The organism is Salinicola sp. DM10, from assembly GCF_017306975.2.
Lineage (GTDB): Bacteria > Pseudomonadota > Gammaproteobacteria > Pseudomonadales > Halomonadaceae > Salinicola.
This window is the reverse complement of the sequence record NZ_JAFLEN020000006.1, coordinates 1-57,671: the sequence shown is the minus strand read 5'-3', so window position 1 is coordinate 57,671 and position 57,671 is coordinate 1. Positions and strand designations below refer to the sequence as shown.

49 protein-coding genes (1 of these 49 running past the window's edge) are annotated in these 57,671 nt (G+C 65.0%); 27 read left to right on the top strand and 22 right to left on the bottom strand.

All coding sequences use genetic code 11. From position 1 onward, the window contains the following. From J0A90_RS16815 to J0A90_RS16805, 3 genes are all read right to left on the bottom strand, one after another. Window positions 1-1,852, bottom strand: partial view of a M14 family zinc carboxypeptidase gene (locus J0A90_RS16815; RefSeq protein WP_233076883.1) — the 5' portion only. The gene continues 11 nt to the left of window position 1, outside the view; only the first 1,852 of its 1,863 coding nucleotides appear in the window; the start codon lies at window positions 1,850-1,852; the stop codon falls past the left edge of the window. A 252-nt stretch (window positions 1,853-2,104) separates the two neighbouring features. Continuing rightward, complete coding sequence (locus tag J0A90_RS16810) at window positions 2,105-3,406, bottom strand: SLC13 family permease (protein WP_207033817.1); 1,302 nt, start codon at window positions 3,404-3,406, stop codon at window positions 2,105-2,107. 82 nt (window positions 3,407-3,488) lie between these two features. Next, window positions 3,489-4,325 (bottom strand): amidohydrolase, encoded by an 837-nt coding sequence (locus J0A90_RS16805; protein WP_233076882.1) that lies wholly within the window; start codon window positions 4,323-4,325, stop codon window positions 3,489-3,491. 183 nt (window positions 4,326-4,508) lie between these two features. Between J0A90_RS16805 and J0A90_RS16800 the strand changes: the two genes are divergently transcribed. The 6 genes from J0A90_RS16800 (at window position 4,509) to J0A90_RS16775 (ending at window position 11,304) form a co-directional block, all read left to right on the top strand. After that, window positions 4,509-5,246: a GntR family transcriptional regulator gene (locus J0A90_RS16800; RefSeq protein ID WP_207033812.1), complete on the top strand. Its 738-nt coding sequence runs from the start codon at window positions 4,509-4,511 to the stop codon at window positions 5,244-5,246. A 190-nt stretch (window positions 5,247-5,436) separates the two neighbouring features. Further along, window positions 5,437-6,663, top strand: coding sequence for a peptide antibiotic transporter SbmA (gene sbmA, locus J0A90_RS16795; protein WP_207033810.1), 1,227 nt, complete (start codon window positions 5,437-5,439; stop codon window positions 6,661-6,663). A gap of 160 nt (window positions 6,664-6,823) precedes the next feature. Next, window positions 6,824-8,146, top strand: coding sequence for a sn-glycerol-3-phosphate ABC transporter substrate-binding protein UgpB (gene ugpB / locus J0A90_RS16790; RefSeq protein ID WP_370635807.1), 1,323 nt, complete (start codon window positions 6,824-6,826; stop codon window positions 8,144-8,146). A 251-nt stretch (window positions 8,147-8,397) separates the two neighbouring features. Then, entirely contained in the window at window positions 8,398-9,273 is an 876-nt protein-coding gene (gene ugpA, locus J0A90_RS16785) for a sn-glycerol-3-phosphate ABC transporter permease UgpA (RefSeq protein ID WP_207033808.1), read from the top strand. Then, on the top strand, window positions 9,273-10,118 hold the full coding sequence (ugpE, locus tag J0A90_RS16780) for a sn-glycerol-3-phosphate ABC transporter permease UgpE (RefSeq protein ID WP_035472690.1): 846 nt from the start codon (window positions 9,273-9,275) through the stop codon (window positions 10,116-10,118). The genes ugpA and ugpE overlap by 1 nt, the downstream gene beginning before the upstream one ends. 25 nt (window positions 10,119-10,143) lie before the next feature. Beyond that, window positions 10,144-11,304, top strand: a complete 1,161-nt coding sequence (locus tag J0A90_RS16775; protein ID WP_207033805.1) for an ABC transporter ATP-binding protein — start codon at window positions 10,144-10,146, stop codon at window positions 11,302-11,304. A 21-nt stretch (window positions 11,305-11,325) separates the two neighbouring features. Here J0A90_RS16775 and J0A90_RS16770 read toward each other — a convergent pair whose 3' ends face one another. The 5 genes from J0A90_RS16770 to J0A90_RS16750 all read right to left on the bottom strand — a co-directional run bounded on the left by J0A90_RS16770 (window position 11,326) and on the right by J0A90_RS16750 (window position 17,006). Then, complete coding sequence (locus tag J0A90_RS16770) at window positions 11,326-12,324, bottom strand: dipeptide ABC transporter ATP-binding protein (protein WP_207033803.1); 999 nt, start codon at window positions 12,322-12,324, stop codon at window positions 11,326-11,328. Next, on the bottom strand, window positions 12,321-13,364 hold the full coding sequence (locus J0A90_RS16765; protein WP_207033801.1) for an oligopeptide/dipeptide ABC transporter ATP-binding protein: 1,044 nt from the start codon (window positions 13,362-13,364) through the stop codon (window positions 12,321-12,323). Before J0A90_RS16765 ends, J0A90_RS16770 begins: the two co-directional genes overlap by 4 nt. A gap of 63 nt (window positions 13,365-13,427) precedes the next feature. After that, window positions 13,428-14,327: an ABC transporter permease subunit gene (locus J0A90_RS16760; protein WP_051895862.1), complete on the bottom strand. Its 900-nt coding sequence runs from the start codon at window positions 14,325-14,327 to the stop codon at window positions 13,428-13,430. A 10-nt stretch (window positions 14,328-14,337) separates the two neighbouring features. After that, window positions 14,338-15,342 (bottom strand): ABC transporter permease subunit, encoded by a 1,005-nt coding sequence (locus J0A90_RS16755; RefSeq protein ID WP_207034009.1) that lies wholly within the window; start codon window positions 15,340-15,342, stop codon window positions 14,338-14,340. Between the two features lie 74 nt (window positions 15,343-15,416). Then, window positions 15,417-17,006 carry an ABC transporter substrate-binding protein gene (locus J0A90_RS16750; RefSeq protein ID WP_207033799.1) on the bottom strand — a complete coding sequence of 530 codons (1,590 nt, stop codon included), beginning with the start codon at window positions 17,004-17,006 and terminating at the stop codon, window positions 15,417-15,419. Window positions 17,007-17,414: 408 nt separating this feature from the next. On the opposite strand from J0A90_RS16750, the gene J0A90_RS16745 reads away from it, so the two are divergent. The 6 genes from J0A90_RS16745 to J0A90_RS16720 all read left to right on the top strand — a co-directional run bounded on the left by J0A90_RS16745 (window position 17,415) and on the right by J0A90_RS16720 (window position 25,916). After that, window positions 17,415-18,479 (top strand): iron ABC transporter permease, encoded by a 1,065-nt coding sequence (locus J0A90_RS16745; RefSeq protein ID WP_207033797.1) that lies wholly within the window; start codon window positions 17,415-17,417, stop codon window positions 18,477-18,479. Further along, window positions 18,476-19,270, top strand: coding sequence for an ABC transporter ATP-binding protein (locus J0A90_RS16740; protein WP_207033795.1), 795 nt, complete (start codon window positions 18,476-18,478; stop codon window positions 19,268-19,270). Before J0A90_RS16745 ends, J0A90_RS16740 begins: the two co-directional genes overlap by 4 nt. Before the next feature lie 279 nt (window positions 19,271-19,549). Beyond that, a complete protein-coding gene (gene glpD, locus J0A90_RS16735; protein WP_207033793.1) occupies window positions 19,550-21,070 on the top strand; it encodes a glycerol-3-phosphate dehydrogenase in 1,521 nt (506 codons plus the stop codon). Window positions 21,071-21,178: 108 nt separating this feature from the next. Then, window positions 21,179-21,907, top strand: a complete 729-nt coding sequence (locus J0A90_RS16730; RefSeq protein ID WP_207033791.1) for an MIP/aquaporin family protein — start codon at window positions 21,179-21,181, stop codon at window positions 21,905-21,907. Between the two features lie 49 nt (window positions 21,908-21,956). Beyond that, complete coding sequence (gene glpK / locus J0A90_RS16725; RefSeq protein ID WP_207033789.1) at window positions 21,957-23,465, top strand: glycerol kinase GlpK; 1,509 nt, start codon at window positions 21,957-21,959, stop codon at window positions 23,463-23,465. A gap of 255 nt (window positions 23,466-23,720) precedes the next feature. Next, on the top strand, window positions 23,721-25,916 hold the full coding sequence (locus J0A90_RS16720) for an OsmC domain/YcaO domain-containing protein (protein WP_233076881.1): 2,196 nt from the start codon (window positions 23,721-23,723) through the stop codon (window positions 25,914-25,916). A gap of 78 nt (window positions 25,917-25,994) precedes the next feature. On the opposite strand, the gene J0A90_RS16715 is transcribed toward J0A90_RS16720, so the two are convergent. Next, on the bottom strand, window positions 25,995-26,966 hold the full coding sequence (locus tag J0A90_RS16715; protein WP_207033787.1) for a LysR family transcriptional regulator: 972 nt from the start codon (window positions 26,964-26,966) through the stop codon (window positions 25,995-25,997). A 118-nt stretch (window positions 26,967-27,084) separates the two neighbouring features. Here J0A90_RS16715 and J0A90_RS16710 point away from each other — a divergent pair, with 118 nt between their 5' ends. Further along, window positions 27,085-28,266: an alkene reductase gene (locus J0A90_RS16710; RefSeq protein ID WP_207033785.1), complete on the top strand. Its 1,182-nt coding sequence runs from the start codon at window positions 27,085-27,087 to the stop codon at window positions 28,264-28,266. Between the two features lie 88 nt (window positions 28,267-28,354). Here J0A90_RS16710 and J0A90_RS16705 read toward each other — a convergent pair whose 3' ends face one another. Both J0A90_RS16705 and J0A90_RS16700 read right to left on the bottom strand, forming a co-directional pair. Continuing rightward, the gene (locus J0A90_RS16705) at window positions 28,355-29,278 is read right to left on the bottom strand and encodes an ornithine cyclodeaminase family protein (protein ID WP_207033784.1); all 924 of its coding nucleotides are present in this window, start codon (window positions 29,276-29,278) and stop codon (window positions 28,355-28,357) included. A gap of 84 nt (window positions 29,279-29,362) precedes the next feature. Beyond that, window positions 29,363-29,806, bottom strand: a complete 444-nt coding sequence (locus J0A90_RS16700; protein ID WP_207033782.1) for an HPP family protein — start codon at window positions 29,804-29,806, stop codon at window positions 29,363-29,365. Window positions 29,807-30,231: 425 nt separating this feature from the next. Here J0A90_RS16700 and J0A90_RS16695 point away from each other — a divergent pair, with 425 nt between their 5' ends. Beyond that, the gene (locus J0A90_RS16695) at window positions 30,232-31,800 is read left to right on the top strand and encodes an alkaline phosphatase D family protein (protein WP_233076880.1); all 1,569 of its coding nucleotides are present in this window, start codon (window positions 30,232-30,234) and stop codon (window positions 31,798-31,800) included. A gap of 106 nt (window positions 31,801-31,906) precedes the next feature. On the opposite strand, the gene J0A90_RS16690 is transcribed toward J0A90_RS16695, so the two are convergent. Beyond that, window positions 31,907-32,728: a helix-turn-helix transcriptional regulator gene (locus J0A90_RS16690; RefSeq protein ID WP_207033780.1), complete on the bottom strand. Its 822-nt coding sequence runs from the start codon at window positions 32,726-32,728 to the stop codon at window positions 31,907-31,909. 304 nt (window positions 32,729-33,032) lie between these two features. On the opposite strand from J0A90_RS16690, the gene J0A90_RS16685 reads away from it, so the two are divergent. After that, window positions 33,033-34,505, top strand: coding sequence for a sodium:alanine symporter family protein (locus J0A90_RS16685; protein ID WP_207033778.1), 1,473 nt, complete (start codon window positions 33,033-33,035; stop codon window positions 34,503-34,505). A gap of 99 nt (window positions 34,506-34,604) precedes the next feature. After that, the gene (locus J0A90_RS16680; RefSeq protein ID WP_207033775.1) at window positions 34,605-35,903 is read left to right on the top strand and encodes an MFS transporter; all 1,299 of its coding nucleotides are present in this window, start codon (window positions 34,605-34,607) and stop codon (window positions 35,901-35,903) included. On the opposite strand, the gene J0A90_RS16675 is transcribed toward J0A90_RS16680, so the two are convergent. Then, window positions 35,900-36,529: an NAD(P)H-dependent oxidoreductase gene (locus J0A90_RS16675; protein WP_207033774.1), complete on the bottom strand. Its 630-nt coding sequence runs from the start codon at window positions 36,527-36,529 to the stop codon at window positions 35,900-35,902. The genes J0A90_RS16680 and J0A90_RS16675 overlap by 4 nt on opposite strands. 189 nt (window positions 36,530-36,718) lie before the next feature. Between J0A90_RS16675 and J0A90_RS16670 the strand changes: the two genes are divergently transcribed. From J0A90_RS16670 to J0A90_RS16620, 11 genes are all read left to right on the top strand, one after another. Then, window positions 36,719-37,621 (top strand): LysR substrate-binding domain-containing protein, encoded by a 903-nt coding sequence (locus J0A90_RS16670; RefSeq protein WP_207033772.1) that lies wholly within the window; start codon window positions 36,719-36,721, stop codon window positions 37,619-37,621. A gap of 194 nt (window positions 37,622-37,815) precedes the next feature. Further along, on the top strand, window positions 37,816-38,820 hold the full coding sequence (locus tag J0A90_RS16665; RefSeq protein WP_207033770.1) for a LacI family DNA-binding transcriptional regulator: 1,005 nt from the start codon (window positions 37,816-37,818) through the stop codon (window positions 38,818-38,820). A gap of 98 nt (window positions 38,821-38,918) precedes the next feature. Next, a complete protein-coding gene (locus J0A90_RS16660; RefSeq protein ID WP_207033768.1) occupies window positions 38,919-39,941 on the top strand; it encodes an ABC transporter substrate-binding protein in 1,023 nt (340 codons plus the stop codon). Continuing rightward, window positions 39,941-40,822, top strand: a complete 882-nt coding sequence (locus J0A90_RS16655) for an ABC transporter permease (protein ID WP_207033766.1) — start codon at window positions 39,941-39,943, stop codon at window positions 40,820-40,822. The genes J0A90_RS16660 and J0A90_RS16655 overlap by 1 nt, the downstream gene beginning before the upstream one ends. A 21-nt stretch (window positions 40,823-40,843) precedes the next feature. Then, window positions 40,844-41,659, top strand: a complete 816-nt coding sequence (locus tag J0A90_RS16650; RefSeq protein WP_207033763.1) for an ABC transporter permease — start codon at window positions 40,844-40,846, stop codon at window positions 41,657-41,659. Next, on the top strand, window positions 41,656-42,738 hold the full coding sequence (locus J0A90_RS16645; RefSeq protein WP_207033761.1) for an ABC transporter ATP-binding protein: 1,083 nt from the start codon (window positions 41,656-41,658) through the stop codon (window positions 42,736-42,738). Before J0A90_RS16650 ends, J0A90_RS16645 begins: the two co-directional genes overlap by 4 nt. Further along, window positions 42,732-43,553 carry a phosphodiesterase gene (locus tag J0A90_RS16640; RefSeq protein ID WP_207033758.1) on the top strand — a complete coding sequence of 274 codons (822 nt, stop codon included), beginning with the start codon at window positions 42,732-42,734 and terminating at the stop codon, window positions 43,551-43,553. Before J0A90_RS16645 ends, J0A90_RS16640 begins: the two co-directional genes overlap by 7 nt. A gap of 132 nt (window positions 43,554-43,685) precedes the next feature. Next, window positions 43,686-44,393, top strand: a complete 708-nt coding sequence (locus J0A90_RS16635) for a GntR family transcriptional regulator (RefSeq protein ID WP_207033756.1) — start codon at window positions 43,686-43,688, stop codon at window positions 44,391-44,393. Then, window positions 44,390-45,421 (top strand): ADP-ribosylglycohydrolase family protein, encoded by a 1,032-nt coding sequence (locus tag J0A90_RS16630; protein ID WP_207033754.1) that lies wholly within the window; start codon window positions 44,390-44,392, stop codon window positions 45,419-45,421. Before J0A90_RS16635 ends, J0A90_RS16630 begins: the two co-directional genes overlap by 4 nt. A gap of 43 nt (window positions 45,422-45,464) precedes the next feature. Then, the gene (locus tag J0A90_RS16625; protein WP_207033753.1) at window positions 45,465-46,919 is read left to right on the top strand and encodes a cytosine permease; all 1,455 of its coding nucleotides are present in this window, start codon (window positions 45,465-45,467) and stop codon (window positions 46,917-46,919) included. After that, window positions 46,916-47,845 (top strand): PfkB family carbohydrate kinase, encoded by a 930-nt coding sequence (locus J0A90_RS16620; protein ID WP_207033751.1) that lies wholly within the window; start codon window positions 46,916-46,918, stop codon window positions 47,843-47,845. Before J0A90_RS16625 ends, J0A90_RS16620 begins: the two co-directional genes overlap by 4 nt. Window positions 47,846-47,895: 50 nt before the next feature. On the opposite strand, the gene J0A90_RS16615 is transcribed toward J0A90_RS16620, so the two are convergent. The 9 genes from J0A90_RS16615 to J0A90_RS16575 all read right to left on the bottom strand — a co-directional run. Beyond that, window positions 47,896-48,393: a hypothetical protein gene (locus tag J0A90_RS16615; RefSeq protein ID WP_207033748.1), complete on the bottom strand. Its 498-nt coding sequence runs from the start codon at window positions 48,391-48,393 to the stop codon at window positions 47,896-47,898. Between the two features lie 159 nt (window positions 48,394-48,552). After that, the gene (locus tag J0A90_RS16610; protein WP_207033746.1) at window positions 48,553-50,529 is read right to left on the bottom strand and encodes a DUF2207 domain-containing protein; all 1,977 of its coding nucleotides are present in this window, start codon (window positions 50,527-50,529) and stop codon (window positions 48,553-48,555) included. Window positions 50,530-50,618: 89 nt separating this feature from the next. After that, window positions 50,619-51,062: a hypothetical protein gene (locus tag J0A90_RS16605; protein ID WP_207033743.1), complete on the bottom strand. Its 444-nt coding sequence runs from the start codon at window positions 51,060-51,062 to the stop codon at window positions 50,619-50,621. Between the two features lie 28 nt (window positions 51,063-51,090). After that, a complete protein-coding gene (locus J0A90_RS16600; protein ID WP_207033741.1) occupies window positions 51,091-51,411 on the bottom strand; it encodes a hypothetical protein in 321 nt (106 codons plus the stop codon). A gap of 399 nt (window positions 51,412-51,810) precedes the next feature. Next, window positions 51,811-52,758: a hypothetical protein gene (locus J0A90_RS16595; protein ID WP_233076879.1), complete on the bottom strand. Its 948-nt coding sequence runs from the start codon at window positions 52,756-52,758 to the stop codon at window positions 51,811-51,813. Between the two features lie 161 nt (window positions 52,759-52,919). Further along, entirely contained in the window at window positions 52,920-53,867 is a 948-nt protein-coding gene (locus tag J0A90_RS16590) for a hypothetical protein (protein WP_233076878.1), read from the bottom strand. A 2-nt stretch (window positions 53,868-53,869) separates the two neighbouring features. Continuing rightward, complete coding sequence (locus J0A90_RS16585; RefSeq protein ID WP_207033738.1) at window positions 53,870-56,608, bottom strand: T6SS effector BTH_I2691 family protein; 2,739 nt, start codon at window positions 56,606-56,608, stop codon at window positions 53,870-53,872. 1 nt (window position 56,609) lies between these two features. After that, the gene (locus J0A90_RS16580; protein WP_207033736.1) at window positions 56,610-57,428 is read right to left on the bottom strand and encodes a DUF4123 domain-containing protein; all 819 of its coding nucleotides are present in this window, start codon (window positions 57,426-57,428) and stop codon (window positions 56,610-56,612) included. 9 nt (window positions 57,429-57,437) lie between these two features. Further along, window positions 57,438-57,671 (bottom strand): DUF2345 domain-containing protein (locus tag J0A90_RS16575; RefSeq protein ID WP_233076877.1); only part of this gene is annotated, 234 nt, incomplete at its 5' end.

Here is a 57,671-nt window from a genome sequence, read left to right as displayed (position 1 = left end):
CCGGTGCGAGGAGCCCCGCCGGCAGACGCTGAAACGCCTCGTAGGCCGCCAGCACCGTGGCCCGCTGGGCCGCAGCGGCGGCCTGGAAGGCGTCGGCGTAGACGGTCTCGTCGGGGTACTCGGTGATCAGTGTCAGCGGCACCCGGTGGCGCTCATCGACCGAGAGCCAGCACGGAAAGCCGTTGATCCGCTCGAAGCCATCGTCGCCGGCGTGGGCGTTGAACTGCGCCAGCTGGCGCCGATTGAGCGCTTTCAGCGCCACCTCCTCCGCCAGCGCCCGGGTGACCGCCTCCAGCAGCCAGCGCGCGGCCGCCTCCCAGCCCGGGCGATAGCGCAGGATCAGGAAGAAGCCCTTGGGGATCGTCCACATCTCGAAGCCCCGCGGTACATAGCCGGAGAGCGGCCGGGTCCACTCGTGCGCCGGGTAGCCGTGCAGATTGAGGTGCAACTGGGCACCGCTGAGCTGCTCGGCCTGGGTGCGGATGGTGCTCTCGAAGCGTGCCGATGCGCGGTACTCCAGATCGTCGCCCAGCGCGGTGTAGCGGGCGGCGTGGTGCATGTGCCGGGGATTGTCGGCGATCAACTGCTGGTGCAGCGCATAGCCGTCCGGGTTCTCCAACGGGCACAGCGTGAAGTGCGCCCCGGGCCGACGCGCCAGCGTGAACGCCGCCTGCAGCGAGCCGGCCGGCGACGAGGTCTCGTTGGCGTGCTGGCCGGCGGAGATCATCACCGCACGGTCACGACCGGCGATATGGCACCCGCTCAGCGTGCGCCCGGCGACCGAGCGCGCCTGGAAACGGCTGCCGGGCAGCGCCGCCAGCGCGGCCGCGATCACCGCCGGCGCCAGCGGCCCCGGCGGGCTCTCGAGCAGGGCCCGCCAATGGCCCGCAGGCAGACCATCCTGAGGAGATGGCTGCGCCGATGCCGCGTGCGTCACGACCCTTACCTGCACGCTCAGCGTTGCACCACGACGCACCTGGGGCACGATCTGGCCCGGGCGCAGGTGGCGGTCCCCCGGCGGGCGGCCGCTGCGGCGCTGGAAGACCTCCAGCAGCGAGAAGTAGAGCTCCTCGTGGAGCGCCTCGCGCAGCGACAGCACCTCGTCGTCGTAGGCCAGCGGCTCGTCGTCCACCGGCAGCGTCACCGCGATCTCGAGACGGGAGAAATAGGGCTCCTCGCACCAGTCGGCGTCGCGGATCGCGCTCACGCTATCGTGATAGAGCGCCTCGAAGGCGGTCCACAGCGCCCGGCCCTCGCTCAGCCGCTCGGCTGTCGTTGCCTCTATCGCCTTCCCCACTGCCCCGCCCTCGCGGTACCAGCCGCAGGGCGAGAGCGCCAGTTCGCCGGTGAAGTCGGCATGCACGCGGTTGGGGGCCAGCACCTCGCACTCGCGCTCACGCCCATCGGCATAGCGCAGATGCAGCCGGTAGACCGGTAGCGCCGCCAGGCACGCACCAGCGACGAAACGAAACGCCACCTGCGGATAGCAGGCGGCCAGGGGATAGCTCTCCAGGCGAAAGCGCTGCTCGCTGGCCTGGGGATGGCGCGGATAGATGACCTCGCAAGCGACCAGGTCGCGGGTCTCGATCTCTTCGCGAAAGGCGCACAGCAGCGGCTTGTAGGCCGAGCGGCAGCGCGCCGCGATACCGCGCTCGGCCAGCGCCGCCTCGGCCTGGCGCCGTGTCGCCCGATCGTCGAAGGTCCAGGTCTCCAGGCGCTCACCGGCGAACTCGGCGGCGAGTGTCGCCAGCGTAGCGGCATAGGTCCGGGAAAACAGGTCAGTGGCAGAGGCGCCAGTAAAAGACGCGTCGGTAATGAAGGTGTCTGTGGCAGAAACAGCTGACGGGCTCAAGGCGGGCTCCTGATGGCTGATGGCATACTGAGGGCCGGCCATGCACGCCCGCCGGCCAGCGCGATGCGATAGCGCAGTGTAGCGCGCATCGGGCGCTGCTCGGCGTCTATCCTGGCACCCGACATCGATGCGCTCGCCGCGAGCATGGATACGGCGCTCCGGAAACACAGAGACAAAGAGACAAAGAGACAAAGAAACGACAAGGGCGGCATCGAGGATGCCGCCCTTGGTGTAGCGCGCTCGTCGATCCCCCTAGAATACGAAGGTCAACAACAGGTTAAACACCATCGCCGCGACGAAGCCCAGCGGCGCGGCGCGGAACAGCAGCTTGGGCAGCAGCCCGGCGCGCGCGCGGTCATCGGGGCAGGAGCCGAGTATCAGGCTGCCGCCGGAGGAGAACGGCGAGATCGAGGTGGCCTGGGCGCCGACCACGATAGCGATGAAGATGATCATCGGGTCGATGGCCAGGGTGTTGGCGATCGGCAGCACCAGCGGGAACAGTGCCGGGGTGACCACGCCCAGGGTGCTGGCGAACAGCGACATCAGCGCCGCCGCCACGCCGAAGGCGACCGGAATCAGTACCGGCGGGATATTGGTGCCGATCCACGACCCCAGCAGATCGATGGTGCCGGCCTTGATCGCCACCGAGATCAGCATGCCGACCCCGCAGATCATGATGATGGTGCCCCACGGCAGCGAGGCGATCGCCTGACGCTCGTCGCCCAGCTTGAGCAGCAGCGCGATGACCGAGAACACGCTGGCGATCAGGCCGATGTCGACCTTGGCGTTGACGAAGGCGATCGCGGCATTGCCGGGCAGCAGCAGGCTGGCGATCGGCGGCAGCAGCACCGTGGCCATCATGATCAGGGTCAGCGTCAGGGTGGTCTTCTGCTCGCGGTCGAGCGGCGCGGGGCGCTCGATGTGCTCCAGCGAGGCCACCGCGCTGCCGCGCCGGCGCCCGACCACGATCAGCCCGGCGAGCATCACCACCGGCACGATCAGGGTGCTGGCGAAGATCCCCAGGGCATTGATGAAGGCCTGGTTGTCGGAGACACCGGAGCTGGTCATCAGGGTGCGGAAGATGATCCCGCTCTGGCTGGAGACGAAGTTGGCCCCGGCCAGCGCGCCGTAATTCACCGCCATGCCGCCGACGATCAGGCTGAGCCCCGTGCGGTTGCACAGCAGCAGGGTGATCGGCGCCATGAACGCCAGCACGGTGTAGTAGCCGGCGCCGAGCCCGGAGATCACCGTGGCAGCGAGGAAGATCGCGAACGGCATCAGGCTGGGCACGTTGCGGCAGCGGTACATCAGATGCTCGGCGAGCTTCTCCAGGGTGCCGTTGACGATGGCGAAGCTGTAGAACAGGCAGACCGAAAAGATGATGAAGAAGATCTTCAGCGGCCAGGTGGCGATCACCTCCTTGGGGCTCATGCCCATACCGAAGCAGCCGATCAGGTAGGCGAAGGCGATCGCGAACAGCCCGATATTGAGCTTGAAGCGATAGCCGAGAACGATGGAGACGACGATCGCCCCCACCACCAGCAGACTCATCATGTCAGTTCCCCTCGTGCGTGATCCCGGTATCGGCGTATCCGGTACTCGGTTTGGTGTCGTTGTCGTTCATGCGCCGGCGCGCTCAGGCGTCGCCCCCCAGCGCGATCCGAAACAGCCGCGCCGGGTTGTCGACCAGCACCTGGCGGCGCTCTTGCGGGTCGGGCAGCAGCTTTTCCAGCAGCGCGAACTGGGCGTCGTAGTCGGTGTCCGCCTCGAAGCGGGTGTGCGGCCAGTCGCTGCCCCACAGCAGGTTCTCGCTGTGGCCGTAGGCGTCGCGCAGCCGCTCGATCGAGCGGCTCGCCTGATCTAGGCTCGACCGGCTACGGTAGGTGGCCGAGAGCTTGACCCACAGCGGCTGGTGCGCCAGCCGTGACAGCAGTGCGCGATGCGCCGGATTCACCGGATCGATCTCGCCGCCCGGCAGGCCGAAGTGGTCGATCACCACGTCGCAGCCAGCGCCCAGGATCGGCGCCACCACGTCATCGAGATCTTCCATTCCACGCTGGATCTCCACCGACCAGCGGCGTCGCGCCAGCTCGGTGAAGAAGCGCTGCCACGGCGCCGCGGCGTAGTCGTCCAGCGCTTTGCCGATCAGGTTGAGACGCACGCTGACCACCCCGGCGGCGTCGAGCGCATCCAGTGCCGCCGCAGAGATCGTCGGTTCGACCACGGCGGTGCCGCGCAGCCGCTCGGGATAGCGGCGCAGCGCCGCCACCAGATAGTCGTTGTCGGTACCGAGGAAGCTCGGCTGCACCAGCACCCCGTGGGAGAGGCCACAGCGGTCCAGATGTGCCAGATACGTTTCCACCTTGGCGTCGTAGTCCGGGCTGTAGCGCCGGCCCTCCACCAGCGGCAGATCGCGCTGGAAGATGTGAGCGTGGGTATCCACGCCCGTTACGACTTTAGCAGTAGAATGCATCATAGAATCCTTGAATCACATGATATAAGCCTGTGCAATCGGCCATAGCCTGACCGCTTCGACTCATCTATTCATCTATATGAATAGAGCAATCGGCAGCATACACGCTTTTAGTCGCAGTTTTCTTTACCTACGACTAAAGGTGATACATTGAAATCAATAACAGGCAGGGAACCTATCGTGATGAGAACGTCGAGCCTGCAGACCGACGAACGTCTGCCGCTCTATCAACGCCTGCGCGACGATATGCTCTCGCGCATCGCCTCCGGGGAGTGGGCCCCCGGCATCGCCATCCCCACCGAAGCGGAGCTGACCAAGCAGTACGGCGTCGCAGTGGGCACCTTGCGCAAGGCCGTGGACACCCTGGTCCAGGACGGCCTGATGGAGCGCAGTCAGGGGCGCGGCACCTTCATCCGGCGCCCCAACTTCCAGGGCTCCCTGTTTCGCTTCTTCCGTCAGGTGGATGCGCTCGGTGAGCGTCAGGTGCCCACCAGCCGGATTCTGAGCCGAACGCGTACCCAGGCCTCGGAAAGCGTGGCCCTCGCCCTGGAGCTCCCCCCGGGCAGCGAGGTGATCAAGCTCGAACGGTTGCGCCAGATCGGCGGCAGCAACGTCTCGCGGGAGGAGATCTGGCTGCCGGCGGCGCGCTTCGCCGGGCTGATGTCGGTGGACCCGGAAGCATTCGAGAACCTGCTCTACCCCTTCTATGAGAGCCAGTGCGGTCAGTTGGTGGCCTCGGCGCGTGAGACGCTCACCGTGGAGACGGCCGATGCCCCTACCGCCAAGGCGCTGGAGATCGCCCAGGGCGCACCGGTGGTGAACATCGAACGCCTGGCGCTGGGTTACGACGGCACCCCGCTGGAGTTTCGCCGCACGCTGGGCAATGCCGAGACTTTCCGCTACCAGGTCGACATCACCTGAGACGCGTTTTCGCTGGCGCGTGTCGCCGCAAACGCCGAGGCGCTGTACGCAAACGACCGCCGTGTGCCGACGTTTCGTACGGTGCCTCGCACCAGAAGCATACCGGTGTAAGGGAACGTAACGCGTAGAGCAGGGTCGATGGAAAGGGGCCGCGATCCCGGGCCCGATCTTCGCCGCTCAGGATGTCACCGTGTTTCGATCCTTCTTTCCTCGACCCGCGCTGCTCTCGCTCAGCGCACTCGTCTGGTCCCTGCTGTGCCTGGTTCTTTGGGACACCACCGCCAACGCCTGGGGTGCCGTCATCGGCCTGCCCCCGCTCGCCCCCGGCGCCGAGCTGCCGATCGACGTCTCGCGCTTCTGGGCGCCGTCTTTTCTCTGGTTCTACCTCTACTACGCCCTGTGCACGGCGCTCTTCGCCGCCGCCTGGTTCCGCTTAAGCCCGCACCGCTGGCAGCGCTGGTCGATTCTCGGCAGCGCGCTGATCGTCTTTCTGACCTACTTCTCGGTCCAGACCAGCGTCGCGGTCAATGCCTGGTACGGGCCGTTCTGGGACATGGTGCAGCGGGCGCTGGGCGGTGACGGCGCGGTGAGCGCGGCGGATCTCTACCGTGAAATGCTCGCCTTCGCCGGTATCGCCTTCGTCGCGGTCACGGTGGGGGTGTTCAACCTGTTCTTCGTCAGCCACTACATCTTCCGCTGGCGCTGGGCGATGAACGACTACTACATGCACCACTGGCCGCGCCTGCGCCATGTGGAGGGGGCCGCCCAGCGCGTGCAGGAGGACACCATGCGTTTCTCCACCACGCTGGAGGGGCTGGGGGTGAGTCTGCTCAAGTCGGTGCTGACGCTGATCGCCTTCCTGCCGCTGCTGGTGACGATGTCCCAGCACATCACCGAGTTGCCGCTGGTGGGGCACGTCTCCAACGCGCTGGTGTGGTCGGCGGTCGCCTGGTCGCTGTTCGGCACCCTGTTCCTGGCACTGGCAGGGGTCAAGCTGCCGGGGCTGGAGTTTCGCAACCAGCGCGTGGAGGCGGCCTACCGCAAGGAGCTGGTCTACGGCGAAGACGCCGCCGAGCGCGCCCGCCCGGCCACGGTGGCGGAGCTTTTTCAGGCGGTGCGGCGCAACTACTTCCGGCTCTACTGGCACTACGCCTACTTCAATATCGCGCGCATCTTCTACCTGCAGGCGGACGTGGTCTTCGCCTTCATCGTGCTGGCGCCCTCGATCGTCGCCGGCAAGCTGACCCTGGGCCTGCTGCAGCAGATCCTCAACGTCTTCGGCCAGGTGCGCGACTCCTTCCAGTATCTGGTCAACGCCTGGTCGACCATCATCGAGCTGCTGTCGATCGTCAAACGCCTGCGCACCTTCGAGCGGGTGATCGAACGCACGCCGGAGGCTATCGAGTCCCCAACCTAAGTAATGACGCCAGGGCGTGCGCAGCGCCCTGCCGTCATCGCCACGTCATCGCTTGGTCAAAGCGCTGTCATTCAAGTGACATCCGAATGCCACGCTCCTGACATCGTGTCGTCCTAGGGTACGCACCACACCCTGTAACGCCCTGTCAGGAGATGTCATCGTGCGCCTCACCTCTCTACTGCCATTCGTCGCTGTCACCGCGCTCTCTCTCTCCACCTCGGCCCAGGCGGCCACCACCATCACCTGGTGGCACGCCATGGAGGGCGTACTCGGCGAAAAGGTCAACGCCATCGCCGAGGAGTTCAACGCCTCCCAGAGCGACTATGTGGTCAAGCCCGTCTACAAGGGCAGCTACAGCGATAACCTGACCGCAACCATCGCCGCCTTCCGCGCCGGTCAGGCACCGGCGATCACCCAAGTGTTCGAGGTCGGCACGGCGACGATGATGAACGCCAAGGGCGCGATCTACCCGGTCTACCAGCTGATGCAGGACACCGGCACGGCGTTCGATCCCGACGCCTTCCTGCCGGCGGTGAAGAGCTACTACACCTCGCGCGACGGCCACATGCTGTCGATGCCGTTCAACTCCTCCACCCCGGTGCTCTATTACAACAAGGACGCCTTCGCCAAGGCCGGCATCGAGACGCCGCCCAAGACCTGGGCCGAGGTCGGCAAGGACGCCCACAAGCTGGTCGAGAGCGGCGCCGCCGAGTGCGGCCTGACCACCGCCTGGCCGAGCTGGACCCAGCTGGAGAACTTCAGCGCGATCAACGATGTGCCCTTCGCCACCCAGGCCAACGGTTTCAATGGCACCGACGCCCGCCTGGTGTTCGACAAGCAGCCGGCCACGGTGGGGCATATCCAGGATCTGGCCGAGTGGCAGAAGAGCCACGCCTTCGAGTATGGCGGCCGTGCCGACAACGGCACCAAGCGCTTCCAGTCGGGCCGCTGCGCCATGCTGACTACCTCCTCCGCCTCGCGTGCGGGTATCCAGGAAGCCGCCAAGGGCAAGTTCACCTTCGGCATCGCCCCGCTGCCCTATGACGCCGAAGCGGTGAGCCAGCCCCGCAACTCGATCATCGGCGGCGCCTCGCTGTGGGTCATGCAGGGCCAGTCGGACAAGGTCTACAAAGGCGTGGCCGAGTTCCTCAACTTCCTCTCCTCGCCGGCGGTACAGGCCGACTGGGCCAGCTTCACCGGCTATGTGCCGATCACCACTGCCGCCTATCAGCAGTTGAAAGATGAGGGCTTCTACACCAAGACGCCGGGCGCCAGCGTGGCGATCGACCAGCTGACCCGGGGCACGCCGGATGACAACGGCCGCGGCCTGCGTCTGGGCAACATGCCGCAGATCCGTAACATCATCGCCGAACAGCTGGAGAAAGCGTTCAACGGCAGCGAGCCCGCCGCCCAGGCGCTGACCGAGGCGGCCAAGCGTGGCAATGCGGAGCTCGAGCAATTCGAGCGCAGCGTCTCGAACTAGGGAACCACTGCATAAATGTCTGCGCGGACTCGGCGTCCCCAACGAATCGCTGCGTTGCGTGGTACTGGGGCGCCAGCCCGGTCGAACACTCGCCTAACCCCATGTTATGTCTCGTGTTCTGTGTTCCATGCGCCTTGCGCTTCATCTCGCTCGCCGATTTCTGCAGCGCTTCCCTAAGCGCCTGATATGCCTCTCTCTCCTGTCGAGTCCCTGAAAGCGGGCGGCGCAAGCCGCCCGCTGTGCCGATCAAGATGACCACTTTCGAACGTCACTCCGTCACTCCCTGGCTGCTGCTGGCGCCCCAGCTCGCGGTGGTTGCCATCTTCTTCTTCTGGCCCGCCGCCGAGTCGGTGCGTCAGGCGTTCTACGTACAGGATGCCTTCGGCCTCGGTGAGCGCTTCGTCGGGCTCGCCAACTTTCAGCATGTGCTCGCCTCTCCGGGCTACTGGCACGCCTTCGGCGTCACCGCGCTGTTCAGCCTGCTGGTGGCGGCGGGCGCCATGGGCCTGGCCCTGCTGCTGGCGGTCCTCGCCGACCGCGTGCTCCACGGCGCCAAGCTCTACCGCGTGCTGCTCACCTGGCCCTATGCGGTGGCGCCGGCGGTGGCAGGGCTTTTGTGGCTGTTCATGTTCGACCCGGTGCTCGGCGTGCTGACCCACGCCCTGGCCGTCTTCGGCGTGCACTGGGATGCCCAGCTCGACCCCGGCCAGGCGCTGGCGCTGGTGGTGATCGCCTCGATCTGGCAGCAGATGAGCTACAACTTCGTGTTCTTTCTTGCCGGGCTGCAGATGATCCCCGCCTCGCTGCTCGAGGCCGCCGCCATCGACGGCGCCGGGCCGTTTCGGCGCTTCTTCGGCATCACCCTGCCGCTGCTGTCGCCGACCGCCTTCTTCCTGCTGGTGATGAACAGCGTCTACGTGCTGTTCGAGACCTTCGCCACCATCGACAACACCACCCTTGGCGGCCCCGGCGGCGCCACCCGCACCCTGGTCTACAAGCTCTACGAGGATGGCTTCGTGGGCCGCGATCTGGGCGGTTCCAGCGCCCAGTCGGTGCTGCTGATGGTGCTGGTCGGAGTGCTCACCTTCATCCAGTTCCGCTATCTCGAACGCAAGGTCGCCTACTGATGCGCTATCGTCGCCCCGGCCTCGACGGCCTCACCCATCTGCTGCTGATCATTGGCGTGGTGATCTTCGGGCTACCGCTGTGGCTGGCGCTCACCGCCTCCACCCACAGTGCCGCCGACCTGCAGAACGGCATCGCCCCGCTGTGGTTCGGCGACCAGGGGCTGGCCAACTACTGGCAGCTACTGTCGCAGCCGATGCCCGGGCTCGGCGTCAGCGCCCTGCGCCTGCTCGGCAACTCGCTGGTGATGGCGCTGGGTATCGCCCTGGGCAAGATCGCGATCTCGCTGCTGGCCGCCTACGCCATCGTGTTCTTCCGCTTTCCCTGCCGCACGCTCTGCTTCTGGCTGATCTTCGTCACCCTGATGCTGCCGGTGGAGGTGCGCATCGTGCCGACCTACGGCGTGGTGGCGCGCTTCGGGCTGATCGATACCTACGCCGGGATGATCCTGCCGCTGATCGCCTCGGCCACCGCCACCTTCCTGCTGCGCCAGTGCTTTCTGAGCCTGCCCTCGGAGCTGTTCGAGGCGGCGCGGCTGGATGGCGCCGGGCCGCTGCGCTTTCTCAAGGATTTCGTGCTGCCGCTGTCGCGGACCAACCTCGCGGCGCTGTTCGTGATCATGTTCATCTACGGCTGGAACCAGTACCTGTGGCCGCTGCTGGCGGCCAACTCGCCGGATCACGCCACCGCCGTGATCAGCCTGAAGAACCTGGTGCAGTCCACCGACACCCTGCCACCGTGGCAACTGGCCACCGCGATGACGCTGCTCACGGTGCTGCCGCCGGTGGTGGTGATCGTCGCAATGCAGCGCTTTTTCGTGCGTGGGCTGACCGATGCCGAAAAGTGACCTTCAACGCCAAGAGACTCATCCCATGGCCACGCTGACCTGCCGCCAGCTCGGCAAGACCTACAAGGGCGGCCAACGCGCCGTCGACGGTATCGATCTGACCCTGGAAAGCGGGGAGCTGATGGTCGTCGTGGGCCCCTCGGGCTGCGGAAAGTCGACCTTCCTGCGCATGGTGGCGGGGCTCGAGACGATCAGCGATGGCGAGCTCGAGATCGGCGGGCGGCTCGCCAACCGCCTGGAGCCGGCCCAGCGCGGGGTGGCGATGGTATTCCAGAACTACGCCCTCTACCCGCACATGAGCGTGTTCGACAACATGGCCTATGCGCTCAAGCTGCAGAAGCGCCCGCGCGAGGAGATCACCCGCCGGGTGCGCGAGGCCGCGGCCCTGCTGGGCATCGAGACGCTGCTCGAACGCCGCCCGCGCCAGCTCTCCGGCGGCCAGCGCCAGCGCGTGGCGATGGGCCGGGCGATCGTGCGCGAACCGCGCGTGTTCCTGTTCGACGAGCCGCTCTCCAACCTCGACGCCGCGCTGCGCGTGCAGATGCGTCTGGAGATTCGGCGCCTGCAGCAGCGCCTGGGCGCGAGCATGCTCTATGTCACCCACGACCAGGTCGAGGCGATGACCCTGGCCGACCGTCTGGTCGTCATGCGCGACGGCCGCATCGAGCAGATCGGCACCCCGATGAGCCTGTTCGAGACGCCCGCCAGCTGCTTCGTGGCGCGCTTCATCGGCTCGCCGGCGATGAACCTGCTGCCGGTGAGCCACAGCGACGGCCGCGCACGGCTGCCCGGCGGCCTGATCCTCGAAACAGATGCCCTTGGAACAGAGCCCGCGGAAGACCCCTCAGCGAACGCGGAGGCCAAGGCGCCCGCACGTGCCGCTACCCTGGGCGTACGCCCGGAGCATCTGCGCCTCGACCCGCAGGGCGAGTTCGCGGTCACCCTGGAGATGATCGAACGCCTGGGGGTGGATGCGCTGGCCTACTGCCGCCTGCCGGGGCTCGACGCACCCCTCACCGCACGGCTGCCGCTGGCTACGCTGGAGGCCGCGGCGCTGCGTGAAGGCAGCGAGATCCGCCTCGGCGTCGACGGCCCGCTGCACCTGTTCGACGCCGAAGAACGGCGTCTGGCACGGCGGGCGCGTCTTGTCGCCGAGACATTGACGGCGACATCGAGCATCGCGTGAGACCGCATCGCTCCACCGAGATCAGGACGCCGCCTGCGCACCCCGGGTCTCGACGTGGATACAGGCCACGCTGACCGTATCGTCCACCGGCTCCAGCGGCGGGTCGGTGCGGGTGCAGGCCTCGGTGGCGCGATGGCAGCGCGGGGCGAACGGACAGCCCGGCGGCGGCGCCAGCGGTGACGGCGGCTCGCCCTTGAGCCGCACCCGCTCGCGGCGCCGGTTGGGGTCGGCCACCGGCGTGGCCGAGAACAGCGCCTGGGTATAGGGGTGGCGAGGCTGGCTGAACACCGTCTCCGCCGGCCCCGTCTCCACCGGCTGGCCGAAGTACATCACGATGACGTCGTCGGCGATGCGCCGCACCACCGAGAGATCGTGGGAGATGAACACGTAGGCCAGCCCGAACTCCTCCTGTAGATCCGCGAGCAGATTGAGCACCTGGGCCTGGATCGACAGATCCAGCGCCGAGACCGGCTCGTCGAGCACCAGGATCTTGGGGTTGAGCATCAACGCCCGGGCGATCGCGATACGCTGACGCTGGCCGCCGGAGAACATGTGCGGGTAGCGGTCGGCGTGCTCGGGGCGCAGGCCCACCTTCTCGATCATCTCCAGCGCGGCGGCGCGGCGCTGGCTGGCGCTCATCTCGCGACGGTTGAGCTTGAGCGGCTCCTCCAGCATGGTCGCCACGGTCTTGCGCGGGTTGAGCGAGCCATAAGGGTTCTGGAAGATGATCTGCACCTCGCGGCGCAGCGCCGCCGGCGGGCGCTGGCCCGGCTTGAGCGCCACCGCCTGGCCGTTGATGGTCAGCTCGCCGCTGGTGGGCGGCTCGATCATCGTCAACACCCGGGCGAGCGTCGACTTGCCGCAGCCCGACTCGCCGACCACCGCCAGCGTCTGCCCGGCGAACAGCTCGAACGAGGCCTCGTTGAGCGCCTTGACCGTGGCCGGCCTGGAAAAGGGCCCGCCCTTGATCTCGTAGTAGCGCGTCAGGTGACGCGCGCGCAGTACCGCTTCACGGCTCATGGACGCACCTCCGGTCGCGACGGGGAAGACGTCTCGGGCGAGACGCCGGGGGAAGGTTCGGCTGATGGCTCGGCATCCGGCCGCCCGAGCGGGTAGTGGCACAGCGTGCGCGCCGGGTCGTCGGGTGCGGCCACCGGCTCCACCTCGCGGCAGTGCTCGGTGGCGTAACGACAGCGCGGATTGAACAGACAGCCCGTAGGGCGGTCGTGCTGGCCCGGCACCACCCCGGGGATGGTCGGCAGCCGCGACTGCCCCGCGGCGCGCTCGGGCAGCGCCGAGAGCAGCGCCTCGGTATACGGGTGGCGCGGGTGGGCGAACAGCGACTTCACCTCCTGCTGCTCCACCTGGCGCCCGGCATACTGCACGATCACCTGCTTGGCGGTCTCGGCGACCACGCCCATATCGTGGGTGATCAGGATCAGCGCCATGCCCTTCTCCTCCTGCAGCTTGAGCAGCAGTTCGAGGATCTGGGCCTGGATGGTGACATCCAGCGCCGTGGTCGGCTCGTCGGCGATCAGCAGCCGCGGGTCGCAGGAGATCGCCATGGCGATCATCACGCGCTGGCTCATGCCGCCGGAGAGCTGATGCGGATACGCCTTGATCCGCCGCGCCGGGTCGGGAATCCCCACCTGAGCGAGCAGCTCCAGCGCCCGCTCGTGGCGCTCGCGACGCGAGCCGCCCTTGTGCTGCTTGATCATCTCGTCGATCTGGGTGCCCACGGTGAAGCACGGATTCAGGCTGCTCATCGGCTCCTGAAAGATCATCGACATCTCGCCGCCGACGATACGCCGGCGCTGACGCGAACTCAGACGCTGCAGATCCTGGCCGTCGAAGGCCATGCGCTCGGCGCTGACCTGGGCGGTCCACGGCAGCAGCCCCATGGTCGCCAGCATCGAGACCGACTTGCCCGAGCCGGACTCGCCGACGATCGACAGCACGTCGCCGTGATCGACCTGGATATCGACGTTCTCGACCGCCGTGAACAGGCCGCTGTTGGTCTGGAATCGCACGCTCAGGCCTGCGATATCAAGTAATGCCATGTGAACTCCTCATCGCGTCGCCACGCCCACCCCGGCTTCCAGCGCCGGGGGCGAACCTCGCGCTCACGATCGTTTCATCTTCGGGTCCAGCGCATCGCGCAGCCCGTCGCCCATCAGGTTGATCATCAGCACGGTCAGCAGAATGACCAGCCCCGGGAAGGTGACCGCCCAGTAGGCGCTCCCCATGAACTCGCGCGCATTGGCCAGCATCGCGCCCCACTCGGGGGTCGGCGGTTGCACGCCCATGCCCAGAAAGCCCAGCGCGGCGATATCCAGGATCGCGGTGGAGAACGACAGCGTCGCCTGCACGATCAGCGGCGCCATGCAGTTGGGCAGCAGGGTGTTGAACATCAGACGCATATGGCCGGCCCCGGCCAGGCGGCTGGCGGTGACGTACTCGCGGCTCTTCTCGCCGATCACCGCCGCGCGCGTCAGGCGCACGAAGTAGGGCAGCTGTACCAGGGCGATGGCGATCATCGCGCTGGTCAGCCCCGGGCTCAGAATCGCCACCAGGCCCAGCGCCAGCAGCAGGCTGGGGAAGGCCAGCACCACGTCCATCACGCGGGTGATCACGGTCTCGACCCAGCCGCGGAAGTAGCCCGCCAGCAGCCCCAGGAAGATGCCGCCGCACATCGAGATCAGCACCACCATGGCGCTGATCGAGAGCGAGTAGCGGGCGCCATAGATCAGCCGCGAGAGAATGTCGCGGCCTACCGCATCGGTGCCCAGGATGTAGCGCCAGCTGCCTTCGGCGTGCCACACCGGCGGCACCAGCAGTGCCGAGCGGTCCTGCAGTGCCGGGTCGTGGGGCGCCACCCAGGGCGCCAGCAGCGCCACCAGAAAGATCAGCGCGATGAAGATCAGCCCGACCAGGGCGCCACGGCTGGCGCTGAAATCCTTCCAGAAGCCGCCCAACTGATGGCGAAACGTCCCGGGCGCGGCAGGGGTAGAAATTGCAGCCATTTTTGGGCCCTCAATGACGGATGCGCGGATTGATGACCCCATAGGCCACATCCACCAGCAGATTGACGATCATCACGATGAACGCGATCAGCACCAGACCACCCTGCACCGAGGGGTAGTCGCGCCGCGAGATCGCATCGATCATCCACTTGCCGATGCCCGGCCACGAGAAGATCGTCTCGGTCAGGATCGCCCCGGCCAGCAGCAGCCCCACTTGGAGCCCGATCACCGTGACCACCGAGATCAGCGCATTGCGCAGGGTGTGCACCATGATCACGCGATAGCTGGAGAGCCCCTTGGCGCGCGCCGTGCGCACGTAGTCCTCGCCCAGCACCTCGAGCATCGAGGAGCGGGTCTGGCGCGCGATCACCGCCAGCGGAATGGTGCCGAGCACGATGGCGGGCAGGATCAGATGGTGCAGCGCCGAGAGAAAGGCGCCCCAGTCGCCGGCGAGCAGGGTGTCGATGGTCATGAAACCGGTGACCGGCTCGATGAAGTACATGAAGGAGATACGCCCGGAGACCGGGGTCCAGCCGAGGGTGCCGGAGAAGAACATGATCAGCAAAAGGCCCCACCAGAATATCGGCATCGAATAGCCGGTCAGGCTGATGCCGACCACGGTGTGGTCGAGCGCCTTGCCGCGGCGGATCGCTGCCAGCACCCCGGCCGGCAGGCCGATGATCACGGCGAAGGCGAGCGCGAACAGCGACAGCTCCATGGTCGCCGGGAAGCGGCTGAAGAACTCGCCGACCACCGGCGAGTGGGTGACCAGAGAGTTGCCCAGGTCACCGTGCAAGAGCCCCTTGAGGAACTCCCAGTACTGCACCGGCAGCGGCCGGTCGAAGCCGAACTGCGCCTGTAGCTGGGCGTAGCGCTCGGCGGAAATGCCGCGCTCGCCCGCCATCAGCAGGATCGGATCGCCCGGCAGCAGACGAATGAAGGCGAACGCCACGATGGTGACGCCGATGAAGGTCGGCACCAGCTGCGCCAGCTTGACCAGAATGAACTTGAACATAGTGAGGGTCTGACTAGTCATGCGCGGGCACGGAGCAGCCGCCAGGCTGCCCCGTGCACCACGAAGGGAGGGAGTTACTCTTGGATATCGACGCCTTCGAAGCTATGCAGACCCAGCGGATTGATCACGTAGCCGGTGACCTCCTTGCGGATCGGCATGAACACCGTCGAGTGGGCCAGGGTGTCCCACGGCGCCTGCTGCTTGAAGATCACCTGCGCCTTCTCGTAGAGCTTGGCGCGCTCGGCCTGGTCGCTCGCCGTACGCGCCTGCTGGATCAGGTCGTCGAACGGCTTGTAGCACCACTGCGAACGGTTGGCACCGCCGACGCCGGCACAGCTCAACAGAGTCCCCATGAAGTTGTCCGGGTCGCCGTTGTCACCGGTCCAGCCCAGGATCACCGCGCCCTTGCGGTCGACCGCGGAGGCGCGCTTGAGGTACTCGCCCCACTCGTAGGTGACGATATTGACGTCGACCCCGACCTTGGCCAGATCCGCCTGCATCAGCTCGGCGGTGCGCCGCGCGTTGGGCATGTAGGGGCGCTGGACCGGCATCGCCCAGATGTCCATCTTCAGATTCTTGACCCCGGCGTCGGCGAGCATCTGCTTGGCCTTCTCGGGGTCGTAGGGGTCATCCTTGACGGCGTCGTTGTAGCTCCACATGGTCGGCGGAATCGGGTTCTTGGCCACTTCCCCCGCGCCCTGGAACACCGCGTCGATGATCGCCTGCTTGTTGATCGCCATGTTGAGCGCGCGGCGCACTTCCGGCTGGTCGAACGGCTTCTCCTGGGTGTTGTAGGCCAGATACGCCACGTTGAGTCCCGGCTCCTGCAGCACCTGGATCTCGTCGTTCTGCTTCATCGCCTTGACGTCAGCCGGGTTGGGGAACGGCATCACCTGGCACTCGCCCGCCTGCAGCTTCTGGTAGCGCACCTGGGCATCCGGGGTGATGGCGAAGACCAGATTGTCGATCGGCTGCTTGCCGCGGAAGTAGTCCGGGTTGGCCTGGTAGCGGATCGCCGCGTCTTCACGATAGGCGACGAACTGGAACGGCCCGGTGCCGATCGGCTTCTGATTGGCCTGCTGCGGCTTGCCCTCGTCGATCAGCTGCTGTTCGTACTCCTGGGAGTGAATCGCGGCGAAAGGCATCGCCAGGTTGGCCAGGAACGGCGCATTGGGCTCGGTCAGCACGAACTTGACGGTGTGCTCGTCGACCTTCTCGATCGACTTGATCAGCTCACCCATCGACATCGCGTTGAAGTACTCGAAGTTGCCGTTGGCGAGCTTGTAGTAGGGGTTTTCCTTGTCCATCTGGCGCTCGAAGCTCCAGATGACGTCGTCGGCATTGAGCGGCCGGCTGGGGGTGAAGAAGTCGGTGGTCTGGAACTTGACGTCGTCACGCAGGTGGAAGGTCACGCTCAGGCCATCGTCGGAGACTTCCCAGCTCTTGGCGATGGCCGGCTCCAGCTCGGTGGTGCCCGGCTTGAACTGCACCAGCATGTTGAACACCGTCTCGCTGGTCGCATCGAAGGTGGTACTGGTGGTGTAGATCGCGGGGTCAAAGCCCTCCGGCGAGCCTTCGGAGCAGAATACCAGCGTCTTGGCCATGACCGGGGTCGCGCCCATCATCATGGCCGCCACACCGGCGGCCAGCAGCGTCTTTTTCATTGGAGATTCTCCTGCACAGCGGTCGCTGTCATTGTCTTTGTCGGCTTGTGGCCGTTTATCGTTGTCGCCTTGCCCGCTGACGGCTCGGCCCAGCGGGCAGTCGCCTGAGATTAGTTCGTTGATTAGCGTTTAATCAATTGTCCGATAGCGTGAGACGCGGCGCTTGCGCTAACGGCGCAATATGGTTATAGCCCCACGCGCTAAGCGCCCCGTCTCGACAAGCCGTCTCAGCGCGCCGCCTGCACCGCGGCCAGCCCCCCTGTCAGCGTGTTCTTCATCTGCGTTCCCGGTTGGCATGTCAATTCAATCCAGCAGGAAGCGCCTGTAAAGGATGACGGGCGGTGTTATGATCGAGAATCATTTTTGTTCGCCCGCGGATTCTCCCTCCATGCCCTGCCGCTACCCGTCATGACCGCCGCCGCTGTCGCCTCTTCCAGCAGCGCCGATCGCTACCTTGCCCGGCGCCGGCGCCACTATGTGCTGATCGCGGTGACCGCCGTGCTCACCTGTCTGTCGCTGCTCGCCGATGTCGCCATCGGCCCCGGGCACTATCCGCTGCCGGCGGTGGTGGCGGCGATCGTCTCCCCCGACAGCGCGCCGACCACGCTGGCCATCGTGGTGTGGGAGATCCGCCTGCCGGTGGCGCTGATGGCCGTGGTGGTAGGCCTGGCCCTGGCCAGCGCCGGGGCCGAGATGCAGACCATCCTCGACAACCCCCTGGCCGACCCTTTCACCCTCGGGATATCCGCCGCCGCCAGCTTCGGCGCGGCGCTGGCGATCGTGCTCGGCGTCGGCGTGCTGCCCGGCGGCGAGGCGCTGCTGACCACGCTCAACGCCTTCGTCATGGCGATGTTCGCATCACTGCTGATCTGGCTGGTCAGCCGGCTGCGCGGGGTCAGCGTGCAGACCATGGTGCTGATGGGCATTGCGCTGATGTTCTTCTTCAACGCCCTGCTCGGCATCCTGCAGTACGTCGCCTCGGCGCAGTCGCTGCAGCAGCTGGTGTTCTGGTCGCTGGGCTCGCTGTCGCGCACCAGTTGGCCCAAGGTGGGCGTCATTGCCGCCGCGCTGGCGCTCACGCTGCCGGTCTTCTTCATCGCCGGCTGGCGCCTGACCGCGCTGCGCATGGGCGAGCTGCAGGCCCGCGCCATGGGCATCGATGTCGCCCGGCTGCGGCTGCTGATGCTGCTGTGCTGTTCGCTGCTTGCCGCCACCGCGGTCGCCTTCGTCGGCACCATCGGCTTCATCGGGCTGGTCGGGCCGCATATCGCGCGGCTACTGGTCGGTGAGGATCAGCGCGTCTTCCTGCCGCTTTCGGCGCTGGTGGGGGCGCTTCTGATGTCGCTGACTTCGATCGCCTCCAAGACCCTGATCCCCGGGGTACTGCTGCCGATCGGCATTCTCACCGCGCTGATCGGGCTGCCGTTCTTCGTCTCGCTGATCATCAAGAGCCGGCGCGAGGTGTGGGGATGACGCTGACGGTAGAGGCGCTGTCGGTGACGCTGGGGCGCACGCCGGTGCTGCAGGGGGTCACCGGGCTGCGCGCCGCCCCGGGCGAGGTGACCGCGCTGATCGGCCCCAACGGCGCCGGCAAGTCGACCCTGCTCAAGGCGATCGCCGGACTGGTGCGCTACCACGGCCAGGTGCATCTCGCGGCGCAGGATCTGGCCGGGCTCGCCCACGCCGAGCGCGCGCGCCGGGTCTACTATCTGCCCCAGGAGAGCACCACCCGGGCTGCGCTGAGCGTGTTCGAGGCGGTGCTGCTGGCGCGGCGCACCACCCATCCGGCGCGCGGCCGCGACGACCTGGCGCGGGTCGAGCGCCTGTTGCACACCCTGGCGCTGACGCCGCTGGCCGAGCGCGATCTGGGCCAGCTCTCCGGCGGCCAGCGCCAGCGCGTGGCGATTGCCCAGGCGATCGTGCGCGAGCCGCAGGTGCTGATGCTCGACGAGCCGACCAGCGCTCTCGACCTGCACCACCAGTTGCAGGTGCTGGCATGGCTGCAGGCCACCGCCCGCGAACAGGGTATCGGGGTGATCATCGCCATCCACGACCTCAGCCTCGCCGCGCGCTTCGCCGACCAGCTATGGATGCTGGGGGCCGGCGGCCGGGTGTGCGCCACCGGCTCACCGCGGGAGGTGCTCACCGAAGCCCGGCTGCGCGAGGTCTACGCCATCCACGCCCACGTCGAGTGGCCGGCGGACGAACCGCCTAGGGTGACACCGCTGGCGGCGCTGAGCGCGCTCGGTAGCGGCGGACGCTGACGGCACGATACCACCCGTGTCCGCTGCGCCAGCCCCGTGACCGAGACACGGGCAAGCGGATGTTGTGATACGAAAGACCCCATATCCCTGCAGCAAGATGTTTTCACAATCGAAATCGCCCGCGCACTTTGCAGAAACCCTATTTACCCGCTCATTTCATTAATATACATAATCCACAGCTATCCTAGCGCATAAACCTACGACCTTTGTCGCACATCCATGATGTTCGTTTTCGCGCAATAATGACTCAAAGCGAAACATCAGAGAGCGAACTCGAACATGAGCGGCGATACTTACGACCTGATTGTCATCGGCGGCGGCATCAATGGCGCCGGCATTGCCCGCGATGCGGTGGGCCGAGGGCTGTCGGTGCTGCTGGTCGAGGCCGACGATCTCGCCAGCCATACCTCCTCGGCTTCCACCAAGCTGATCCATGGTGGCCTGCGCTATCTGGAGCAGTACGAGTTCAAGCTCGTGGCCAAGGCGCTCTCCGAGCGAGAAGTGCTGCTCAAGATGGCGCCCCATATCATCTGGCCGATGCGCTTCGTGCTCCCCCACCAGAAGCATCTGCGCCCGGCGTGGATGATCCGCACCGGCCTGTTCCTGTATGACCACCTCGGCGGCAAACAGACCCTGGCGAACTCCCACGGGGTCAAGTTCTCCAGCCATCCGGCCGGCGCACCGTTGAAAGCGGAGTTCACCAAAGGCTTCGTCTACTCCGATGCCTGGGTTCAGGATGCCCGCCTGGTCGTCCTCAACTGCATGGATGCAGCCGACCGCGGCGCACGCATCATGACCCGCACCCGGGCCGAGACGGCGACACGCAGCGCCGATGGCTGGCAGGTGACACTCAAGACCGCCGAGGGCGAAACCAGCGAGGTTCGCGCACGCGGGCTGGTCAACGCGGCGGGGCCCTGGGCGGTGCGCTTTCTGGACGATATCGCCTCACAGAACCACTCCTATGCGCTGCGCCTGATCAAGGGCAGCCATATCGTGGTCGAGCGCCTGTTCGCGCACGACTACGCCTATATCTTCCAGCAGCCGGATGGCCGCATCGTCTTCGCCATCCCCTACGAGCGCGACTTCACCCTGATCGGCACCACCGATGTCGAACATCGGGGCGCGCCGGGCAAGGTGGCGATCGACGCCGACGAAATCGCCTATCTCTGCGAGGCCATCAACCGCTATTTCGAGCGCCCGATCGGCCCTGACGACGTGGTCTGGAGCTACTCCGGCGTGCGCCCGCTGCTCGACGATCACGAAGACAACGCCAGCGAGATCACCCGCGACTACCGCATCCAGCTGGATACTCGCGGCGGCGCACCGCTGCTCAATATCTTCGGCGGCAAGCTGACGACCTATCGGCGCCTGGCCGAAGACGCCGTCGACCAGCTGGCGCCGGCGCTCGGCAACCGCGAGAAGGCCTGGACTCATAGCGGCCATACGCTGCCCGGCGGCGATGACGCCGATCCGCAGCAGCAGGTGGCATCGCTGCAGCGCCGCTACCCCTTCGTGCCATCGCCGATGGCCACGCGCCTGGTGTTCAACTACGGCACCCGGGCGCTGACGATCCTGGGCCAGGCCGAGGGGCTGGCCGATCTCGGCGAACACTTCGGTGCCGATCTCTACGCCGCCGAGGTCGACTATCTGCGCGCACACGAATGGGCGCGAACCGCGGAAGACATCCTCTGGCGCCGCACCAAGCTCGTCCTGCGTCTCGATGACCGCGAGCAGCGCCGACTCGCCGACTACCTGAGCTGCCCGTCACCAGCCGCGATGGAAGAGAAAACGCTGGAGTAGCAGACATAGCCGACACCCGCGCCACGCCTCGATAGCCGATCGAGCCGCGGCGCGCCGCAGCCCACCAGGGCCATGCCGGCCGGAACATCACCCACAGTAAGGAACACCATGGGAGTCATAGAGAAGATAGTGCTGCACGAGATTGCCGGTACGGCCTGCATGACGCTGCTCGGCTGCGGCGTGGTCGCCAACGTGCTGCTCAAGAAGACCGGTGGTCACAACGGTGGCCCACTCTTGATCTTTTTCGGCTGGGGACTCGCGGTCTATTGCGGCGTGTGGATCGCGTTCGATACCGGCGCCCATCTCAACCCGGCGATCACCCTCGCGCTGTGGCTGGGCCCGGCCACCGAGTACGCCAAGGGCATCCCCATCACCCTGGACAATACGCTGGCCTATTTCATCGGCGAGTTCGCGGGCGCCTGGCTGGGTGCGGTGCTCTGTTACCTCTGCTACAAGAAGCAGTACGACGACACCGAGGATGCCACCACCATTCTGGCCACCTTTTCGACCATCCCCACGATTCGCTCGCGCTTCTGGAACTGCGTGACCGAAGCCATCGGCACCTTCGTGCTGGTGTTCGTCGTCATCATGTTCGGCCATACGCCCAACGGGCTCGGCCCCTTGGCGGTGGCACTGCTGGTGGTCGCGATCGGCGCCTCGCTGGGCGGACCCACGGGCTATGCGATCAACCCCGCCCGCGATATGGGGCCGCGGCTGGCGCACGCCATGCTGCCCATTCAGCACAAGGGAGCCAACGACTGGGGCTACGCGTGGGTGCCCTTCGTCGGCCCGATCATCGGCAGCAGCCTGGCTGCCCTCGTCGCAACGGTCTATTGAGCTGCATTCGGCTCTTCAGAGACACACCATTCAGAAGGAGCGTTCTCCCATGAGTGACAAGAAGAAATACATCCTCGCCATCGACCAGGGCACCACCAGCTCGCGCGCCATGCTGTTCGATCATCAGGGCAAGATCGCCGGCATGGCCCAGCGCGAGTTCGAGCAGATTTTCCCGCGGCCGGGCTGGGTCGAGCACAACCCGCGCGACATCATGACCAGCGTGCTGACCACCCTGACCGAGGTGATCAACAACTCCCAGGTCAATGTCGAGGAGATCGCCGGCATCGGCATCACCAACCAGCGCGAGACCACGGTGATCTGGGACAAGCACACCGGCCAGCCGGTCTACAACGCAATCGTCTGGCAGTCGCGTCACTCGGCCGAGATCTGCGACGAGCTGCGCGAAGCGGGGCATGCCGACATGGTCCGCGACAAGACCGGCCTGGTGATCGATGCCTACTTCTCGGGCACCAAGATCAAGTGGATTCTGGATAACGTCGACGGCGTCCGGGAGAAAGCCGAGAAAGGCGACCTGCTGTTCGGCACCATGGACTCCTGGCTGATCTGGAACCTGACCGGCGGTGCCGAGCATGTCACCGACGTGACCAACGCCTCGCGCACGCTGATGTTCAATATCCGCGAGCGCCGCTGGGACCCGGAACTGCTGGAGATGCTCGGCGTGCCGGAATCGATGCTGCCCGAGGTCAAGTCCTCCAGCGAGATCTACGGCTACATGCTGCCCAAGTTCCTGTTCGGCACCAAACTGCCGATCGCGGGCATCGCCGGCGACCAGCAGGCGGCGCTGTTCGGTCAGGCGTGCTTCAAGCCCGGCATGGCCAAGAACACCTACGGCACCGGCTGCTTCACGCTGATGAATACCGGCAGCGAGGCGACGATCTCGGACAACGGCCTGCTCACCACCATCGCCTGGGAGATCGACGGCGAGGTCGAGTACGCGCTGGAGGGTGCCATCTTCGTCGCCGGTTCGGTGGTGCAGTGGCTGCGCGACGGGCTGCGCATGCTGGGCAAGGCCTCCGACTCCGAAGCCTACGCCGAACGTGCCGGCGACAGTGAGGGCGTCTACCTGGTGCCCGCCTTCACCGGCCTCGGCGCGCCCTACTGGAACTCCAATGTGCGTGGCGCCATGTTCGGGCTGTCGCGCGGTACCAGCAAGGAGCAGTTCATTCGCGCCGCGCTCGAATCGATGGCCTACCAGACCGCCGACGTGCTCACGGCGATGCAGGCCGACGCAGGCATCGATCTGACCGAGCTGCGCGCCGACGGCGGCGCCATCGCCAACAACTTCCTGGCCCAGTTCCAGGCCGATATCCTGGGGGTCGACGTGCTGCGCAGCGAGATCAGCGAGACCACCGCACTCGGCGCGGCCTATCTCGCCGGGCTGGCCCTCGGCTTCTGGGAGTCCCGCGAGCAGATCTCCGAGCAGTGGGCGATCGAACGCCGCTTCGAACCGGGCATGCGCCAGGATCGCCGCGATGCGCTCTACGACGGCTGGAAGCGGGCGGTGCAGGCGACCATGGCGTTCCAGGTCGCCTCTTAGGCGCTCGCGCGCCCAGCGAGACGGCTTGGCCAGGTCGTTTCGCCAAAGACAAGGCCCGAGTTCCCCGATCCGGGGACTCGGGCCTTGTCGTCTCGGCCACACACGTTCCCAGCCCCGCACGCTTCCCGATACGCCAGCTTCCCAGCCCCCCGCTTCCCAGCCCCCAAGACGAAGCGCCCTCGAATCCGGATAATGGCCGCCATCCACCTCCTGTCAGCCACGGAGGTCAGCCACTTACCAACGCGGTCTCTCTCCATGGAAATCAAGGTCAACTATCTCGACAACCTGCGCCAGGAAGCCAAGTTCGACGACTTCACGGTGATCACCGACCAGCCGATTCGCTACAAGGGCGACGGCTCGGCGCCGGGGCCGTTCGACTACTTCCTCGCCTCCACGGTGCTCTGCGCGGCCTATTTCGTGCGGGTCTACTGCAACGCCCGCGAGATCCCCACCGAGAACATCCGGCTGTCGCAGAACAACATCGTCGACCCGGAGAACCGCTACAACCAGATCTTCCGTATCCAGATCGAACTACCGGCGGACATCTCCGACAAGGACCGCACCGGCATTCTGCGCTCGATCGAGCGCTGCTCGGTCAAGCGGGTGATCCAGAACAACCCCGAGTTCCAGATCGAGGCGGTGGAGAACATCGACGAGAACGCCCAGGCGCTGCTGATGGGCGGCTCGCTCGACAAGGACGGCGAGAGCCAGGAGACCTGGATCGAAGGCAAGGACCTGCCGCTGGAGCAGACCATCGCCAACATGACGGGCATCCTCGAGCGTCTCGGCATGAAGATCGAGATCGCCTCCTGGCGCAATATCGTGCCCCACGTCTGGTCGCTGCACATTCGCGATGCCGCCTCGCCGATGTGCTTCACCAACGGCAAGGGCGCGACCAAGGAAGCCGCGCTGTGCTCGGCGCTGGGCGAGTTCATCGAGCGCCTGTCGTGCAACTTCTTCTACAACGATCAGTTCTTCGGCAACGAGATCGCCGCCAGCGAGTTCGTCCACTACCCGAACGAACGCTGGTTCCAGCCGGGGCCGGACGACGCGCTGCCCAGCGAGATTCTCGACGACCACTGCCGCGCGATCTTCGACCCGGACGGCGAGCTCCGAGGCTCGCATCTGTATGACACCAATTCCGGGCGCACCGACCGCGGTATCGTCTCGCTGCCGTTCAAGCGCCACTCGGACGGCGAGACGGTATGGTTCCCCTCCAACCTGATCGAGAACCTCTATCTCAGCAACGGCATGAGCGCCGGCAACACCCTCGCCGAAGCGCAGGTGCAGTGTCTCTCCGAGATCTTCGAGCGGGCGGTGAAGCGTCAGATCATCGAGCAGGAGATCGCGCTACCGGACGTCCCCGAGGCGGTGCTGGCGCAGTACCCGACGATTGTCGAAGGCGTGCAGGCGCTAGAGGCCCAGGGCTTCCCGGTGCTGGTCAAGGATGCCTCCCTCGGCGGGCGCTTCCCGGTGGCGTGCGTGACGCTGATGAACCCGCGCACCGGCGGCGTGTTCGCCTCCTTCGGCGCGCATCCCAGCCTGTCGGTCGCCATCGAACGCAGCCTCACCGAGCTGCTGCAGGGGCGCAGCTTCGAGGGCATGAACGATCTGCCGCCGCCCACCTTCAACGCCCAGGCGGTGAGTGAACCCAACAACTTCGTCGAGCACTTCATCGACTCGTCCGGCGTGGTGTCGTGGCGCTTCTTCAGCGCCACGGCGGACGTCGACTTCGTCGAGTGGGACTTCTCCGGCACCAACGACGAGGAGGCCGAGCGCCTGTTCGCGATTCTCGACGACGAGGGGCTGGAAGCCTATGTCGCCACCTTCGAGGATCTCGGCGCCCCGGTGTGCCGCATCCTGGTGCCCGGCTACTCCGAGGTCTACCCGGTCGAGGATCTGGTGTGGGACAACACCAACATGGCGCTGGCCTTCCGCGAGGATATCCTCGACCTGCACCGCCTCGATGAGGCGCAGCTGACCGACCTGCTCGAACGCCTGGAGGAGAGCGAGCTCGACGAGCAGATGAAGATCGTCACCCTGATCGGGATCGAGTTCGACGACAACACCGTGTGGTCGGAGCTGACCATCGCCGAGCTGAAGCTGCTGATCCAGCTGGCGCTGGGGCGCTTGGAAGACGCCCTGGACGGCGCGCAGATGTTCCTGCAGTTCAACGACAACACCGTCGACCGCGGGCTCTTCTATCAGGCACTCACCGCGGTGCTCGAGATCGCCCTGGACGACGATCTCGACCTCGACGACTACCGCCACAACCTGACCCGCATGTTCGGCGAGGCGAAGATGGCAGACGCCATCGGCGCGGTGGAAGGTTCGGTGCGCTTCCCCGGGCTGACGCCGACCAGCCTCGCGCTCGAAGGCATCGAGCGCCACCAGCGCCTGCTCGAGAGCTATCACAAGCTGCACGCCTGGCGCGCGACGCACCGGGGCTGAGCGCGCCCGGCACGCCGCCAGCACACCCCGGGACCACCTATCGAGTCGGTTCCGGGGTTTTCGTATGCCTCTGTCTCATCAACTCACGCCGCGCGCCAGCTTCTCGATCATCCAACGGTGAATCGCACTCTCCTGGGTGCGCGGATGCCAGGCAACGGCGACCTCGAACGTCGGCGTGGAGAAGTCGATGGTGAGCGGCGCCACCTTGGGGTTGGGCAACAGCCGCGCGGGATAGAAAGCGATCAGGTCGGTGGTGTAGAGCACGTCTGGCGCCGCCTTGAACGTCGGCACGGAGATGACGATATGGCGCTCCAACCCCTGCTCGGCGAACCACTGATCGTGGGAGCCCTTGAGCGCCGCACGTGACGGCGAGACCACCAGTTGCGGCAGCGCGGCGATCTCCCCGATCGACAGCGTCCGGCCGTGCAGCGGCGAACAGGGGCTGGCAACGCAGACGTGGCGATCGTCGAAGAGGGTGAGATAGGGCAGCGATGCGGGCAGAAAATCCGGGAACGAGAGTGCCAGATCGAGCTCGCCCGAGATCAGCTTGCGCTCGACCTGGTCGCTCTCGAAGGGCTGCATGATCAGCTTGAGCAACGGCGCCTGCTGACGCACCTCGCGCAGGAACGCCGGCAAGATCGCCTGCATCGCATAGTCGGTCGCGCTGAGCGTCACCACGCCCTCATAGGTGGCCGGGGTGAACTCGGCCGGCGACAGCAGCGCCTCGATCTCATGAAGAATCCGCTCGACCCGCTCGCCGAGTTCGAGCGCCAGCGGCGTGGCGGTCATGCCGTTGCCCTGACGCAGAAAGAGCCGGTCGTCGAAGAGCTCGCGCAGCTTGCGCAGCTGTTCGCTGATCGCCTGCTGGGTCAGCCCCATGCCAGCGGCAACGCGGGAGAGATTGCGTTCGCGCAGCAGCGCCTGGAGCACCCGCAGCTGCTTCAGATCGAGCCGGTTGAGCCGCCCGGCGCGGCGTATACGCGCTGTCCCCCCCGGTAACCTGACGCTGTCGCCTGGCCCACGCTCATTGTCCAAACCATCACCACTCATATTGGTGACCTTTACAAAGAAACCTTGTTTCTAATGGTAGCGTGGACTCTCTACTCTCTCCGCATCGAATTCGACCGAGACGCGGCGGACAGGCTTCGCCGCCAGGAGAGGGAAGAGAGTGAATAACGCAGCACTGTTCGAATCGGTCAGACTGGGGCCGTATACCCTGAAAAACCGTATCGTGATGCCGCCGCTGACGCGCTCGCGCAGCAGCCAGCCGGGTAACGTCCCCAACGACTGGATGGTCGAGTACTACAGCCAGCGTGCGGGTGCCGGCTTCATGGTCACCGAAGGCACGCAGATCGAGCCGCGGGGCCAGGGCTACGCCTGGACGCCGGGTATCCATTCACAGGCGCAGATCGCGGGCTGGCGGGCAGTCACCGCAGCCGTTCATGCCCGCGGTGGCGTGATCTTCTCCCAGCTATGGCACGTCGGGCGAGTCTCGCACCGCTCGCTGCAGCCGGGCGGCAAGGCGCCGATCGCGCCGTCGGCGATCCGCGCCGACGCGGTCAGCGTCTTCGTCGAGACCGCACCGGGTGAAGGCATGCTGACCGCGCCGAGCGAACCCGAGGCACTGACCACGGCCGGCGTCGAAGACCTGGTCGAACGCTACGCCCAGGCAGCCCGCAATGCCCTGGCGGCGGGCTTCGACGGGGTCGAACTGCACTGTGCCAACGGCTATCTGGTCAACCAGTTCCTGTCTGAGCACACCAACACCCGTACCGACCGTTACGGCGGTAGCCTCGACAACCGCCTGCGCTTTCTCGAGGAGATCGTCGACGCGGTGGCCGGCGTCTTCGGTGCGGAGCGCGTCGGCGTGCGCTTCTCGCCGCTGTTCGAGAGCACCGATGAGGATCGCGTCTATCTGGGGCTGGTCGAGAGCGACCCGCACACCACCTACCTCACCGCCATCGAGCGCCTGGAACAGGCCGGCGTCGCCTACGTGTCGCTCGCCGAAGCGGACTGGGACAACGCCCCGGATCTGCCGGAGACCTTCTACCAGGCCGTGCGCGAGACCTTCTCCGGCTGCCTGCTCTACGCGGGGCGCTACACCCCTGAGAAAGCCCTCTGGATGCGCGAGCGGGGCTACGGCGACCTGTTCGCCTTCGGGCGTCCTTTCATCGCCAACCCCGACCTGCCCCAACGGCTCTACCACGGCTGGCCGCTGAACGACGTCGACCCGGCGACGATGTACGGCGGCACCGACGTCGGCTATATCGACTATCCCAGCTACGCCGAGGCCGAAGCCACTATTGACGCTGCTATCGACGCCCCCGCGGAGGGAGGCTCGGCGCGATAGGCGCGCGCCAGAGCACGCCGCCACAGGGGACTCAGCCGCAGGGGACTCAGCCGCAGGCTTCGACGATTCAGCCGCTGGTCTCGACGATTCAGCCGCTGGTCTCGACGATGTAGCGCGCGATCATCAGGTCGAGATGCGCGCCACCGCCGTTCTTGTAGAGCGTGATATCGCTGTCGTCCCGGCGCCCGGGCGCGCCGCCGAGCAGCTCACGCAGGTCGGCCAGCACATCGCTCGCCGCGATGGTGCCGGCGGCCAGCGGGATGGCCAGCTCGCCGATATGGCCCAGGGTGCTGTCGCGGCTGTCGACGAACAGCCGCGCGCGGGTCAGCAGGGTATCGTCGGCCTCACGCATGTCGGCCTTGAAGGCGCCGATCAGGTCGACATGGGTGCCGGGGCGCACCCACTCGCCGCGCAGAAACGGCTCACGCGCCAGCGTGGCAGTGGCGATGATATCCGCCTGCCCGGCGGCCTCGGCCAGTTCGCTCACCGCCACCACGGGCACGCGGTGGTCGGCATAGCGTTCGGCCAGCGCCGTCGCGCGAGCCGGGGTCCGGTTCCACAGACGGATGCATTCGAGTGAAGGGAACAGCGCGCTATAGGCTTCGATCAGGCTCGCCGCCACCGCCCCGGCGCCACAGATCAGCAGCTCGCGGCTGTCTGGCCGCGCCAGGCACAGCGCCCCCAGTACCGAGTCGCTGGCGGTCTTGATCTCGGTGACCAGGCGGCTGTCGAGCACCGCCTGCAGCCTGCCATCCTCGGGGTCGAAGTAGAGCATCGCCCCCTGCACCGTGGGCAGCCCGCGCGCGGCGTTGGCCTCGAACACGGTCACCGCCTTGGCGCCGTAACCGAGCCCGGGAATGAAACAGGAGCGGTTGAGCAGCGTGCCCTCGGCCGGGCCGAGAAAGCTGTCGTCGATCTGGGGCGGCGCGCCCAGATGGCTTTGACGCAGGGCCTCGACCGCACCCGCCCAGTCCAGCGCGCCGCGCGTCTCCGCATAGCCGATCTGGCGCATCCGTTGGCCCTCACTGCTGGTGTCGTATTGGTCGTCTCCGCTCGACCCTAGCCAGTGTGGGTGGCGCAGCGCAAGCATCGACGCTCAGACGGCGTCGGCCTCGAGCAGGCGCACCGCCAGATGCACGAAGTCCACCGACGAGACGATCCCCACCAGACGCCCGTCGCCATCGACCACCGGCATCGCGCCGTGGCGGTTGTCGAGCAGGGTGCGCCCGGCCTCGGCCAGGGGTGTCTCCGGCGTCAGCGTCAGCACCTCACCGGAAAGCACCTCTTCGACCGGGATCAGGGCCAGGTGATGGCTCAGACGCTTCGAACCATAGACGTTGGTGATCTGCAGCGCCTCACGCAGCACCACCTTCTGATTGAGCATTCCCACCAGCCGATCCTGGGCGTCGAGCACCGGCAGATGCCGAATCTTGTGCTCGCGCATCGCTTCGTTGCCATCGTGCAGCGACTGATCGAGACGCAAGGTAAGCACGTCGCGGATCATGATATCCGCCACGCGTTGGGGTAATGCCTGACTCATGCCGACTCTCCTTATTTGACTCTCGGACTCGTACGCAAACTTTCTGCCCATCGACTTTTCGTATTGACCCTAGGTGCTGCCTGAAAAGTCGACGAGCGAAGGCCAAGCAAGGCAAAAATCGGCGAAAACGCGGAGTTTACGGGGTGTAAATGAGCATTTTGAGCCGATTTTTAACGCCGCGTGGGCGAGCGCAGTACTTTTCAGACAGTGCCTAAGGCGAATTGACCAACCGTTGACCCATAAATAGATTGATCGACCATTCTGCTGATTATCGGCAGCCGAGCGGCCTGGCGTAGGCCCTATATGAGCTCTTGGGCGAAAAACCCCTGCGCTCGCCGAGCGCGTGCGGCGATGCTTCACGTCGCCGTCATCTCCCCGCTCTAGGCTTCTCGCGTAACGCCCGTGACCGCCCGAGGAGATGCCCCGTGAAAGCCCCCAAGCCCCCCATCACCCGTCGCGAACTGCTGGTTCGCGGCGGCCAGCTCGGCCTTGCCACTGCCGGCCTGCTCGGCGCGCCGGCCATCGTGCTCGCCGAAGGTCGCCGCCCCGCGGTGGAGGGCGGGGTCATGAGCGGCGATGTGCTGGCCGACCGCGCCATGCTGTGGGCCCGCGCCGACCGCCCGGCGCGGATGCTGATCGAGGTCGCCGACAACCTCGATTTTCGCGCCGCCCGCCAGCTTCCCTGGATCGATGTGCTGCCCGAGAGCGGGCTGATCGGCAAGCTCGATGCCACCGGGCTCGGCGGCATGCCGGAGGTCCACTATCGGGTGCGTTTCGCGGCTCTGGATGACGCCCGGGCGGTTAGCGAGCCGGTGGCCGGCCGCCTGCGCCTGCCACCGAGCGCACCGCGGGATCTGCGCTTCGTGTGGTCCGGCGACGTGGTCGGCCAGGGCTGGGGGATCGATGAGTCCCGCGGCGGCATGCGCACCTGGGAGGCGATGCGCCAGGTGCGCCCGGACTTCTTCATCCACTCCGGCGACAGCGTCTACGCCGATGGCCCGCTCGAATCGCAGGTCGCGCTGCCCGATGGCAGCACCTGGCGCAACATGGTCACCCCGGCCAAGCAGAAGGTGGCCGAGACCCTCGAGGAGTATCGCGGCCAGCACGCCTACAACCATCTCGACGCCAACTTCCGCCGCTTTGCCGCCGAGGTGCCGATGCTGGCCCAGTGGGACGACCACGAGACGATCAACAACTGGTACCCGCAGGAGATTCTCGACGACGACCGCTATACCGAGAAGCGCGTGGCCCTGCTCGCGGCCCGCTCGCGTCGGGCATTTCTCGACTACATGCCGCTGCGGCTGTCGTCAGCGGCGCCGCAGCGTATCTACCGCCGCTTCGCCTACGGCCCGGGTATGGAAGTGTTCATGCTCGACATGCGCAGCTACCGCGGCCCCAACAGCGCCAACCTTCAGGCCGAGGACTCGCCGGCCACCGCCTTCATCGGTGAGGATCAGTTCCGCTGGCTGCACCAGGCGCTCAGGCGCTCCACCGCGACCTGGAAGATCATCGCCGCCGACATGCCGATCGGCCTGGTGGTGCCGGATGGCGACGACTTCGAGGCGATCGCCAACGCCGACCCCGGCCAGCCGCTGGGGCGCGAGCTGGAGCTCGCCCGCCTGCTCAAGGCGATCCGCGACGACGATATCGCCAACGTGGTGTGGTTCACCGCCGACGTGCACTACACCGCCGCCCACCACTATGCGCCCGAGCGCGCGGCCTTCAAGCAGTTCAAGCCGTTCTGGGAGTTCATCAGCGGCCCGCTGCACGCCGGCACCTTCGGCCCCAATGACTTGGACGCCACCTTCGGCCCCAAGGTGGTATTCCAGAAGGCGCCGCCGGCGGGTCAGAAGAACCTGCCGCCCTCGGCGGGCTATCAGTTCTTCGGCCAGGTCGACCTCGACGGCGCGAGCGAAACACTCACGGTGACGCTGAAGGATAGTGACGGCACCGCCCTGCATACGCAGGTGCTGACGCCCGAAAATCGCGCCTGAGCTCGCCGACTTTTCAGACAGCACCTGGCACACAGCGCCGGCGTGGCAGCCCTGCCCCCGGCGCCCATCGTCAGAAGGGTTTGGAAATGGACTCTTAAATGGGCTCTTAGACGTAGCGCGCCCGAAACTGCCACTCCCCCGGCCCCACCTCGTTACGGATCGCCGCCACCAGCGCCGGGTCGAGGCGCGGATCGTCCAGCGCATACAGGCCGCAACCCGCCAGCGCCCGGCGCACGTTCAGTGCCCCCGAGAGACGTTCGTAGACCACCCGCACGCTGCAGGGCATGCGCTCGCTGCTATCCGCCACCCCGAGCTTGAGACCGGAAAGCCGGTAGACCTGGCTCTTGAAGCTGGGAAACAGGATCGTCTGGGTGATCTCGTGGCCGTTGAGCGACTCGTGGTCGACCAGGAACAGACGGTCGCTCAGCAGCATCGCCACCCCTCGGTAGCGGTTGTGGCACAGCTGCCCACCGCCGACGGCCGGCATGCGCTCGGTGCGCTGGTAGACCACATCGTCGCCGCGGCGCTCGAGGCACACCAGGGTGCACAGCACGTGCCCCGGCCGCGACATCGCCAGGTAGTACTCGTGGTAGTAGCCCAGATAGCGCGACATGCCCTGGCGGCCCGTCTCCAGCAGCGCCGCCGGTAACCCCAGGCCGGCAGCAGCGCCCTCGGCGTCGCCCTGCCCCGGCGTGCCGGGGCGCAGGCGCACCAGCGTCTGGAACTCGGCGTGGGGCAGCACGATCTCGTGAAGTTCGACTCCGAAGAAATCGCAGACCCGGCGCATGGTGTGGCCGGCAGGCCGGTAGCGGCCGCTGAGGTAGCGGTTGAACTGGGCGCGATTGATCTCGAGGCGCCGACACACCTCGGCGATCGAGCGGTAGTAACTGCACAGCAGCCGCAGATTGGCGGCGAAATCGTCCTGCATGAGAAGAGCTCACTGGAGACTGGTGCACTCTGGTGCACTGGCTGCGCAAAAGAGTGCGCCAGGCTGCAACAGGACGTCAAATTCCCCGCCGCTCGGCGAGTGATTAAATGCGTGGCGGCGCCACGACGCCGTCCACAACGCAGTCTACGACGCGGTTCAGGAGGAGACGCTCGACGACGGCTCGTCCGCGACCACGCGTTCCAAGACAACTCGTTGCATAACAACCGGATTCACAACGGCTGAATTCACCAAAACCGGATTCACAACAGCCGGATCCACAACAACATAAGAGCGGAGACAACGCATGCTGGATTTCCTCAACGACCTGCTGTGGGGCAAGGTCCTGCTGGTGCTGCTGATCGCCGTGGGCGTCGGCTTCACCCTCGCCTCGCGCTTCGTGCAGTTTCGCTACTTCGGCCAGATGTTTCGCATCCTCGGCGCCAGCCAGGCCTTCCGCCGCGACAAGCACGGCCATCTGAGCTCTTTCCAGGCGCTGGTGCTGTCGGTGGCCGGGCGGGTCGGCGGTGGCAACATCGCCGGCGTGGCGGTAGCGATCACCCTCGGCGGGCCGGGGGCGATATTCTGGATGTGGGTGGTCGGCCTGATGGGCATGGCCACCAGCTTTCTGGAGTGCACCCTGGCCCAGACCTACAAGGAAGCCGAGGCCGACGGCACCTACCGCGGCGGCCCGGCCTACTACATCTCACGCGGGCTGGGGCGGCGCTGGCGCTGGCTGGCGCTGGTCTACTCGGTGCTGCTGCTGGTGACCTTCGGCTTCGCCTTCACCGCGCTGCAGTCCTACGCCGTGGCGACGTCGTTCGGCGATGCTTTCGGCGTGCCGGTGCTCTATAGCGGCCTGGGGCTGGCGCTGATCGTGGGCCTGATCATCTTCGGCGGCATCAAGCGCATCGCGCGTATCTCCGAGGTGCTGGTGCCGTTCATGGCCGGCGGCTATCTGCTGATCGCGCTGCTGGTGCTGGGCCTCAACATCGAGAAGATCCCCGACGTGATCGTGCTGATCGTGAAGAGCGCTTTCGGCCTCGAACCGGCGATCGGCGGCGGCATCGGCGCGGCGATCATGATGGGCGTCAAGCGCGGCCTGTTCTCCAACGAAGCGGGCCTGGGCAGCGCCCCCAACGTGGCCGCCGTGGCCTATGTGCCGCACCCGGCCAACCAGGGCATCGTGCAGGCGTTCTCGGTGTTCATCGACACCGTCATCATCTGCTCGGCCACCGCGTTCATGATCCTGCTCAGCGGCGTCTACGACCCGGCCTCGACCAGCGACGTGGCGGGGATTGCGCTGACCCAGGCGTCGATGGCAGACCATGTCGGCGAGTGGGGTCGCACCTTCGTCAGCCTGGCGCTGCTGCTGTTCGCCTTCAGCACCATTCTCTACAACTACTACCTGGGCGAGAACAGCCTCAACTACTTCAGCCGCGGCAACCAGACCCTGTTCAACGCCTTCCGCGTGGCCATCGTGCTGCTGGTGTGCTGGGGTGCGACCACCGATCTGGGCACGGTCTTCGGCTTCGCCGACGTCACCATGGGCCTGCTGGCGGTCGCCAACCTGGTCGCGCTGATCCTGCTGTTCAAGTCGGGGCTGCGCATCCTCAAGGACTTCGACGCCCAGCGCCGCCAGGGCATCGAGCGCCCGATCTTCAACGCCAAGGACCACCCGGAACTCGATCTGGACCCGCAGGCGTGGGAACTGGCGCCGGAAGATCTCGAACGCGCCCACCGCACCCTGGGCAATACCCCCGCCAACGCGCGCGGCTGAGCCCACTCGATCACGGCCCCGCCAAAGCGGGGCCTTGTCACGGCAACCCGGCTACACTGGCTCTCGCCGCAGCCCGCGGTGGATGCCCGAGAGAGCCACATGCCGCCAGCGCCACAGTCCAGCGATAGCCATCCTTCCGAATCACACGCGCCTGCCCATACGCCTTCGCGGCGCAGCCAGCGCGGCCTGGATGGTTTGAACTTCTTCCTCGCTGACGTGCGCGATGGCGTGGGGCCCTTCCTGGGGATCTACCTGCTGACCCGCTTCGACTGGAGCGCGGGGCAGATCGGGCTGGCAATGTCGGCGATGACCTTCGCCACCATGCTCTCCCAGAGCCCCGCCGGGGTGCTGTTGGACATCACCCGCCGCAAGCGCCTGCTCACCGCGCTGGCCACCCTGGTGGTGGCGGTCTGCAGCGTGCTGATGACGCTGCCGGCCTTCGTCAATCTGCCCGCGATCCTGCTGCTGCAGGCGCTGATGGGAGTCAGTGCGGCGCTGCTGCTGCCGGCGGTGGCGGCGATCACCCTGGGCATGGTCGGGCGCCGGCGCTTTCCCGAACGCCAGGGCCGCAACGAGGTGTTCAACCACGCCGGCAACGTGGTCTCGGCCCTGCTGGCGGGGCTGCTGGCGCACTTTCTGAGCGTCGAGTGGCTGTTCTACTCGCTGCTGCTGTTCGCCTGCGGCAGCCTGATCAGCGCGCTGATGATCCGCGAGACGGATATCGACCATGTCGCCGCCCGCGGCGCGGAGGCACAGGAAACGAAGGGCTCAGCGCCCCAGACCAGCGGCGTGCTGCAGCTCCTGCGCGACCGTCGGCTGCTGATGCTGGGCGCGGCACTGACGCTGTTTCACTTCGCCAACGCCGCGATGCTGCCGCTGGTGGGCCAGTACCTGACGATCGGCGATCAGGACGCCGCCTCGCTCTACATGTCGGCCTGCATCGTGATCGCGCAGCTGGTGATGATCCCGGTGGCCTGGTGGGCGGGGCGCCGGGCTCAGCGCTGGGGGCGGCGGCCGGTGTTCATGCTCGGCCTGCTCGCACTCCCGCTGCGCGGGCTGCTCTACGGGGTCAGCAACGATCCGGTTTGGCTGCTGCTGGTGCAGGCGCTGGATGGCATCGGGGCGGGCATCTTCGGGGTGCTGTGGCTGATCGTGGCCGCCGACCTGACCCGCGGCAGCGGGCGTTACAACGCCATCGTCGGGGTGCTCGGCACGCTGTTCGCGCTCGGCGCGGCGGCCTCCAACCTGGCCGCCGGCTATGTGGTGGATGCCAGCGGCTACGTCGGCGGCTTCGTGTTCCTCGCCGCCTTTGGCGCGCTGGCGCCATTGGTCTATTGGTTCGGGGTGGGCGAGACTCGCAGCGCCGACGCGGACGAGACCGGCGTCGGCACAGACTAGGCCGGCGTCTGCGCGGCAGCGCGCTCCGGCGCGGCCTGGCCCGTCGCCATGCCGAACACCTCGTGCAGGTGGGCACGGTAGGCGGCGACGTCGCGCTCGACGTCGGGCGCCTTGATCACATCGTTGGCGATAAAGGTGGGCAGCGCCGCCAGCCCCACGAACTGCTGCGACTTGTGGAACGGGAAGTAGACCCCGTCGACGCCCCGCCCCTCGAAGAAGTCGCCGGATGAATCGAACGCTTCGCGGGGGGCGTTCCAGGTCAGCGAGAGCAGATAGCGCCGCCCCTGGAGCAGCCCACCGCTGCCGTACTGGCGGCTGGGGTCCTGGCGCGAGCGGCCATCGCTGGCATAGAGCGAGCCGTGGCCGGCGGTGAACACCTCGTCGATATAGCGCTTCACGCTCCAGGGGGCGCCCATCCACCAGCCGGGCATCTGATAGACGATGGCGTCGGCCCACACAATCTTGTCGACCTCCGCCGCGCTGTCATAGCCCTGCTCGATCACCGTCTCGCGGATCTCGTGGCCGAGCTGACCGAGGGTCTCCACGGCGGCCGCATGCAGGGTATTGTTGAGTTCACCGCGGGAATGCGCGAAGGCCTTGCCGCCGTTGATCAGTAGTATCTTCATGTCGATGTCTCTCCCGATAGCTGGTGGTGACCGCGCCTGGGGCGCTGCGCGCCGTTCGCCGTCACCCTTCGATGCGCCCTATTGTGGGGTAACCGCACGCGGGAAAAACCCGTGCCCCGGAAAGTCATCCTTGCTTTAGAATCAACAACCCGCGCCGACGCGCCTCCCGCTACCGACGGCTTACGGATCATGAAAAGTACTCTCGAAGAACAGCAGGCCTTTATCGCCGTGGTCGACTGCGGCTCGATCACCGCCGCCGCCGAACGGCTCGGCATCACCGTCTCGGGGGTCAGCCGCGCGCTCAACCGCCTCGAACGCAAGCTCGACACCACCCTGATGCGGCGCACAACGCGGCGCCTGGAACTGACCCAGGAGGGCGAGACCTTTCTCGACCACTGCCGACGTATCCTCAATGCCGTAGAGGCCGCCGAGGAGTCGGTTCTCGGCCACCAGGACCAACCCCAGGGTCGGCTACGGGTCAACGCCGCCCCGAGTTTCATGCAACTGGTGATCGTGCCGCTGATCGGCGAGTTCCGCCGCCGCTACCCGGGTATCACGCTGGCGCTGGATACCCACGACCGTTTCGTCGATCTGCTCGAGCAGCGAGTCGATCTGGCGATTCGTATCGGTGATTTGGAAGACTCCTCGCTGCACGCGCGTACCCTGGGGCACAGCCCGCTGCGGCTGCTCGCCAGCCCGACCTATCTCGCACGCCGCGGTACCCCGCAGCAGGTGGCGTCCCTGGCGGACCACGACCTGCTCGGCTTCAACCAGCTCGACCATCTCAACCGCTGGCCATTGCGCGATGCCCACGGCGAGCCGCTGCTCATCACCCCCACGCTCAGCGCCTCCAGCGGCAGTACCCTGCTCAACCTGGCGCTGGTCGGCGAAGGCATCGTCTGCCTGGCCGACTACATGACCCTGCAACCGCGTCAGCGCGGCGAGCTGGTGGAGGTGCTGGCCGCGGCGACCGAACGCCAGACCCAGCGGGTCAGCGCGGTTTACTATCAGCAGAGCGCGCTGACCCGACGCGCCCGCGCCTTCATGGACTTTCTCGCCGAGCGTCTGCCGGGTAGCCATCTGGAGACGTGACGCCGCGTCACCCGACCACGCGCTTCACCTAACTGACATACCCGCGTCACCTCAGCGTCATGCAGTCGCCCCATGCTGCAATCGTTTTCATTGCCGTGGGCAGATGGATCGATGTCGTCACGCTGTGGTTTGGGCCGGATCGCCGCGCCCCCTCTCAGGAATATCCTGCAGACAGCTTCGTCGGGGGGTGGCGCATGGCCTCGCGCCCTTCGCTGATCCAGGTCGCCGAGCAGGTCGGCGTCTCGCCGGCCACGGTGTCGCGGGCGTTCAACCGCCCGGAGCTGCTCAATGCTGCGACCCGCGAGCGCATTCTGAGCACCGCCAAGCGGCTCGGCTTCCGCCCCAACAAGGTCGGGCGCAGCCTGCGCTCGGGGAGTACGCGCACGCTGGGCCTGCTGCTGCCGACCCTGGCCAATCCGGTGTTCGCCGCCTGCTTCGAGGGGGCGGAGGCGGCCGCTCTGGATGCCGGTTATAGCGTGATGCTGGCGACCACCGGCTACGACAGCGAGCGCGAGCGCCTGGCGGCGCGCAGCCTGCTCGATCACCGTGTCGAGGGGTTGATCCTGACCGTGGCCGACCCCGCGGACAGCGCCACGCTGAACGAGCTCGGCAGCAGCGGGGTGCCCTTCGTGCTGGCTTACAACGAGTCCGACGACCACCCCTGCGTCAGCGTCGACAACCACGCTGCCGCCGGCGACATGGTCTCTCACCTGGCCGCACAGGGGCATCGCCAGCTGGCCCTGATCAGCGGCCCGCTGGCCGCCTCCGATCGCGCGGCACGCCGCCTGACCGGGGCGATGGCGCGCGCCGAGACGCTGGGTCTGCCCGCGCCGATTCATGTGTCGATGTCACGCCATACCGCCGCCGACCGCTGCCGACTCAAGGAGCTGCTCGCCGCGCCGCAGCCACCGAGTGCGCTGTTCTGCTCCAACGACCTGCTCGCCGCCGCGGTGATCGCCGAGTTGGCCACCCTCGGCCGGCGCGTACCCGACGACCTTTCGGTATGCGGCTTCGACGGCATGGACTTCGGCGCGCTGATGGTGCCGTCACTGGCCAGCGTGCATCAGCCCAGTCGAGAGATCGGCAGCCACGCCTGTCGCGAGCTGCTGGCAGCGCTCGCCGGGCGACCCAGCCATTCGCAGCGCCTCCCCCACCGGCTGCTCGACGGCGGCACCGTCACCGCACCCGTTCCGCCGTGAGACTCACTTTCGCCATGAAATTTCACTTTCGTCATGAGATTTCACTTTCGCCATGAAATTCCAACCACGCCGCCCCGGCGGCATTCGAGGACGATGAGATGCTGAACAAGACGCTGCGCGCTGCCTGTCTGGCGCTGGGCATGACCACCGTGATGCTGGCTTCGCTATCGGTGTACGCCGCCGACGATACCGCGATCTGCTACAACTGCCCGCCGGAGTGGGCCGACTGGGGCACCCAGTTGCAGGCCATCGCGGCCGATACCGGCGTTCACGTACCTCAGGACAACAAGAACTCCGGCCAGTCGCTGGCCTCGCTAGTCGCCGAGAAGAACAACCCGGTAGCGGACGTGGTCTACTACGGCGTCACCTTCGGCATCCAGGCCGCCGAGCAGGGTCTGGTGCAGCCCTACAAGCCGGCGCACTGGGACGCGATCCCCGCCGATCTCAAGGACCCGGACGGCAAGTGGTTCGCGATCCACTCCGGCACCCTGGGCTTCATGGTCAACGTCGACGCGCTGAACGGCTTGCCGGTGCCGCAGTCGTGGAGCGACCTGCTCAAACCCGAGTACCGCGGCATGGTCGGCTATCTCGACCCCAGCTCGGCGTTCGTCGGCTATGTCGGCGCGGTCGCCGTCAACCGCGCCCTGGGCGGTACCCTCGACGACTTCACTCCGGCCATCGAGTGGTTCCAGAAGCTGCAGGCCAATAACCCCATCGTGCCCAAGCAGACCGCCTACGCCCGGGTACTCTCCGGCGAGATTCCGATCCTGCTGGACTACGACTTCAACGCCTATCGTGCGCGCTACCAGGACCACGTCAACGTGAGCTTCGTGATCCCGCAGGAGGGCACCATCAGCGTGCCCTACGTGATGAGCATGGTGGCCAATGACCCGAACCCCGCGGCGGCCAGGAAGGTGCTCGACTACGTGCTCTCCGACAAGGGTCAGGCGATCTGGGCCGATGCCTACCTGCGCCCGGTACGCGCGGAGGCGATCTCGCAGCAAGCCCAGAGCAAGTTCCTCCCGGCCAGCGACTACGCCCGCGCCGGTACCGTGGACTACGCCCGAATGGCGGCGGCGCAGCGCGCCTTCTCCCAGCGCTACACCAACGAGGTGGAGTGATGGCAGCGGCCTCTCAGCGGGCCGCCCCGCTCGCCACGCGGGGCGGTCACCGGGCAAAGCTGGTGGGGCGCCGCGCCTGGCTGCCTATCGCCCTACCCGCCACCACGCTGTTCATCGCCTTCTGGCTGCTGCCGATGGCCAAGCTGGCAGGGCTGGGGGCGGCAACGCCCCAGGGCATGGAGAGCTCGGCCTACTGGCTGGTGGTGACCCAGCCGCGCTACTGGCAGAGCCTGGCCAATACGGTGGTGCTGTCACTGGGGGCGACCCTCGCCACCCTGGCCATCGCGCTGCCGGTCAGCCGCTTTCTGGCCCGGCATCCACACTTCCCCGGGCGGCGGGCACTGATGGCACTGCTGCTGTTTCCGCTCGCCTTCCCCGGCGTGGTGGTGGGCTTTCTGGTGATCCTGACCACGGGCCGCCAGGGCCTACTCAACACGCTCTCACGGGGGCTCACCGGCGAGCCGACAGTACTCGCCTATGGCATGGCGGGGCTGTTCATCGGTTATCTCTATTTTCTGCTGCCGCGCACCATCGGCGTGCTGACGGCGGCGGTGGAGGGTATCGACAGGCAGTGGCTGGAAGCGGCGCAGACGCTGGGGGCACGGCCGTGGCGGCGGTTCGTCGATATCGAGCTGCCGGCACTCGCCAGTGCACTCACCGCCGCCGGGGCGATGTGCTTCGCCACCGCCATGGGCGCCTTCGGCACGGTCTTCACCCTCGGCACCCGGATCGACGTACTGCCGATCACCATCTACGACGAGTTCACCAACTACGCCAACATCCCGGTCGCCGCGGCGCTCTCCGTGGTGCTGGGGCTGGCGACCTGGGCGGTGCTCTACGCCGCCAATGCGGTTGCCGGCCGCGCGGCGCGGGGAGGCTGAGATGGCCGCAGGAGTTCACCCATGACGCATTCGCGTTTCGATACCCGGCTGGGCCTGGCCGTGACGCTCGCCGTCACCGCCTTTCTGATCGGCCCGGTACTGCTCTCGGTCAGCGCGGGGCTGACCCGCAATTATTTCGTCGGGCTCGACAGCGGCCTGACCCTCAAGTGGGTCGCCCAGGTCTGGGATCTCTACGCCGACACGATCTGGCGCTCCTACGCCGTGGCGCTGATCACCCTCGGCGTGACCCTGGCGCTCGGCGTGCCCGCGGCCTGGGTGCTGACACTCTACCCTGGCCGCCTGGCGCGCCTGCTGGAGGAGCTGCTGACCCTGCCGGTGGCGGTGCCGGGGCTGGCCACGGCGCTGGCGCTGATCGTCTCCTGGGGCAGCGTCGGCTGGCTGCGCAGCAGCGTGGCCTTCATCGTCATCGGCCATGTGCTGTTCACCCTGCCGTTCATGGTGCGAGCGGCGCGGGCCGGCATGCAGGGGGCCGATCTGCGCACCCTGGACGAGGCCGCGGCCACCCTCGGTGCCAGCCGCCGCCAGCGCTTTTTCGATATCGTGGTACCGGCCGCCAAGAGCGGCATCGTCACCGGAGCATTGACCGTGGTGACGCTCTCCATTGGCGAATTCAACCTGACCTGGCTGCTGCACACGCCGCTGACCAAGACCCTGCCGGTGGGGCTGGCCGACAGCTACGCCTCGATGCGGCTCGAAGTCGCCTCCGCCTACACCCTCGTTTTCCTGCTGATGCTGCTGCCGCTGATGATCGGCCTGCAGTGGTTCGCCGCGCGTTCGACCCGCAGCGGCGGCCTGGCCCTCGGAGCCTCGACATGAACATCGCAACACCTGCCCGCTCGGTGGCGACCGGCACGACCGGCGCGCCGCCCCACCCCAGCACCGCCAAGACGCCGACCGCCAAGGCGCTGGCGATTCGCCTGACCCGCTGCGCCAAGACCTGGCCGGACGGCACCCGCGCGCTCGAACCGCTCGACCTGGAGGTGCAGGCCGGGGAGACTCTGGCGCTGCTCGGCCCCTCCGGCTGTGGCAAGACCACCCTGCTGCGCCTGATCTGCGGGCTGGAACAGGCCGACGACGGTGGCCGGATCGACTTCGGCGATATGGATGTCACCGGGGTGGCGCCGGAGGCGCGCGGGGTCGGCGTGGTCTTCCAGGGCTATGCGCTGTTCCCCAACATGAGCGTGGCGGGCAACGTCGGTTACGGCCTGAAGATCCGCGGCGTGGATGCCGCCACCCGCAAACGCCGGGTCAGCGAGATGCTGGCGCTGGTCGAGCTGGAAGCGCTGGCGGAACGCCGGATCGACCAGCTCTCCGGCGGCCAGCGCCAGCGCGTGGCGCTGGCCCGGGCGATCGCCATCCAACCCCGGGTGCTGCTGCTCGACGAGCCGCTCACCGCGCTGGACGCGCGCCTGCGCCAGCAGCTGCGGGTCGATCTCGCGGCGCTGCTGCGTCGGCTGGGTATCACCTGCGTGATCGTCACCCACGATCAGGAGGAGGCGATGATGCTGGGTGACCGCGTGGCGGTGATGTCCGCCGGCCGGCTGGAACAGCTCGGCCCCCCGGAGATGCTCTACCGCCAGCCGGCCTCGCCGTTCGTCGCCGACTTTCTGGGCACCCTGTGCCGGCTAGAGGGCGAGGCAGTGCGCCGCCACCACGGCGTCGACACGCTCACCTTCCGCCCCCACGAGATCCGTCTCCACACCCCCGGCAGCGGGCTCGAGGCGCGGATCGAGGCGCGCTTCTTCCTCGGCAGCCACGTGCGCTTCGAATTGACCCTCGACGACGGTCAGCGCTTCACCGCCCTGGCAGCGGCCAGCGCCGGCTGGCAGCGGGGTGAGCGCGTCGGTATCAGTCTCGTCTCTTCTTCATCGGCCCAGGAGCCATTGCCATGCTGATCGCCCAGATCACCGACCTGCATCTACGCCGCCCCGGTCAGAAGGCGTACCGGGTGGTCGAGACCGACCGCTATCTCGCCCCGGCGGTGGCTGCGCTCAATGCCCTCGAGCCGCGGCCGGACGTGGTCCTGATCAGCGGCGATCTCACCGACTTCGGCCGCCCCGAGGAGTACGCCACCCTGGCCGAGCAGCTGGCGCCGCTGGCGATACCCTGGTATCTGATCCCCGGCAACCACGACGATCGCCAGGCCCTGCGCGCGGCCTTCCCGACCCATGCCTACCTGGGTGGCCCGAATCAGGCGTTCATCCAGTACGTCGTCGAGCGCTTCCCACTGCGCCTGATCGGGCTCGATACCCTGGTTCCCGGCGAGAGCCGCGGCGAGCTCTGCACCGAGCGGCTCGACTGGCTCGCCGATCGGCTCGCCGAGCAGCCCGAACGCCCCACGCTGATCTTCATGCACCACCCACCATTCGACACCGGCATCGGCCACATGGATGCCATCGGCCTCAGCGGCCGCGAGGCGCTGGCCGCGCTGGTGCGCACCTATCCCAACGTGGAGCGCATCGTCTGCGGCCATGTCCACCGCACCCTCTTCCAGCGCTTCGCCGGCACCCTCGCCAGTTGCTGCCCCAGCACCGCGCACCAGGTGGCGCTGGACCTGCGCGATGACGGCGATTCCGCCTTCGTACTGGAGCCGCCGGGCTATCACCTGCACCTGTGGCGCGACGAGGTGCTGACCACTCACCATGCCGTAATCGGCGACTACGCCGGGCCCTACCCGTTCCACGAGGCGGGCGGGCTGATCGACGAGTGAGCCGCAGAGAAGTGAAGGGTCATGCTTGCGGTGAGCAAGCCGAGATAGCCGCTGGTACCGGCCCACCCCAATAGCGGGCGCCCGACGAAGGTCTAAGTGCCAAGCATGCGCACAAAATGTACAAGTCTGTACATGAGCAAACCTGTCCGATTCGATAAAAAGCAGCGCGTCGTCGATGAGCTGGGACGCCGCATCCGCAGCGGTGAATGGTCCTCCGGCCACCAGCTGCCCGGCGAGCACCAGTTGGCGAATGAATTCAACGTCAGCCGCGGCACGCTGCGCCAGGCTCTGCTGGAGCTTCAGCGTCAGCAGTACATCGCGACCCAGAGCGGCGTGGGCTCCTTCGTCACCTTCGACGGCATCGCCCTCGACCAGCAACAGGGCTGGGCGCGCGCGCTGGCGCGCTCCGGGGTGCGTATCGTCACCGAGCTGTTGAGCCTCCAGTGCGTGGAGGACGCGGCCCTGGCCGAGCGCGTCGACGGCACCCGCTTCGTCGAGATCGTGCGCCGCCGGCGTCTGGCCGAGGGCGAGATCGTCTCGCTGGAGCGCTCGCTGATACCGGCCCGCGGCCAGCTGGCCCAGCTCCCCGAGCGCGGGCTGATCAACGACTCCATCACCGACACCCTGGCCGCCCACGAGCTGGTGGCGGCACGCGGCGAGCAGTGGCTGAGCCTGGCTGCCCTCGACGCGCAGCAGGCCAAGCGGCTGGAGCGGCCGGCCGGCACTCTGTTCATGCAGTCGACCCGGCTGACCCTGGATACCCACGATCGCTTCGTCGAGCACGTGACCAGCCTGCTCGATCCGGCTCACTTCCACTTCCATCTGGCTTTCGATTCATGACCGACTCTTCTGCCGCGCCCGACCTGCGCCGTCGCGCGCTGGGCGCTTTCTACGGCCTGGCCCTGGGCGATGCGCTGGGCATGCCGACCCAATCCTTCAGCCGCGCCGAGATTCGCCAGCGCTTCGGCACCCTCGACATCCTGCACGACGGGCCGGCGGATCAACCTATCGCCCCCCACATGCCCGCCGGCTCGATCACCGACGATACCGAGCAGGCCGTGCTAGTGGCCGAACTGCTGATCAGCGGTCACGGCCATATCGAGCCGCTGGCCTTCGCCCGCGCACTCTCCGCGTGGGAGGCCGACATGAAGGCGCGGGGTTCGCAGGATCTGCTGGGGCCTTCCACCAACCGCGCCCTGGCGATGATCGCCGAGGGCATCGGCCCCGATCAGAGCGGGCGCTTCGGCACCACCAACGGCGCCGCCATGCGTATCACACCGGTGGCCATCGCCACGCCGTCGGCCCCCCGCGAGACGCTGCTCGAGGCGGTGATCGAGGCCAGCCAGGTGACCCACAACACCTCGCTGGGCCTGGCCAGCGCCGCGGCCGTCGCCGGGGCCATCTCGGCAGGCCTGGAGGGTGCGCCGCTGGAGCAGGCGCTGAGTGTCGGTCACGAGCTGGCCACGCTGGGCGAACGGCGGGGCCACTGGAGCGCCGGCGGCCTGATCTCGGCGCGCATCGCCTGGGCGCGCCAGCTGGTCCGGGGCTGCGACCACGAGACGGGCGTCGCGCTGATCCATGACCTGATCGGCACCTCGGTCGCCTCTCAGGAGTCGGTGGTCGCCACCTTCGCCCTTGCCGAACTCGCCGGCGACGAGCCGCTGACAGCGCTCACCCTGGCCGCCGGCATCGGCGGCGACACCGACACCATCGCCGCCATGCTGGGCGCCATCCTCGGCGCCTGCCACGGCCCCGAGGGCCTGCCCGGTGCGCTGGTAGCGCAGGTCGCGCGCGTCAGTCATTTCGCTCCGGAACCGCTCGTCGATCAGCTGCTGGCGCTGCGCCGGCGCCATACCCAGCACCACTGAGCTCCAGGACCACTAATCCCCCAGCACCAACAGGATAAACGCCATGGCCTCTCTCGATGCGTCGGCCGCAAAAGCGGGACAACTGGAAACACGCGGGATCGAACCGGCGCCGGAAGCGGAGTGTCACGGCCATCCGCTGCAACTGTTCTGGGTCTGGTTCGCCGCCAATATCAGCATTCTCGGCCTGCCGCTGGGCGCGACCCTGGTCGTCTATCAACAGCTGGCGATCTGGCAGGCGTTCATCGTCGCGGTGATCGGTGCCGGGGGGTCGTTTGCCGTGGTCGGGCTGATCTCGATCGCCGGCCGCCGTGGCCGCGCACCCAGCCTGACGCTCTCCCGCGCGATCTTCGGAGTCCGGGGCAATGTCGGCCCCACGCTGGTCTCGCTGATGTCGCGCCTGGGCTGGGAGACGGTCAACACCACCACCGCGGCCTATGCGCTGCTGTCACTCTCGGCGATCGTCTTCGGCACCGCGCCCACCGCGGGCGCGGTACCCCTGCTGACGCTGGTGTTCATCGCTCTGTTCGTGATCTGCACCCTGCTGGTCTCGGGGCTGGGCCACGCCACACTCCTGGTCATCCAGAAGTGGGCGACCTGGGGCTTCGGCGCGCTGAACATAGTGGTCGCACTGTTTCTGATGGCGACCATCGACTGGCAGGCCGTTGCCGCGACCCCGGCGGCTCCGCTCAGCGCCGTGCTGATCGGCATCGGCACCATCGCCGCCGGCACCGGCATCGGCTGGGCCAACGCTGGCGCCGATATGTCGCGCTATCAGCATGGCCGGGTAAAGGGCTGGTCGCTGGTGCTCTCCGCGGCCGCCGGTGCGGGTATCCCGCTGGTGCTGCTGATCACCCTGGGCGGGCTGATCTCCGCCGGCGACGGTCACCTGGCCTCGGCCAACGACCCCATCGCGGCGATCCGCGCCATGCTGCCCGACTGGATGGCGGTACCCTATCTGCTGGCGGCCTTCGGCGGGCTGCTGCTCTCCAACAACCTCTCGGTTTATTCCGCCGGGCTCACCACCCTCACCCTGGGGCTGCGCGTGAAGCGGGTCTACGCCGTGGTGGTGGATATCGTGGCGATCTTCGCCGGCTCCATCTACTTCATGCTGATCGCCGGCGACTTCTACGGCCCGTTCATCTCCTTCATCAGTCTGCTGGCCGTGCCCATCACTGCCTGGGTCGGCGTCTTCCTGGTCGATCTCATCCATCGCCACCACTTCTCGGGGCCGGACCTGCTGGATGTCAGCCCGACCAGCGTCTACTGGTATCACGGCGGTGTCGAGTGGCGCGCCTTCACCAGCTGGGCGCTGGCGATCGTGATCGGCTTCTGCTTCACCAGCATCGGCATCAGCGGGCATGTCTGGTTCACCGGCGTGCTCGCCGACAGCTGGCTGGGGCACAACGGGCTGGGCTGGATCGCCACCTTCGTGGTCGCCGCCGGCAGCTATCTGCTGATGGGCGGCGCCCGCCATACGGCGCTGGCGGTGGCACGATGAGCGCCGCCCGCCTGATCCATACCGGCCAGGTGATCGTCGACCTGGTGATGCCGATCGAGCGGCTACCGCCCCCCGGCGGCGACACCCTGGCCATGGATGCCACCTTCGAGGTCGGCGGCGGTTTCAACGTCATGGCCGCCGCGAGCCGGGACGGCATGACCGTCGTCTACGCCGGCGGCCATGGCCAAGGGCGCTTCGGTGACATGGCGCGTGAGGCGATGCGTCGTGAGCGCATCGCATGGCTCGCTCCGGTGGATGAGACCCGCGATACCGGCTTCTGCGTGGCGCTGGTGGACCAAGCCGCGGAGCGCACCTTCATCACCCATCTCGGCGCGGAGATCGGCGGCCGCGACGTACTGCACCGGCTCGACCCGACGCCCCAGGATCACGTTCTGGTGAGTGGCTATACGCTGCTGCATGAGACTGCGGCCGCGACGCTGATCGACTGGCTGAGCCGGCAACCGGCATCGCTCTCGGTGGCGTTCGACCCCGGACCGATGATCGCAGACCTCTGCCCGCAGCGGCTGGACGAGATCCTGCGGCGCACCACCCTGCTCAGCTGCAACGCCGAGGAGGCCCAGGCGCTGACCGCCACCGACTCGCTAGCGGCCGCACTGAGCGCGCTGCCCGCACGGACTCAGGCGCCGCTGATCGTGGTTCGCGATGGGCCGCGCGGCTGTCGTCTGCTGGCGGATGGCCAGCAACATCATGTGGCCGGCTTCGACACCCGCGCCGTCGATACCAACGGTGCCGGCGACGCCCATACCGGCGTGCTGCTGGCGGCACTGAGCCGCGGCCAGACGCCCGAACAGGCGGCACGCCGCGCCAATGCGGCCGCGGCGATCGCCGTCAGCCGGCATGGCCCGGCTACCGCCCCAGCGGGCAGCGAGATCGATGCCTTGCTGGCGGAACAGCCAAACACGTAACGCGGGGAGCCGGGTTGGCGTGTAAAACGGGGATGGGGGGATATCGGCGTTCAGGATGGCCCGAACAGCGCCTCGTAAACCTCGGTGGCGCTGTCGTAGCGAGTGAACTGACCTTTGGGGACACTGCGGATGGCGGGGCGCTCTGCCTTGACGCCCGCGGCATTGCCCTTGGTATGTCGCGCAATACTGAACGCCGAGATATCGGGTAGCGGTTCGCCCGGTAGACCTCCGAAGAAGAGAAACGGCCCAAGCGCGAGCGTATCGGCGTCGAACAAAATCCAGACCACTGCACCCGAAGGTTTGCTACCCAATGCGGTATGCACGCTCTGCCTGGCGGTGCGCGCGTCCAGCTTCGACGCCTTGAGTTGCAGATGGCGCACGAGGGTCCGCTCCTCGGCGATCAGATCGTAGCCGCTGTTATCCACCTCCGGTCTCGCAATTTCGAGCTGACGACCTCTCACTAGCCAAGCGTGTTTGAGCAATTTGCCAATGAATAGATGCTCGATCAGACGCTCCCGATACGACGAGTGAGTCGAGTGGTAATCCATCGATGAGACTCCTCAAGCGGCAGGCACTGAACCGGCCATGTCATATGCACGTCGCGTCACAACGGGCCTGGTGAATGAACAGATACCGAGGTCATTCAGGGTCTCCAGACAGTAGCAGGTCCCCCCTGCGATGGCATGCGCATTGGCATCGGTGAGCACTTACCAGCCGCCGCCGCCACCGCCACCACCGCCACCTCCAGAGAACCCACCACCACCTGAGAAGCCGGAACCAGAAGAATTGACGGCACTACAGGCGGTGAACGTAGAGTTCATGGAACTGCAGGCATCGAAGACCGAGCCCGTGCTGCCCGCTGCTGAGGAGTGGTAAATCCACCAGGGAAAGATCAGTTGACTGGATGAGGCTGCGTCATGATCGGAGAGCTCGGGTATCTTCACCTGCGCAGCCTGGAATTCGCTTTCCATATCCAGTGCAACGGCATAGGGCCATAACGCCTTTAGTTCCGACGCCTCCAAGCGGGGTGCCTCCTCTCCCACATGGCTAAGCATGTAAGCTTTGAGCCCCTCTATCTCTGCTTTACGCTCTCTACCGAGTCGTGTGGTTCTTCCCAGCTTTCTCACAAACGCCCAAAAAGCCACGGGCAGGAAAAGCATCGCCATGAACGGGAAAAGATCGAGCGTGTGCATGGCATAGCCCCAGATCAACCACCACCCGCAAGATATCGGCAGTGCGACGCCGAGGCTCTTGGCCATGTAGCGGTTCGTGCTATAGGGAACCTCGATATCACCCGCCACGACGCTAACAAATATCAGCCCACCCAGCGGAATGAGACCGACCCAAAGCGATGTGGGATCCATGGGGTCAGTGGTCATGACATTGGGCACGAACACAGCGAGATAGGCAACAATGACACCTAACAGCATCAGCCCACCATGAGACTGATAAAACGCTTCGCCATGTTCGTTGCGCATCGCTCTTTTGAAGGCTGTCCGCAGCCTCTGCAAGTCCTTGCGGTTTTTCTTGGACACCTCGATGGTATTGTCCCTGGCTTCCAAGTGCTCCAAGATCGCTGCTTCTTCTACGGGCAGATTTTGGGCAGGTTTAACCGTGCGCTTCAGCACCCACTCTGCGCTAGACTGCACCACCGTCACATAGCCCTTCTCACCGAGATTGAGTATCGAACTCACGAGTGCTTTATTACGTATCTCGCCATTGTGAACGATCAAATGCGCCAACGCGGGAGATAGATTACCCAGCGATCCAGAATACGGCGCTGATGGCAGCACCGGCTCCTCATGCGACCCTACGCGACGAAGCATCACCCAGTAACTGGCCAATACTAACAGCAAGCCCAAGAAAGCCACCGTATTGCTCGGGCGCTCGGTTACATACCAAATCAGTTGATCGATCGTGGTCGGCTTGCTGACCACCCCTTTACGGAAGGCTACCGCAATCGTCACGCCCTCTCCGGGCTGCAATGGCGCGTTCGTGTGGGTTACCACACGCGTCCCATCATCACTGACCACGGAGTCAGCCGCATGCCCGCGCTGACCATAGGAGCCGGTATAGGTCTTGACTCCCTCCACGCCGGCACCATCGGGTAAATGAACGGTAGAAACTGCCTGCTCAATGGGGAATTTCCAGCGATTGCCTGTCACGTTCCAGTAGAGTTCATCGTGCATTTTAAAGAAACGGATTTGGCGATTGGTGCGATAACGCAGAACGAAACGATGGGGCCCAGGAGCAATATCGACATTCGGAGTCCCCATATAGAGACGTACATAGTCGCCTTTTCGAATCTGCCTGGTCTGCACCGGTTCACCATCCAGTCTCGCAGAGATGACATCGAAACCTACGCGATGAACGACACCGCTTATACGGTTGATCACGGGAAAGTCTCGATAGAGACCATGACGAATATGGTAACCATGAGACAGCACATCGAGCATCTCTGTAACAATCATGTTCCCCGAAGGCTGAACGACGATATCGCTCGAGAAACGGGTGATTCTCTCTACCGCATACGCATTCAAGGAGGCGCAGGCACCCATGAGCGCCATGGCCAGTAGGCACACCACTTTGCGCCATGCGGGTCTCACGCCTCTCAGAATCCGGCTCCGACCAAGCGAAGACACCATGAAACCTTCCACATTGAGAACATCCAGAACTTGATACATGATGTCGATTCGCCAAATCAGAGCCGAAGCCAGCAAGAAGATGATGCGCTAAAGGAACCGAATATTAATGCTAGTGCTTTCCACGAATATCACTTAGCGATCGGGACGATCTCAAAGCGGGTCGCCACCGTGCCCAATAACGCCTCTCGATCATCGGCCGTCAACATGTTCATGGCAAACGCCAACTTCCTGAGCGACTTATCTGGCTTGTCGTCGTTGCGACGATAATGCACCAAGAGCACCTTCTTCTTGCGTTCGATACGCTCCACTTCGCTGTCGAGAATCGTGTGAGTACGCGCCAAAGGGGCCGGCTGGAAGACAAGATAGTCGGCTCCGATACGAGCAACGGGAGAGAAGTGAAACCAGCACCCCATGCCCACCATAAGCCCGCCCATTCCTATGGGCGCAACGGGAGCGGTGGTAAAGCTCACCGCCATGAACAAACCAAGCGCCAGGGCAACACCACCGACACCCAGCATCAGGCGCGCTTGTGTTTTGGCGTAAAATTCCTGCCCTTGTGAAATCGTCGACACGTTATTTCCCTCGATATCCGAATGCGTTTCAGCGTGAGTTTTCTTCAGCCAGTGCGCGGCGCTTGTCGAGCGAGGCATCATCATTCCGGCTGCTGGCACGACGAGCCCCGTAGACGGTTATCAGCCCCAGCGGGACGAAGCAGATAGAGCCAATGATCACGAGGATGAATCCTGGTTTGTGCTTGCCGCTCCACAGCATCAGCGCACCCAACAGAGCCACTAGCCAAGAGGCCCCGGTCAGGTAGATCAAGACATCCGGCACAGACTCACCGGGCTCCATATAGAGACCATTGATCAAACCCAACCACCAAAGAAAGGTAATCCCCAACCCCAGAAAGACCGTTTTCATAGCGCTCTCCATCAAATAAAAGACTGACACACCCTGGCGAGCGGCAAATATTATCAGCCCTGCACTGACCCGCAACCAAAAGTTTATTTAAGATACAAGGCACGCAGAGAACAGCCTTTGCATCATCCGACTTGCAAAAAATGCTGCCAGTTTCGCACTCGAGAACACTTACGACGGCTTCCACTGTCTCAGACTGATCCCTTCGCAGCCCGACAAAAACCAAAAAACCACATGCAAGAAACGCTTTGATGCTTCTCAAGAAGCAACCCAGCAATATTTGAAGCGCGACGCCATGCCTGCTTATAACTTTTTCAAACTTCCACACCCGGAGGCAGCTCTATGACGAAGACCACCATTCAAAAGCGTCTAATACTTTCAAACCATACTCGAAAACGATCCTCAACGATTAGAAAGCACTATTTCCGGGCCACACTCATCGATAATCTCTTGAGACCACTGCGGTACTTTGCAATACTTGCAACAGAAGTAATGCCCCGCACCACCAACCACCTTGGGAATAAAGGTGACCACACTCATCAAAACAGACAACAGCTTAATGACTAGCGACTTTGAGTTTACCTTAGGATCGACGACTTCCATCGCCTGCCTAAAACTAGGCTTAAGGGAAACATAGTCGTCTTCTTTAGGTGCATCCAAGCCACTAATATCCTGCAAGGTCATAAACTGACGAACATACTCGAATTGGCAGCTCAACCAACGCTCCGTCATGCTCCCAGTAACATGACCTAAATTAATCATTTCTTCGCCAATAGAAAAGCTATCCAGCACACCATCGTACTCATTCAACACATAACCGCGCACCTCATAGTCGCGCCCCTCGGGCCCACCTGCCCGTTTTGGCACGATACAAAAGGTACAGCGACGCCAAGGATAGGTGACAGGTTGGCCATCATGAATACTAAAAAAGTGAACATTCCCCATGCGGCGATTAAAGACAACGGGATAGATAGCGTAACGCTTCACTTCTTGCCTAGCCAGCCATAAAAACCCTGCTGCAGGAGATAAAAAAATTAAGACAAAGCCAGGAATTGCCCAGAAAGAGGCAAGCGGACTATAAAAAGGAACACTTGCTATAAACGCAAAAGAAATAGCCGAAAAAAGCACACCCACCGTTCCCCAACCCAGATAAATACCCCTCCGCTCAAACTCAGAATCGGCGACTGCAAGTACTTCATTACTATATAATAGCGTGAGGCACGTAGGCCGAGCATCGTCAGCAGCCGGTTCATCCAAGGAAAAGCGCCGCTCCTTGCCGTCAGCAGGGAGCTCGAATTGATACTTAGGCATCATGCCCAGGCTTTTTAAAACCTGAATTCGCCTTTTCATATGCCTCACCATAGCGTCGACTGACTTCTCGGGCATCCAAACAAGCAGAGCATGGCCACCCATGCATATTGTACATGCAGCAGCACCAGGATTTTAAAAAACAAGCGCGGCGGACCGACATCCTATATCACTCATACTAGCCCGCCTTAAAAACGAGGCCTCTAGCGATTAGAGAGGACTATCTCCGGACCACATTCATCGACAATCTCTTGAGACCACTGCGGCACTGTGCAGTACTTGCAACAGAAGTAATGCCCCGCACCACCAACCACCTTGGGAATAAAGGTGACCACACTCATCAAAACAGACAACAGCTTAATGACTAGCGATTTTGACCTCACCTTAGGGTCAACAACTTCCATCGACTGCCTAAAGCTAGGCTTGAGAGAGACGTAATTATCTTCTCCAGGTGCTTTCAAGCTGCTGACATCCTGTAGCGTCATGAATTGACGAACGTACTCAAATTGACAGCTCAACCAGCGCTCCGTCATGCTTCCAGTAACATGACCTAAATTAATCATTTCTTCACCGATAGAGAAGCTGTCCAGCACAACATCGTACTCATTCAGCACATAACCGCGCACCTCATAGTCGCGCCCCTCGGGCCCACCTGCCCGTTTTGGCACTATGCAGTATGTGCAACGGCGCCAAGGGTAGGTAACCGGCTGGCCATCATGAATGCTAAAGAAATGAACATTCCCCGTATGGCGATTAAAAACAACTGGCGATATTGCGTAACGCTTAACCTCCTGCCAAGCCATCCACAAAACCCCCACCGCAAGAGGCAAAATGATCAAAGCAAACACAGGAATCATCCAAAATGGAGCAAGAGGATAGAAAAAGGGCAGTGACGACATATAACAAAACAACACAATCAAGGGAACTCCAATTGCAACTCCCCAGCTCAGATAAATTCCTCGCCGCTGAAACTCAGAGTCAGCAACCTGCAATACATCATCGCTGTAGAAAAGCATAACCTGGGACGGACAAGCCTCGTCGGCAGAAGGGCTTTCAATAGAGAAACGTTTCTCTTTACCGTTAGAAGGAAGTTCAAATTGATGCTTAGGGATCATACCCAAAGCCTTAAAAATCCGATCTCGCTTATTCACCCTCACCCCCTAAAAATATCATTAAGTTCCTGTTGGGATTCTTCAATGTTCGGAAATCTATCAGCAAATCCGTAAAAACAATGACTTAGCCACTGCTGAGTTTTAGAATCCGTCAAAATTCCTATCAGAAACCCAATACCTAGCATGGCTAAAACCAAAGCCATACCAAGCAATGAAAAAACACCAGCGGCTATCGCGATATAGCCAAGAGCGAAACCACCTGCAGCCGAAGCCAGATAGAGCGCCGACAACCCATAGTTACCTTTGACCACCTCTTCAACTGCATGCATCACATCGTATACAGCAAAAACAAACGCCACACCCGCACCTAGAAAACGGCCAATCTTGCCCACAGTCTTGAAAAGGCTTTTGGTGCCATCTGAGAATTGCTGACCAGCCGCTACGAGCCCTTTCACACCTGCTTCTACTGTCTCGCACAGGCCACCGACGACACCGGCCAGCGAGGCCCAGAACTTGACCGACAGCTCGCGGCGGCTGAATGAATTGGCATTATCCAGCGCCTTACCCGCGTAGTACCAGGAGATGCCCGAAAAGAACAAGGAGACCGCATTCATTCTGACTTCGCCACTCATGGCTTTCTGGAAGCCCGGCATGATGCCTTCGCGAATGTTACGCGGGGTCAGAACGATAGGCTCACGAGAGCGCAAGATTCTCTCCGCTGTCGCGCGCCCGGCCCCCTGGCCGTCACCGATTGCCGCCAGGCGTGCGCGATCCACGAACACGAAGTGCTGAGAGCCGATCTGGTCGTATTGGCCTGTTCTTTTTAGCATCTCTCGCAGCGCACGCTGCATCTGAAGTCGGCTGGGCCGTTTGTTCGCCGGGATGGCCAGACGCATTTCCTCGGCCAGAAGATTGACGAACTGCGTAGGCGTGCCCCTCAAGGGGCGCTCCACAATCCATTGATCGGTGGAGAACATCGATGCCATCAGATAGAGGTTCTTCGCAGTGCCCTCGACACCCTGGGAGAGTAACTTGGCAACCGGCGCCCCGGAATGATAGATCAGCCTGGTGAAGGCGTTGCGCCCCGCGGTTTCGCTCGTTTCCGGGTTCAGCATCGCTTTGGCGCTTTTCTGCCATGCGGCGTTGAATTTGTCGAGAATCGTTACAGCGCTTTGTACGGTCAGGGGCGGCGCGCTGTCGATCTCCGCCAGGTGGTCATCCTGGTTGTGCCCGAGGCTTCGTAGCAACGGGTTTTCAGGGTCGGTGGGGTTACCCGCACTCGCCCAGGTCCTCAGTATTTCGGCACACTCCTCCCGATCAGCGGCATCGTCGATGCAGTCGACGAAGTGGTTGACGTAATTCACCCCGGAATCGAGTTCGTCCGTCCGATAATCCGACGAGAAGATCCTTTTCAGATCGGGAGAGTCCAGCCAGGTCGCGTGATCTTGAGAGAGCGGTATGTCTATCGACTCGGAATCGGCTTTGAGAGTTTCCTTGACACTTTGATAGTCGTCTTCGATTTGCTTGTCAGTCCGCGCCAGGAACTTCTGCCCTTCCCGGGTTTCCTCCCAGGCAGCCTCCCGGACCTCCTTGATACTCTCATCGGTCAGTCGCTCAGAGGTGGCCTCCTTGTGCGCTATCCTGGCTGCAATAATGTCGTTTTCTTCTTGTAATTCATCTCTGAATCGCAGCTGATGCTCACTCGGGCCTACCATTTCGATCCGCGCGTTGATTTGCTGCAACTGTAGCTCATTGTATTCCAGCATTTCTGGATCACGCAGCAGCACGGATTGCCGTTGACGCTTTTCGGCTTGGTTTCCCACTGACTCGCGTATGGTTTGTATCCCCGCCCAGGATGATAGCCGCCAACTGAAACGCTGCAACGACGCTGACACCGCCTGAATCTGCTCGGCGTTGAGCTCGAAGGTGATACCCCGCGGGTCGTGGGTTGCGAAGAGAATGGCACGGCCCTGCGATTTACGCTCGGCTGTCTCGACCAGGTCGTCGGCCTCGATGGCGCGCCAGTGGAACGGATAGACAGATTCGAACTTAGCGGTGTTGTGCGGATCATCCTCATCGGCCACGGTGCTATGAAAGCTCTGCCAAGCGTTGTGCCGATATTCGCTCACCCAGTCACTCACCGCCGACAGCGGCGCGGTGTGTGGCTGGCCAGCGGCGGGGGAGATACACAGAGACGGGTTGAGCGGCTGCATGCGGGTCGCGGGGTCACGGGCGATGCGATCGCGCACGGTTGCGTCCCAGTCGGTATCCGAAAATGCCAACCAGGCCTGGGTGACCTTTTCTGGCTGGCTGATGGTCACGCAGCGCGCCATCTGCCAGTCGCTGGAACGTCGGCACGCCTTATTGGCTTCCATATTGGGCGTCAGATGGCCGTCGAGCGGTATCGGCATGAAGTTGCTATCGCTGGTGACGCGATATTTGCGCCATATCACGCCATCGGCATCGCCACTGGGGAAGTGCATATAGAAATAGCCAGCGCGCATGCTGCGTACAATATAGGTCGCACGCTGCATGGCTTTATCCAGAACGCCCTCGCCGAAATTGCCGCCACTGGTGATGGGTGCGAGGCCGCTGATGCTATGGGCATGGCTCTCTGCGATCGCCGAATAACGCACCGGCAGAATCACCAGACCTGGGGACTTCTGGCACATCTGGCAGTCGCTGCAACCGCCGGTCTCGGCAGAGGCATCGGTGTTCCCACCGGACGTATTGGCGACCGCCGTCGCAACCGCTTCGTTGATGTCTGGAATCGCACTCATGCTACGTCGTTTCCCGGTTGGTCAATTGTTCCTGGATGGTTTCCCAGCGGGCCTGAGGCCAATTGCCGGTCACGTGTCGATAGGTTGTGTCACCGTTCGCCAAGGCAATGGCGTTTGCGATATCGGGGTGCCGGGCGATGTCGGGGTGGATCAACAATTCATGCAGCGCCAGCGCAACGCGATCTTGCAGATCACGCAGCCCTAGCGCTTGCCCATGGTCCAGGCAGGCGGCAACCCATTTACCGGCGTCGCGGTCGTCGCGTGGTGCCTGGGGGTCGTGAGCGCGCCACTGCTGCAGGCAGGCGCGTAGGGTGGGCAGCTCGTTCAAGCGGCGCGTCTGGGTGTCGTCGAGTGTCAGCCGCAGCCAGTGAGGCGCTTGCGGCTCATTGTCGATCTCGACCCACTGCGACGACGCATCCAGAAACGCCCAACGTGAGATTCTGCCCAACAGGGAGTGCAGCTGATCCTGAGCAAGAATCCAGCGGAGATGCGTCATGACGCGCGGGTCGAAGTAGCGGCAATACATCCAGCGCGATGCGGGCGTAGCCGCAAGGCAGTACCGGCTCAACTGGTCTCTGAGCACGTCCGCTTCGACGTCGGCCCATAGCAGCGCGCAGACTGTCGGCGGCATGCCACGCCGCGAGACGTTTTGCGCCTGCGCTCTGAGCGTCTCCAACGAGGCCTTGCCGATGCGATAAAGATGCGGCGTCAGCCCATGCAGGTCCGGCCTGCGCCGTGGCAACAAGGCACCGATAGGCTCGCAGTCGTCACCGAGCGCCAGTGGACCGTTCAAGTGATCGTGCAGCAACCAAGCCGTCATCACAGCACCTCAGCCATCCACCAGCGATGAACCACGGTTCGCGGCGCCCTGGTGCTTCGTCGCGCAGTCTGACCCCTCCGGCAACTCGGGCATGGCCGCGTCCAGGCTCGCGGGGCCACCGAAGACATGCTGGGCACCCTTGATATCGATCTTGCCGGGGCCATGAACGTCGATATTGCCGCCTTCGATGCGGATATAACCGCCACCACTGTTCAGCAGGATGCCGTTGGCGGCGTTGATCTC

Bases quoted from the DNA above. Each gene is read 5' to 3' on its own strand.
- glpD (WP_207033793.1), top strand. From the start codon at position 19,550: ATGAGCGGCGATACTTACGACCTGATTGTCATCGGCGGCGGCATCAAT.
- J0A90_RS16585 (WP_207033738.1), bottom strand. From the start codon at position 56,608: ATGAGTGCGATTCCAGACATCAACGAAGCGGTTGCGACGGCGGTCGCC.
- J0A90_RS16670 (WP_207033772.1), top strand. From the start codon at position 36,719: ATGAAAAGTACTCTCGAAGAACAGCAGGCCTTTATCGCCGTGGTCGAC.
- J0A90_RS16690 (WP_207033780.1), bottom strand. From the start codon at position 32,728: ATGCAGGACGATTTCGCCGCCAATCTGCGGCTGCTGTGCAGTTACTAC.
- J0A90_RS16800 (WP_207033812.1), top strand. From the start codon at position 4,509: ATGAGAACGTCGAGCCTGCAGACCGACGAACGTCTGCCGCTCTATCAA.
- J0A90_RS16700 (WP_207033782.1), bottom strand. From the start codon at position 29,806: ATGAGTCAGGCATTACCCCAACGCGTGGCGGATATCATGATCCGCGAC.
- J0A90_RS16775 (WP_207033805.1), top strand. From the start codon at position 10,144: ATGGCCACGCTGACCTGCCGCCAGCTCGGCAAGACCTACAAGGGCGGC.
- J0A90_RS16745 (WP_207033797.1), top strand. From the start codon at position 17,415: ATGACCGCCGCCGCTGTCGCCTCTTCCAGCAGCGCCGATCGCTACCTT.
- J0A90_RS16685 (WP_207033778.1), top strand. From the start codon at position 33,033: ATGCTGGATTTCCTCAACGACCTGCTGTGGGGCAAGGTCCTGCTGGTG.
- J0A90_RS16645 (WP_207033761.1), top strand. From the start codon at position 41,656: ATGAACATCGCAACACCTGCCCGCTCGGTGGCGACCGGCACGACCGGC.
- J0A90_RS16650 (WP_207033763.1), top strand. From the start codon at position 40,844: ATGACGCATTCGCGTTTCGATACCCGGCTGGGCCTGGCCGTGACGCTC.
- J0A90_RS16715 (WP_207033787.1), bottom strand. From the start codon at position 26,966: ATGAGTGGTGATGGTTTGGACAATGAGCGTGGGCCAGGCGACAGCGTC.
- J0A90_RS16810 (WP_207033817.1), bottom strand. From the start codon at position 3,406: ATGATGAGTCTGCTGGTGGTGGGGGCGATCGTCGTCTCCATCGTTCTC.
- J0A90_RS16655 (WP_207033766.1), top strand. From the start codon at position 39,941: ATGGCAGCGGCCTCTCAGCGGGCCGCCCCGCTCGCCACGCGGGGCGGT.
- J0A90_RS16600 (WP_207033741.1), bottom strand. From the start codon at position 51,411: ATGAAAACGGTCTTTCTGGGGTTGGGGATTACCTTTCTTTGGTGGTTG.
- J0A90_RS16805 (WP_233076882.1), bottom strand. From the start codon at position 4,325: ATGCATTCTACTGCTAAAGTCGTAACGGGCGTGGATACCCACGCTCAC.
- ugpE (WP_035472690.1), top strand. From the start codon at position 9,273: ATGCGCTATCGTCGCCCCGGCCTCGACGGCCTCACCCATCTGCTGCTG.
- J0A90_RS16635 (WP_207033756.1), top strand. From the start codon at position 43,686: ATGAGCAAACCTGTCCGATTCGATAAAAAGCAGCGCGTCGTCGATGAG.
- J0A90_RS16750 (WP_207033799.1), bottom strand. From the start codon at position 17,006: ATGAAAAAGACGCTGCTGGCCGCCGGTGTGGCGGCCATGATGATGGGC.
- J0A90_RS16730 (WP_207033791.1), top strand. From the start codon at position 21,179: ATGGGAGTCATAGAGAAGATAGTGCTGCACGAGATTGCCGGTACGGCC.
- J0A90_RS16705 (WP_207033784.1), bottom strand. From the start codon at position 29,278: ATGCGCCAGATCGGCTATGCGGAGACGCGCGGCGCGCTGGACTGGGCG.
- J0A90_RS16615 (WP_207033748.1), bottom strand. From the start codon at position 48,393: ATGGATTACCACTCGACTCACTCGTCGTATCGGGAGCGTCTGATCGAG.
- J0A90_RS16680 (WP_207033775.1), top strand. From the start codon at position 34,605: ATGCCGCCAGCGCCACAGTCCAGCGATAGCCATCCTTCCGAATCACAC.
- J0A90_RS16675 (WP_207033774.1), bottom strand. From the start codon at position 36,529: ATGAAGATACTACTGATCAACGGCGGCAAGGCCTTCGCGCATTCCCGC.
- J0A90_RS16765 (WP_207033801.1), bottom strand. From the start codon at position 13,364: ATGGCATTACTTGATATCGCAGGCCTGAGCGTGCGATTCCAGACCAAC.
- J0A90_RS16720 (WP_233076881.1), top strand. From the start codon at position 23,721: ATGGAAATCAAGGTCAACTATCTCGACAACCTGCGCCAGGAAGCCAAG.
- J0A90_RS16760 (WP_051895862.1), bottom strand. From the start codon at position 14,327: ATGGCTGCAATTTCTACCCCTGCCGCGCCCGGGACGTTTCGCCATCAG.
- ugpA (WP_207033808.1), top strand. From the start codon at position 8,398: ATGACCACTTTCGAACGTCACTCCGTCACTCCCTGGCTGCTGCTGGCG.
- J0A90_RS16630 (WP_207033754.1), top strand. From the start codon at position 44,390: ATGACCGACTCTTCTGCCGCGCCCGACCTGCGCCGTCGCGCGCTGGGC.
- J0A90_RS16770 (WP_207033803.1), bottom strand. From the start codon at position 12,324: ATGAGCCGTGAAGCGGTACTGCGCGCGCGTCACCTGACGCGCTACTAC.
- J0A90_RS16580 (WP_207033736.1), bottom strand. From the start codon at position 57,428: ATGACGGCTTGGTTGCTGCACGATCACTTGAACGGTCCACTGGCGCTC.
- glpK (WP_207033789.1), top strand. From the start codon at position 21,957: ATGAGTGACAAGAAGAAATACATCCTCGCCATCGACCAGGGCACCACC.
- J0A90_RS16755 (WP_207034009.1), bottom strand. From the start codon at position 15,342: ATGTTCAAGTTCATTCTGGTCAAGCTGGCGCAGCTGGTGCCGACCTTC.
- J0A90_RS16665 (WP_207033770.1), top strand. From the start codon at position 37,816: ATGGCCTCGCGCCCTTCGCTGATCCAGGTCGCCGAGCAGGTCGGCGTC.
- J0A90_RS16610 (WP_207033746.1), bottom strand. From the start codon at position 50,529: ATGTATCAAGTTCTGGATGTTCTCAATGTGGAAGGTTTCATGGTGTCT.
- J0A90_RS16595 (WP_233076879.1), bottom strand. From the start codon at position 52,758: ATGAAAAGGCGAATTCAGGTTTTAAAAAGCCTGGGCATGATGCCTAAG.
- J0A90_RS16620 (WP_207033751.1), top strand. From the start codon at position 46,916: ATGAGCGCCGCCCGCCTGATCCATACCGGCCAGGTGATCGTCGACCTG.
- J0A90_RS16740 (WP_207033795.1), top strand. From the start codon at position 18,476: ATGACGCTGACGGTAGAGGCGCTGTCGGTGACGCTGGGGCGCACGCCG.
- J0A90_RS16625 (WP_207033753.1), top strand. From the start codon at position 45,465: ATGGCCTCTCTCGATGCGTCGGCCGCAAAAGCGGGACAACTGGAAACA.
- J0A90_RS16640 (WP_207033758.1), top strand. From the start codon at position 42,732: ATGCTGATCGCCCAGATCACCGACCTGCATCTACGCCGCCCCGGTCAG.
- J0A90_RS16660 (WP_207033768.1), top strand. From the start codon at position 38,919: ATGCTGAACAAGACGCTGCGCGCTGCCTGTCTGGCGCTGGGCATGACC.